At 50.2% G+C, this 57,671-nt stretch carries 51 protein-coding genes (2 of these 51 cut by a window edge); 20 read left to right on the top strand and 31 right to left on the bottom strand.

From position 1 onward, the window contains the following. Both ilvY and F5I99_RS02235 read left to right on the top strand, forming a co-directional pair. Positions 1-258: the 3' portion of an HTH-type transcriptional activator IlvY gene (gene ilvY, locus F5I99_RS02240; protein ID WP_151053452.1), read on the top strand. 642 nt of this gene lie to the left of the window's left edge; 258 of the gene's 900 nt are visible here — the last part of the coding sequence; its start codon lies beyond the left edge, outside the window; the stop codon is at positions 256-258. 62 nt (positions 259-320) lie between these two features. After that, positions 321-2,141, top strand: coding sequence for an SLC13 family permease (locus F5I99_RS02235; RefSeq protein ID WP_151053451.1), 1,821 nt, complete (start codon positions 321-323; stop codon positions 2,139-2,141). On the opposite strand, the gene F5I99_RS02230 is transcribed toward F5I99_RS02235, so the two are convergent. The 3 genes from F5I99_RS02230 to F5I99_RS02220 all read right to left on the bottom strand — a co-directional run bounded on the left by F5I99_RS02230 (position 2,121) and on the right by F5I99_RS02220 (position 5,365). After that, entirely contained in the window at positions 2,121-2,999 is an 879-nt protein-coding gene (locus tag F5I99_RS02230) for an ATP-binding protein (protein WP_151053450.1), read from the bottom strand. The genes F5I99_RS02235 and F5I99_RS02230 overlap by 21 nt on opposite strands. Before the next feature lie 150 nt (positions 3,000-3,149). Then, positions 3,150-3,641 carry an acetolactate synthase small subunit gene (gene ilvN / locus F5I99_RS02225; RefSeq protein WP_151053449.1) on the bottom strand — a complete coding sequence of 164 codons (492 nt, stop codon included), beginning with the start codon at positions 3,639-3,641 and terminating at the stop codon, positions 3,150-3,152. Between the two features lie 2 nt (positions 3,642-3,643). Further along, entirely contained in the window at positions 3,644-5,365 is a 1,722-nt protein-coding gene (locus tag F5I99_RS02220) for an acetolactate synthase 3 large subunit (protein ID WP_151053448.1), read from the bottom strand. Between the two features lie 397 nt (positions 5,366-5,762). On the opposite strand from F5I99_RS02220, the gene F5I99_RS02215 reads away from it, so the two are divergent. Further along, on the top strand, positions 5,763-6,035 hold the full coding sequence (locus F5I99_RS02215) for a hypothetical protein (protein WP_151053447.1): 273 nt from the start codon (positions 5,763-5,765) through the stop codon (positions 6,033-6,035). A gap of 46 nt (positions 6,036-6,081) precedes the next feature. On the opposite strand, the gene F5I99_RS02210 is transcribed toward F5I99_RS02215, so the two are convergent. Together F5I99_RS02210 and F5I99_RS02205 are read right to left on the bottom strand one after the other, a co-directional pair. Continuing rightward, entirely contained in the window at positions 6,082-6,921 is an 840-nt protein-coding gene (locus F5I99_RS02210) for a 23S rRNA (adenine(2030)-N(6))-methyltransferase RlmJ (protein WP_151053446.1), read from the bottom strand. Further along, positions 6,915-7,421 carry a GNAT family N-acetyltransferase gene (locus F5I99_RS02205; RefSeq protein ID WP_191905932.1) on the bottom strand — a complete coding sequence of 169 codons (507 nt, stop codon included), beginning with the start codon at positions 7,419-7,421 and terminating at the stop codon, positions 6,915-6,917. Before F5I99_RS02205 ends, F5I99_RS02210 begins: the two co-directional genes overlap by 7 nt. Before the next feature lie 125 nt (positions 7,422-7,546). Between F5I99_RS02205 and F5I99_RS02200 the strand changes: the two genes are divergently transcribed. Next, positions 7,547-8,329, top strand: a complete 783-nt coding sequence (locus F5I99_RS02200; protein WP_151053444.1) for a glycerophosphodiester phosphodiesterase — start codon at positions 7,547-7,549, stop codon at positions 8,327-8,329. A 12-nt stretch (positions 8,330-8,341) separates the two neighbouring features. Here the strand turns inward: F5I99_RS02200 and F5I99_RS02195 are convergent, their stop codons facing one another. Both F5I99_RS02195 and F5I99_RS02190 read right to left on the bottom strand, forming a co-directional pair. After that, complete coding sequence (locus tag F5I99_RS02195) at positions 8,342-9,694, bottom strand: MFS transporter (RefSeq protein WP_151053443.1); 1,353 nt, start codon at positions 9,692-9,694, stop codon at positions 8,342-8,344. Then, complete coding sequence (locus F5I99_RS02190) at positions 9,687-12,395, bottom strand: EAL domain-containing protein (RefSeq protein WP_191905931.1); 2,709 nt, start codon at positions 12,393-12,395, stop codon at positions 9,687-9,689. The genes F5I99_RS02195 and F5I99_RS02190 overlap by 8 nt, the downstream gene beginning before the upstream one ends. A 127-nt stretch (positions 12,396-12,522) precedes the next feature. On the opposite strand from F5I99_RS02190, the gene corA reads away from it, so the two are divergent. Further along, entirely contained in the window at positions 12,523-13,587 is a 1,065-nt protein-coding gene (corA, locus tag F5I99_RS02185) for a magnesium/cobalt transporter CorA (RefSeq protein WP_151053441.1), read from the top strand. On the opposite strand, the gene F5I99_RS02180 is transcribed toward corA, so the two are convergent. The 3 genes from F5I99_RS02180 to F5I99_RS02170 form a co-directional block, all read right to left on the bottom strand. Further along, entirely contained in the window at positions 13,552-14,658 is a 1,107-nt protein-coding gene (locus F5I99_RS02180) for a DUF3541 domain-containing protein (protein ID WP_151053440.1), read from the bottom strand. The two genes, corA and F5I99_RS02180, sit on opposite strands and share 36 nt — an antisense overlap. Before the next feature lie 100 nt (positions 14,659-14,758). Further along, positions 14,759-15,058 carry a N(2)-fixation sustaining protein CowN gene (gene cowN, locus F5I99_RS02175; RefSeq protein WP_151053439.1) on the bottom strand — a complete coding sequence of 100 codons (300 nt, stop codon included), beginning with the start codon at positions 15,056-15,058 and terminating at the stop codon, positions 14,759-14,761. Positions 15,059-15,259: 201 nt separating this feature from the next. Then, a complete protein-coding gene (locus tag F5I99_RS02170) occupies positions 15,260-16,843 on the bottom strand; it encodes a methyl-accepting chemotaxis protein (protein ID WP_151053438.1) in 1,584 nt (527 codons plus the stop codon). Between the two features lie 170 nt (positions 16,844-17,013). Here F5I99_RS02170 and F5I99_RS02165 point away from each other — a divergent pair, with 170 nt between their 5' ends. Continuing rightward, a complete protein-coding gene (locus tag F5I99_RS02165) occupies positions 17,014-18,381 on the top strand; it encodes a hypothetical protein (RefSeq protein WP_151053437.1) in 1,368 nt (455 codons plus the stop codon). 65 nt (positions 18,382-18,446) lie between these two features. On the opposite strand, the gene F5I99_RS02160 is transcribed toward F5I99_RS02165, so the two are convergent. After that, positions 18,447-18,848, bottom strand: a complete 402-nt coding sequence (locus F5I99_RS02160) for a winged helix-turn-helix transcriptional regulator (protein ID WP_151053436.1) — start codon at positions 18,846-18,848, stop codon at positions 18,447-18,449. A 90-nt stretch (positions 18,849-18,938) separates the two neighbouring features. On the opposite strand from F5I99_RS02160, the gene F5I99_RS02155 reads away from it, so the two are divergent. Beyond that, positions 18,939-19,799: an SDR family oxidoreductase gene (locus tag F5I99_RS02155; protein ID WP_151053435.1), complete on the top strand. Its 861-nt coding sequence runs from the start codon at positions 18,939-18,941 to the stop codon at positions 19,797-19,799. Here F5I99_RS02155 and F5I99_RS02150 read toward each other — a convergent pair whose 3' ends face one another. From F5I99_RS02150 to F5I99_RS02140, 3 genes are all read right to left on the bottom strand, one after another. Continuing rightward, the gene (locus F5I99_RS02150; protein ID WP_151053434.1) at positions 19,800-20,816 is read right to left on the bottom strand and encodes a DUF2235 domain-containing protein; all 1,017 of its coding nucleotides are present in this window, start codon (positions 20,814-20,816) and stop codon (positions 19,800-19,802) included. Between the two features lie 68 nt (positions 20,817-20,884). Beyond that, complete coding sequence (locus F5I99_RS02145) at positions 20,885-21,268, bottom strand: MAPEG family protein (RefSeq protein ID WP_151053433.1); 384 nt, start codon at positions 21,266-21,268, stop codon at positions 20,885-20,887. Between the two features lie 22 nt (positions 21,269-21,290). Then, entirely contained in the window at positions 21,291-22,187 is an 897-nt protein-coding gene (locus F5I99_RS02140) for an alpha/beta fold hydrolase (protein ID WP_151053432.1), read from the bottom strand. Positions 22,188-22,476: 289 nt separating this feature from the next. Between F5I99_RS02140 and F5I99_RS02135 the strand changes: the two genes are divergently transcribed. Then, positions 22,477-23,349, top strand: coding sequence for a DMT family transporter (locus F5I99_RS02135; protein WP_151053431.1), 873 nt, complete (start codon positions 22,477-22,479; stop codon positions 23,347-23,349). Between the two features lie 19 nt (positions 23,350-23,368). Here the strand turns inward: F5I99_RS02135 and F5I99_RS02130 are convergent, their stop codons facing one another. The 7 genes from F5I99_RS02130 to F5I99_RS02100 form a co-directional block, all read right to left on the bottom strand. Next, positions 23,369-24,169 (bottom strand): DODA-type extradiol aromatic ring-opening family dioxygenase, encoded by an 801-nt coding sequence (locus F5I99_RS02130; protein ID WP_151053430.1) that lies wholly within the window; start codon positions 24,167-24,169, stop codon positions 23,369-23,371. 6 nt (positions 24,170-24,175) lie between these two features. Continuing rightward, positions 24,176-26,086: a DUF2207 domain-containing protein gene (locus F5I99_RS02125; protein ID WP_191905930.1), complete on the bottom strand. Its 1,911-nt coding sequence runs from the start codon at positions 26,084-26,086 to the stop codon at positions 24,176-24,178. 1 nt (position 26,087) lies between these two features. Further along, positions 26,088-26,603 carry a LemA family protein gene (locus tag F5I99_RS02120; protein WP_151053428.1) on the bottom strand — a complete coding sequence of 172 codons (516 nt, stop codon included), beginning with the start codon at positions 26,601-26,603 and terminating at the stop codon, positions 26,088-26,090. Between the two features lie 109 nt (positions 26,604-26,712). Then, a complete protein-coding gene (locus F5I99_RS02115) occupies positions 26,713-27,066 on the bottom strand; it encodes a DUF1428 domain-containing protein (protein ID WP_151053427.1) in 354 nt (117 codons plus the stop codon). A 15-nt stretch (positions 27,067-27,081) separates the two neighbouring features. Beyond that, entirely contained in the window at positions 27,082-27,441 is a 360-nt protein-coding gene (locus tag F5I99_RS02110) for a YciI family protein (protein ID WP_151053426.1), read from the bottom strand. A gap of 187 nt (positions 27,442-27,628) precedes the next feature. Further along, entirely contained in the window at positions 27,629-28,861 is a 1,233-nt protein-coding gene (locus tag F5I99_RS02105) for an RNA polymerase sigma factor (RefSeq protein WP_151053425.1), read from the bottom strand. A gap of 14 nt (positions 28,862-28,875) precedes the next feature. After that, positions 28,876-29,352, bottom strand: coding sequence for an Lrp/AsnC family transcriptional regulator (locus F5I99_RS02100; protein ID WP_225307513.1), 477 nt, complete (start codon positions 29,350-29,352; stop codon positions 28,876-28,878). A 256-nt stretch (positions 29,353-29,608) separates the two neighbouring features. Here F5I99_RS02100 and nhaC point away from each other — a divergent pair, with 256 nt between their 5' ends. Beyond that, on the top strand, positions 29,609-31,108 hold the full coding sequence (gene nhaC, locus F5I99_RS02095; protein WP_151053424.1) for a Na+/H+ antiporter NhaC: 1,500 nt from the start codon (positions 29,609-29,611) through the stop codon (positions 31,106-31,108). A gap of 92 nt (positions 31,109-31,200) precedes the next feature. Here the strand turns inward: nhaC and F5I99_RS02090 are convergent, their stop codons facing one another. Next, entirely contained in the window at positions 31,201-31,833 is a 633-nt protein-coding gene (locus F5I99_RS02090; RefSeq protein ID WP_151053423.1) for a TetR family transcriptional regulator, read from the bottom strand. A gap of 165 nt (positions 31,834-31,998) precedes the next feature. On the opposite strand from F5I99_RS02090, the gene F5I99_RS02085 reads away from it, so the two are divergent. Further along, entirely contained in the window at positions 31,999-33,093 is a 1,095-nt protein-coding gene (locus tag F5I99_RS02085) for an efflux RND transporter periplasmic adaptor subunit (protein WP_151053422.1), read from the top strand. Between the two features lies 1 nt (position 33,094). Continuing rightward, the gene (locus F5I99_RS02080) at positions 33,095-36,142 is read left to right on the top strand and encodes an efflux RND transporter permease subunit (protein WP_151053421.1); all 3,048 of its coding nucleotides are present in this window, start codon (positions 33,095-33,097) and stop codon (positions 36,140-36,142) included. On the opposite strand, the gene F5I99_RS02075 is transcribed toward F5I99_RS02080, so the two are convergent. The 4 genes from F5I99_RS02075 to F5I99_RS02060 all read right to left on the bottom strand — a co-directional run bounded on the left by F5I99_RS02075 (position 36,120) and on the right by F5I99_RS02060 (position 41,547). Next, positions 36,120-37,478: an MATE family efflux transporter gene (locus tag F5I99_RS02075; protein ID WP_151053420.1), complete on the bottom strand. Its 1,359-nt coding sequence runs from the start codon at positions 37,476-37,478 to the stop codon at positions 36,120-36,122. The genes F5I99_RS02080 and F5I99_RS02075 overlap by 23 nt on opposite strands. Before the next feature lie 17 nt (positions 37,479-37,495). Beyond that, positions 37,496-37,969 (bottom strand): MarR family winged helix-turn-helix transcriptional regulator, encoded by a 474-nt coding sequence (locus F5I99_RS02070; protein ID WP_151053419.1) that lies wholly within the window; start codon positions 37,967-37,969, stop codon positions 37,496-37,498. A gap of 145 nt (positions 37,970-38,114) precedes the next feature. After that, positions 38,115-40,301: an autotransporter domain-containing protein gene (locus F5I99_RS19405; protein ID WP_191905929.1), complete on the bottom strand. Its 2,187-nt coding sequence runs from the start codon at positions 40,299-40,301 to the stop codon at positions 38,115-38,117. Between the two features lie 139 nt (positions 40,302-40,440). Then, positions 40,441-41,547, bottom strand: a complete 1,107-nt coding sequence (locus F5I99_RS02060; protein ID WP_191905928.1) for a LysR substrate-binding domain-containing protein — start codon at positions 41,545-41,547, stop codon at positions 40,441-40,443. 178 nt (positions 41,548-41,725) lie between these two features. On the opposite strand from F5I99_RS02060, the gene F5I99_RS02055 reads away from it, so the two are divergent. The 8 genes from F5I99_RS02055 (at position 41,726) to dmpG (ending at position 51,200) form a co-directional block, all read left to right on the top strand. Next, entirely contained in the window at positions 41,726-42,754 is a 1,029-nt protein-coding gene (locus F5I99_RS02055) for a TRAP transporter substrate-binding protein (protein WP_151053418.1), read from the top strand. 60 nt (positions 42,755-42,814) lie between these two features. Continuing rightward, positions 42,815-43,405: a TRAP transporter small permease subunit gene (locus F5I99_RS02050; protein WP_151053417.1), complete on the top strand. Its 591-nt coding sequence runs from the start codon at positions 42,815-42,817 to the stop codon at positions 43,403-43,405. Positions 43,406-43,429: 24 nt separating this feature from the next. Then, positions 43,430-44,731: a TRAP transporter large permease gene (locus tag F5I99_RS02045; protein WP_151053416.1), complete on the top strand. Its 1,302-nt coding sequence runs from the start codon at positions 43,430-43,432 to the stop codon at positions 44,729-44,731. 69 nt (positions 44,732-44,800) lie between these two features. Further along, entirely contained in the window at positions 44,801-46,543 is a 1,743-nt protein-coding gene (locus tag F5I99_RS02040) for an IlvD/Edd family dehydratase (protein WP_151053415.1), read from the top strand. Between the two features lie 27 nt (positions 46,544-46,570). Then, positions 46,571-47,581, top strand: coding sequence for an AraD1 family protein (gene araD1 / locus F5I99_RS02035; protein ID WP_225307512.1), 1,011 nt, complete (start codon positions 46,571-46,573; stop codon positions 47,579-47,581). A 26-nt stretch (positions 47,582-47,607) separates the two neighbouring features. After that, entirely contained in the window at positions 47,608-49,185 is a 1,578-nt protein-coding gene (locus F5I99_RS02030; RefSeq protein WP_151053414.1) for an aldehyde dehydrogenase (NADP(+)), read from the top strand. A 54-nt stretch (positions 49,186-49,239) separates the two neighbouring features. Then, the gene (locus F5I99_RS02025; protein WP_151053413.1) at positions 49,240-50,175 is read left to right on the top strand and encodes an acetaldehyde dehydrogenase (acetylating); all 936 of its coding nucleotides are present in this window, start codon (positions 49,240-49,242) and stop codon (positions 50,173-50,175) included. After that, entirely contained in the window at positions 50,172-51,200 is a 1,029-nt protein-coding gene (gene dmpG / locus F5I99_RS02020) for a 4-hydroxy-2-oxovalerate aldolase (RefSeq protein ID WP_151053412.1), read from the top strand. The genes F5I99_RS02025 and dmpG overlap by 4 nt, the downstream gene beginning before the upstream one ends. 295 nt (positions 51,201-51,495) lie before the next feature. On the opposite strand, the gene F5I99_RS02015 is transcribed toward dmpG, so the two are convergent. Further along, positions 51,496-52,260 carry a glutaredoxin family protein gene (locus F5I99_RS02015; RefSeq protein ID WP_151053411.1) on the bottom strand — a complete coding sequence of 255 codons (765 nt, stop codon included), beginning with the start codon at positions 52,258-52,260 and terminating at the stop codon, positions 51,496-51,498. Positions 52,261-52,443: 183 nt separating this feature from the next. On the opposite strand from F5I99_RS02015, the gene F5I99_RS02010 reads away from it, so the two are divergent. Next, positions 52,444-53,847 carry an HD domain-containing phosphohydrolase gene (locus tag F5I99_RS02010; protein WP_151053410.1) on the top strand — a complete coding sequence of 468 codons (1,404 nt, stop codon included), beginning with the start codon at positions 52,444-52,446 and terminating at the stop codon, positions 53,845-53,847. A 1-nt stretch (position 53,848) separates the two neighbouring features. Here the strand turns inward: F5I99_RS02010 and F5I99_RS02005 are convergent, their stop codons facing one another. The 4 genes from F5I99_RS02005 to F5I99_RS01990 form a co-directional block, all read right to left on the bottom strand. Beyond that, entirely contained in the window at positions 53,849-54,418 is a 570-nt protein-coding gene (locus tag F5I99_RS02005) for a GNAT family N-acetyltransferase (RefSeq protein WP_151053409.1), read from the bottom strand. A 20-nt stretch (positions 54,419-54,438) separates the two neighbouring features. After that, positions 54,439-55,560: a Fic family protein gene (locus F5I99_RS02000; RefSeq protein WP_151053408.1), complete on the bottom strand. Its 1,122-nt coding sequence runs from the start codon at positions 55,558-55,560 to the stop codon at positions 54,439-54,441. Positions 55,561-56,007: 447 nt separating this feature from the next. Next, a complete protein-coding gene (locus tag F5I99_RS01995; protein WP_191905927.1) occupies positions 56,008-56,622 on the bottom strand; it encodes an HAD family hydrolase in 615 nt (204 codons plus the stop codon). Between the two features lie 270 nt (positions 56,623-56,892). Next, positions 56,893-57,671: the 3' portion of an IS5 family transposase gene (locus tag F5I99_RS01990; RefSeq protein WP_151053406.1), read on the bottom strand. It continues 202 nt past the right edge of the window; only the last 779 of its 981 coding nucleotides appear in the window; its start codon lies beyond the right edge, outside the window — the gene reads right to left on this strand; the stop codon is at positions 56,893-56,895.

Below are 57,671 nucleotides of genomic sequence, written 5' to 3'. Positions count from 1 at the left end.
GGCATTAAACCGCTAATTTATGCGCAGGTTTCTGGAAACGAAGCTATCGTTAGCATGGTCAGCTTAGGATTCGGTGTAGGGTTAGTGCCGCAAATCGTATTGGATAACAGCCCTCTAGCATCTCGCGTCACCGCACTGAAGGTATCGCCTGAACTCACGCCGTTTGAGGTAGGTATCTTTGCATTGGAAAATAAATTACGCCATCCACTCATTCATGCTTTCTGGACACAACATGAAAAACGTCCTCAGAAAGATTGAGAAAGCCCGCGCTAACCGTCATCATTGCCCCTTTGTTGTTTAGGTAACGGGCCACGCGCTTTATGACTCATGAAATGCTGTTTGTGTTCGGCTTACTGGCCGCCACTGTTGTACTGTTCATTATTGATAAACTGCGCATGGATCTGGTCGCACTCCTGGTCGTAGTCGTATTAGCAGCCTCCGGGATTATCACTCCGACTGAAGCCGTTTCAGGCTTTGGCAACAGCGTTGTCATCATGATTGCCGGACTATTCGTGGTCGGGGAAGGCTTGTTCCGCACTGGCATTGCCGCCGCCGCAGGTAACTGGCTATTGCGGGTCGGCGGCCGCAGCGAAGTTCGGTTATTGCTGTTTTTGTTGCCGGTCGTTGCACTTCTCTCAGCCTTTATGAGTTCTACTGGCGCGGTAGCCCTGCTGATACCGGTGGTTTTGAGCATGGCCAGAAAATCTGGCATGCATCCCTCACGGCTACTCATGCCGCTGGCCTTTGCCGCGCTGATTGGCGGCATGCTCACCCTGATTGGTACTCCACCGAATATTATTGTTAGCGGTCAAATGCGTGTTGCGGGCGAACCCTTCAGTTTTTTTGACTTCACCCCTATCGGCCTGGTGATGCTGGTTGTAGGCTGCGTATATCTGGTTTTTGTTGGACGCTTTCTGTTACCCAAAAGCGAAGCGCGTGATCCGGAAGACAGTCACCCTACGCTCAGTGAATTTGCAGAGCGCTATGGCATTCGCGATCAGCTACACAAACTATTGATACAACCCGATAGCCCACTGGCCGGTAAAACCCTGGCTGAAATGGGACTACGAACCGAATATGAGACCACCGTGTTTGCCATTCAACGCCGGAGCAGCTCAGCTTCATCAATGATGCCGGTGCTCGCCAATACACGAATGCAACACCTGGATACCTTAATGGTGTATGGCTCGGAAAGCGCAGTTGAACACCTCTGCCAGACATTGCAACTAAGACGCCAAGGCTTTCCCGAGCGCGACATAATGAAAGTACAGCAGCAATTTGGCTTTGCTGAAGTACTCCTGCCACCCAATTCCAGCCTGGTTAATCAATCGCTTAAACAAGGCCGTTTTCGTGAGCGTTTTAACCTGAGTGTTATCGGTGTAAGGCGCAACCGCGAGCCGTTAACTACCGAGTTTGGCGTGACACGCATGGAAGCGGGTGACACCCTGCTGCTGACTGGCAGTTGGGAGTATATTCGTAAGCTGGAAAATCGTCGGGATCTAGTCGTTATAGAAACCCCTGCTGAAATGCATGAAATCGCCGCCAACGCCAACAAAGCACCAGTGGCTCTGGGGGTTATGCTAGCTATGCTGGTAAGTATGACTTTCGGGCTATTACCTAACCTCACAGCGGTACTGCTTGCCGCCCTGGCTATGGTTCTGACTGGCTGCATGAACATGAATGAAGCTTACCAGTCATTGAATGCTAAAAGCCTGGTTCTGATAGCGGGCATGCTCCCCCTGGCCTTGGCCATGGAAACCAGTGGTGCACTCAGCTATGTGGTCAGCAACCTGGTGGAGAACTTTGGTGACACCAGTCCACTAGTACTCTGTGCAGGCCTATTCATACTAACCTCATCACTCAGCCAGTTCATTTCCAACACCGCCACCACCGTTCTGGTAGCACCCATTGCACTGACGACCTCTCAATTACTGGGGCTCAATCCGGAACCCTTTATGATGACGGTAGCCATCGCCGCCTCCACGGCCTTTGCCACCCCCATAGCGTCTCCGGTCAACACACTGGTACTAGCACCGGGTAATTACCGCTTTGTTGATTTCGCCAAAGTCGGCATACCGCTGCAGCTACTGGCAATGATCGTTACACTGGTGATGACGCCTCTACTCTTTCCGTTTCAATAGTTGCCGGCCCACCCAGTGACTGGCAAACTGGTGGGCAACCCGGCCATTTCTAACCCCCCTGCCTTGCGCAAAACGCACAGCTTCCAGCTCCAGTTGCTCATCCCAACGAACGCTCAAGCCATAGCGTGTTGCCAAGACCTCTGTCCAATGCTGAGCCGCTCGCACATAGGTGGGTTGATCGAAGGCATAAAACCCAACCCACTCGCCAAAGCGATCCGAGAGTGAAATTTTCTCTTCTATCGCATCGCCCGGATGCAACTCACCCTCGACCCACTTTGCCTGCAGATTATCAGCCGCCGCTTCCGGCAGCAGGTGGCGACGATTGGAGGTTGCATAGAGCAACACATTGTCCGGCGTCAGGGACAAAGCGCCATCCAGTGCGCTTTTCAGTCGTTTGTAACTGACATCATCTTCCTCAAACGAAAGGTCATCACAATAGATAATAAAGCGCCAGGGCTGTCCGGCCAGCGAATCCAGAATTTGTGGCATCTGGATCAGATCTTCACGATCCACCTGTAACAGGCGTAATCCCTCAGACGCATAGGCCGTCAATAACGCCCGCACCAATGAAGATTTACCGGTTCCACGCGCACCCCACATCAGTACATTATTGGCAGGTAGCCCCTGTAAAAACTGCAGAGTATTGGTCACCACCCTATCCCGTTGAGACTCGATACCGACCAGATCATCGAGTACAACCGGGCTGCTCGAAGAGACCGGAGCCAAATACCCTCGCCCTTGCTCAACCCGCCAGACGGCCGCGGTGTGTTCTGACCAATTCAGAGGCTCGACACTAGGCGGGAGCCGCGCTTCCAGTGCCTGGGCAATGCGACCCAGAAGTTGCTGTAGTGTTTTCATTGAAGCTGCCTTTGCTAATGTGCACCTGCGGCATATAGCGCCAGGGACGGCGCCTATGTAGAAAATGCAGGAGCAGTTTTCTGCCCGTAAAAAACAAAGGCCATTCGCGAGGAATGGCCTTTTTGAGTATAACCGATAGGATTATCTTACTCAGATAGTCAGAACTTTTTCACCACGAGCGATACCCGACACACCGGAGCGGACCACTTCCATGATGCTGGTATTACCCAGTGAGGCAATGAATGCATCCAGCTTGTCACTCGAGCCGACCAGCTGCACGGTGTAAGTGTTCGGGGTGATGTCGATAATCTGACCGCGAAAGATATCCGCCGTACGCTTGATCTCGGCACGCATCTGTCCGTTAGCCTTGAACTTGATCATCATCAGTTCACGTTCAATATGCTCACCTTCAGACAGATCCACCACTTTGACTACATCAATCAACTTGTTCAGTTGTTTGGTGATCTGTTCGATGACACGATCATCACCGGTGGTCATTACCGTCATACGTGACAGGGTTTCATCATCTGTCGGCGCAACTGTCAGCGATTCGATGTTGAAGTTACGCTGCGAGAACAGACCCACCACGCGAGACAGGGCACCCGGTTCGTTTTCCATCAGAACTGAAATTATATGTCTCATGATCAGGTCCTCTCCGTCTTGCTCAACCACATATCCCGCATGGAACCACGCGGCACCTGCATCGGATAAACATGCTCAAAGGGATCTACCATAATGTCCATAAACACCAGACGATCCTTCATAGCAAAGGCTTCGCGCATTGCAGCTTCCAGTTCGGAGTATTTGGTCACTTTTATACCCACATGACCATAAGACTCAGCCAGCTTGACGAAATCCGGCAGGGAGTTCATATAAGACTGAGAGTGACGCGACTCATAGTTCATATCCTGCCACTGACGCACCATCCCCAATGACTGGTTATTCAGGCAAATGATCTTAACCGGAATATCGTACTGCTTGCAGGTCGACAACTCCTGAATATTCATCTGGATACTGCCTTCACCCGTTACACAGGCTACCTCAGCTTCCGGAAAATTCAGCTTAACACCCATAGCCGCTGGCAAACCAAACCCCATGGTGCCGAGACCACCGGAGTTGATCCAACGATTGGGCTTGTTGTACTGGTAGTACTGTGCCGCAAACATCTGATGCTGACCGACATCGGAACAGACATAAGCATCACCCTGGGTGACTTTGCACAGCATTTCAATAACCTGCTGAGGCTTCATCATTTCAGAGTCATCGGTACGATAGCGACCACCGTGACGACCACGCCATTCATCGATCTGCTTCCACCAGGCTTCAATGGCATCGGCATCCGGACGTTTTTTGCTGTCTTTGACCAACTGCACCATGTCTTCCAACACTACTTTAGCGGGGCCAACAATCGGCACGTCAGCCTGGATAGTCTTGGAAATAGACGCCGGATCGATATCAATATGCACGATGCGTGCGGTCGGGCAGAACTTGTCCACACCGTTGGTCACACGGTCGTCGAAGCGTGCGCCAACAGCCAGAATCAGATCACTGTGATGCATCGCCATGTTGGCTTCATAAGAACCATGCATGCCCAACATACCAACAAACTGACGATCCGTACCTGGAAAACCACCCAACCCCATCAGCGTATTGGTGACAGGAAAGTTCAACTGATGCGCCAACTCAATCAGCTCAGCACTGGCATCACCCATGATGACGCCACCACCGGTATAAATGACCGGACGTTTGGCTGCCAGTAGCATATCGACAGCCTTACGTATCTGGCCGGAATGCCCTTTGGTGACCGGGTTATACGAACGCAGCTTGACCGACTTGGGGTACTCATACGGGAAACGCTCTGTCGGTGTGGTCATATCCTTGGGAATATCGATCACCACCGGACCCGGACGGCCTGTCTGGGCAATATAAAACGCTTTTTTGATAATCGACGGAATATCCTCGGCCCGCGTCACACTGAAATTGTGCTTCACGATAGGGCGAGAGATACCCAGCATATCCGTTTCCTGGAACGCATCTTCACCTATCAGGAAACTCATGACCTGACCGGTGATCACCACCATTGGGATGGAGTCCATATAGGCGGTCGCAATACCCGTGACCGCATTGGTTGCGCCAGGGCCGGATGTCACCAATGCAACACCGGGCTTATTGGTGGCACGGGCATAGGCATCCGCCATATGGGTTGCAGCCTGCTCGTGGCGCACCAGGATATGTTCGACCTCATCCTGTTGGAACAATGCATCATACACATGCAACAATGCACCACCTGGATAGCCGTAGATGTACCGAACACCCTCGTCTCTGAGAGCGCGTACTACCATTTCTGCGCCTGAAAGTAATTCCACTCTATGTTCCTCTACTCAGCACCGATCTCATGTCGGCATTAAACAGCTAAAATTTCTGTATGCGGCGCTGACCAAAGTAAAGGATCTCTCACTCTGCCAGACCTGTCTGAGATATAAGCTGGGTATTGCTTAAAATTGCCGAAATAAGCGGGGATTTCCTCATGCAATCCGGCAACTATAGATTTTCGCGAATAAGCCGACTATTTTGGCACCGAGTCAAGTCCGGTTCAACCATAACAAGCGTATGTTTTACGCTATATTGCAATAGAATATGACTAAAGGGGGAGGGCTTCAGTAGCCAAGGGCTCACCTCTCTCGATAATCAGCTGTTTTTTCCTGTCGCAGAAACCGCTAAGCTGTATGCTATACAAGAGTATTTTCAGTTGAGGAAGCCAAGATGAGTAACAATATTGCTGAGATTAAAAATAAAGAACGCGTGATTAACGAACTGATGCGTTTTATTAAAAAAGTACTCGCCGATCCACAGATCTGCGACAAGGCGATCACCATCGCCCGCAAACACATGGACCAGAAAGATGCTGACCACCTGATAGCCGAAGAACTATCGTCCCTGACCAGCGTTAAAATTCCGATTGAATTCAGTGAAGCCGACAAGTTATTTCTACATGTGCTGAAAGAGGTTGTCAAAGACGAACAAGCGCTTTACTGATATACCCGGCACAAGTGAACAGGTGCCGGACTCTCAGCGACCGGCACTACTCCTCCACCAGCCAGCTTATCGATTGTCCTGCACCGGTATCCTGAGCCAGACATTCAGCTAACCAAGGCTCGGACTGTTGCAGGGTATCGGCCAACGGCCAGGGTGGATTGATAATCAGCATGCCACTGCCGTACATTCCCTGATCACTCGCGTTACGCACCCACAGCTCTGAGCGCAGAATATTGCGAATACCCGAACGCCGAATCGACTCTACCATCATTTTCCAGCGTCCCGCTGGCAAAAGTGGATACCAGACAGCATAACAACCGTTAGGCCAGCGCTTCAGAGCTTTGGGTAAAAAAGCCGCCACCTGGTCATATTCACTTTTCACTTCATAGGATGGATCAATCAGTACCAATCCACGGTTCGGCCTGGGCGGCAGTAACGCCAACACCCCTTCATAACCATCCCGATGATGTACCGCTACATCTGTTCGGCCATTGAAAGCCTGCTTCAATTGCTGCACTTCACCTGGGTGCAACTCCATCAGATGCAAGCGATCAGCTTCACGCGCCATCCCGGCTGCCAGTGCCGGTGATCCAGGATAAAAATCCAGCCTACCTTCCGGGTTAACCGCACGTATCTGTTCCAGATAGACAGCCACAGAATCTGGCAGCCCCTGCTGCGACCACAGCCGGGCTATCCCTTCACGGTATTCGGCGGTTTTTTCAGATTCTTCAGAACCAAGCGAGTAATGTGCCTTACCGGCATGGGTTTCCAGGTAATTCCAGGGCTTATCCTTGCGGTTTAGCGCAGTCAACAGACACACCAGCAGATGATGCTTGTGCAGGTCAGCAAAATTTCCGGCATGATAGCCGTGCAGGTAACTCAACATGAATGCATTTCTCTCGACATATAGGTGATATTGCCACCGTACTGCGCCACCTTTGCCGCGCTCAGGGGGAGCGCAACCGGCACAAAACCATGCCGCTGCCAGTAACCCTTAGCGCCCTCTATAGCCGTAAGGGCCAGCTTAGATAATTCCAGCTTGTAGCCTGCTTCAGTCACAGCCTCAAACAGGCGCTGCCCCACACCCTGACCAGCCGCTGCTGGAGCAATCGCCATATCATGCAGATACAAACAGTCAGCCTGGGCAGGCAGGTTACAGCTGGGATCATTCAACGCGGGTACCACCCCAAGTAGCCAAGGCATCGCAATGACATACCCCAGCAAAATATCCCCTTGCTCCGCGACAAAGCAGCTTTGTGGTGACGCCTCGCGCTTGGCCCCCAGGCTGGCCTGCGTTTCCGGCTCAAAATGACTATAACAAGCACACTGAACCTGCCAAACCGAGGGTAGATCAGTGGGTTGCATTAAACGAATTTGAATAGACATAAGCGTATTGTATGCAGATACAAACAAAAAGTAACGCTGGCCCGGCATTAACCAGCACTGAGTTCAGGTTCCATCAATACAAATATTGTACACTGTGAATCAAGGCATAAACGGAACGACACACCATGGCCAACACCTCCAGCTATCTGAACAGTCTGGCCAATTACCTTTGGGCACTGGCTCCCGGTAGTTGCACACCACCCAGCACCCAGCCAAAACTGATCGCCCATCGTGGTGCCCATGGTAGTGGTATAACGGAAAATACCCTGAAAGCCTTTGATCTTTGCCGGCAACAGGGCATCTGGGGTGTTGAGCTGGACATTCATTTGACTCGTGATGCAGAACCGGTCATTCACCACGACCCGGACTGTGGTCGCCTGTTTAACCGACCCGACCTGATCATTGCAGAGACTGATTTTAGCACCTTGCGTCAAGCTATACCCGACATACCCCATCTGGATGAGGTGGTGGCTCGCTATGGTGGGAAGTTACATCTAATGTTGGAGATAAAAAACTCCTGGCGTGACCGGGTTGAACTGCCGCATCGCATTACCGCATCACTCAGCTCGCTCTCACCGGTAAAAGATTACCATCTTCTGTCACTGGTTCCGGACTATCTTGAAGGCTTCTGTCAAATTCCACCGGCAGCGTTTGTCGATGTCGCCGAAACCAATACCGGTGAAATTATCAGGCAAAACCTTGCGCTGGGCCATGGGGCGGTAGCCGGCTCCTTCGCTCTGATCACTACAGCCAATCTGCGCCAGCTTCAGCAGGCAGGTAAGCAGGTAGGTAGCGGTATGGTGGAAAAACACGCCATTCTGAATCGGGAAGTCTATCGCGGTATCGACTGGATCTTTACTGACCACGTCCTGAGCCTGTTACCCGATACAGACAAAACGCGCAGATAAACTCAATCGGAGCTATTCAGATGCGTCTCTGTCCTGCCATGCATCAGCCGCCTGCTCACCACGTTGCTCATTCACCGGCAGCAGTGTAATTATTGCTATAACAAACAGTGCCAGACAAAAGAGTATCGCATCGGCCAGACCAAACACCCACTGGATCAGCCCCAGCCCTAAAATACCGAAAACAGCCGCCAGTTTTGCTGACATGCCCCAGAAGCCAAAGAACTCCGCCGACTTACCTTGTGGTGTTAAAATACCCACCAGTGCACGGCCTGCCGATTGCGAAGAACCCAGGCTCAAACCGGACAAGACACCGGCAAACAAAAACACATACTGTGCTTGCCATTCCACCCCTAACCATTGATGCATAACGGCTGTCAGGGAAGGGGTTTGCCATATGGCCAGTATTGCCACCAACCACAGCAGTAAAGTAATAATGTAGGTAGTACGTGCGCCTATGTGGCTCTGGATAAAGCCAAAACCAATGGCACCCACTGCTGCGGTAATTTGCACAATCACAAACATCAGCACCCTCACCTCTTCATCCCAACCGATCACTTGAGAACCGTAAATAAATGAGAAGGAGATAATGATGTAAATACCGGCCATAGCAAAAAAAATCGAAACCAGCAGACTACGTAAATCCCTGAAATAATGCATTTCACGCCAGGTTGCCTGGAGACGCTGCACACCGGCACTGAACAGGCTTTGTCCTTCAGGCAAGCCCTTCCTGCTACCCCGCTCACGCAACCAGATAAAGGTCGGTATCGCCGCTAGCAGGAAAAATATACCGGCAAAAGGCCCTACCCAGCGAATAGTTGCATAGTTTTCCGCCGTTACATCACCCAGAAAAAATAGTGTAAAGGCAGTCGCAATCAACCCGCCGATATAACCCAAGCCCCAGCCCAGACCAGATATCCATCCAAGGGCCTTTCGCGGTCCAAGATCAGGCAAAAAACTGGCAATAAACCCCTCACCCAAGGCATAGGCAAAATTAGATGCAATAATCAGCAGCATGGCCGGGATCAACCAGCCCGGCTCCACAAAGTAGAGCGATGCGGTGGTAACAACGGTCAGCAGATAGCTAATAAACAGATAGCGTTTACGCTGACAGGCATAATCCATCATCGCACCACACACCGGATTAGCGACCACTACCATCAGATAACTGACCGCCAGAGCTAAACTCCAGAGCAGATTACCCAGTCGATAGTCAGGTGCATCTGCGACGATGACTCGGGTAAATAAATCGCCATAAATCACGGTAATAATCAGCAGCGTGTAACCCTGATTGGCAAAATCAAACATCGCCCAACCAAAGATTTCACGTTTTGGTGCCAAAGGCGTGAGCGTCTTGGAACTAGACATGTTTACGCCAGGCCTCGGGCAAATGCCACTCAGCTATCCAGACCGGAATGGCGTCAGCAGGCATGGGACGTGCGATGAAGTACCCCTGCGCCAGCTCACACCCCAATGCCAACAAGCGCTCACCCTGAAGCAGAGTTTCCACGCCTTCAGCCACCGGTGTGCGTCGAAACGTAGTGGCCAGACCTAGAATACCTTCCAGCATGGCATTGTCATCCAGATCTTCCAGCATGTCGCGAACAAAGCTGCGATCAATTTTCAAGGTCTGCACTGGTAGACGCTTCAGGTAAGTCAAAGACGCATAACCGGTACCAAAGTCATCCAGGGCAAAGCTGACACCTAATGCTAGGCAATCTTCTATAATCGCAGTCACTCGCTCAAGATCGAACAACGCACTGCTTTCTAATATCTCGATTTCCAGACGGTGAGAGGGAACATCCGGGTAGCGTGACAGTGCTGATTGCAAACGCTCAACGAAGGCCGGGTGCTGCAACTGATGCGCACCCACGTTGACACTGACTGTCCAATCAACATCCAGCCACTTATTAAGCTGCGCCAACGCTGTTTCAATCACCCAGTTACCCAGTGCAATTTCCAGAGAATGGCCTTCGATCTGTGATAAAAACTCGACTGGAGGCAGTACACCGCGATCTGGGTGCTGCCAGCGCAATAACGCCTCCATCCCAACCACTGAGCCAGTACGCATGTTCACTTTGGGTTGATAAAACAGCACGAATTCTTCAGCCCGAAGCGCCGCAGTTAACCGCGCCATGTTCTCGTGATGTCCGCGCACGGCATTATCACGGACCAGATCAAAGTGATGAATACGATTTTTGCCCGACAATTTGGCCTGATACATGGCCTGATCCGCCTGACGTAGCAGTTGGTCTGCATCAATAGACGCACTCTGTGGATAAAAGGTCACACCCAGGCTGGCTGATACCTTCAGCACATAGCCCCGATCCAGCACCTCACGAGCCGCCGCTTCGAGCAAGCGTACCAATATTGGGGTACAGGTGTCAGCCTCCTGATTATCCACCAACACAGCGACAAACTCGTCCCCCCCCAAGCGGGCCAGCGTATCGCTTTCACGCAACACATGGCGCATCCGCTCAGCAACCAACACCAGTAAACGGTCGCCAGCATCATGTCCATAACGATCATTGACCGCCTTGAAGCCATCCAGGTCAAGATAGGCAATCACCAGTTTTGTTCCGCGACGCAGAGCCTGAGACATCGCCTGCTGCATTCTATCCGCCAGCAATACCCGGTTGGGCAACCCTGTCAAAGGATCATAATGAGCAATACGCTCCAGCGCTTGCTGTTGCCGCTTTTGCACACTGATATCACGCACTGTGCCCTGCACCATCACTTCGCCGGCAATTTCGATACGTGTAAGCAGTACTGTACAGGGAACATCGCGACCATCCAGTCGTCGATGTAACCACTCACCATAATAGGCGCCATCACGCATCGCGATCTGCAGCATGTCCTTTGCCATACTGGATGAATCGCGCCCACAGGGTTGTTGCTCTGGCGAAAGGTCTATGGGCGTCAACGCCTGAAGTTCAGCAAAATTACCGGCCCCAAAGAGTTCCACCATAGAAGGGTTACCCGCTCTGAAGCTCCAATCCGGTGGTGCTACAATCATCATGGCATCACGTGATTGTTCAAAGATCACTCGATAACGCTCTTCACTGTCACGTAGAGACTGTTCCAGATACTTCTGATCTGTTATATCCAGCGCGATCTCCAGACGCACGTAGCGCCCATCATCCCAGGGAATTGCTTGATCATGCAGTTGAAACCAACGCTGCACCTGTTCGTTGTAATGTTCCCAAATCACCGGATCGGCTGGTTTGCCATCAGTCTGAAGCAGACGGTCATTGGTGCAAAACTCACAGGGTGCAGATCGCCCTTGCAACGCTTGCCAACATATCTTACCTACCACATCCCCCATTAGTCGACGAGCATGTGCATTAACAAACAACACCTCGTAGCTGTGCATATCAGCAACGTACACGGCGGCATTGGTACCATCGAGAATATTCAACAAGCGTCGATGTGAAATGGACAGGGTTTCAGATTGAGCTTGCAAAGCATCAGCCGCGACTTGTCGCTGCTCCGAAACTTCGCGGGCTAAACGCAATGTATTCAACGAATGCGACACGTACATAGAGCGGATGATGCTCATCAGCACACCGGATGCATCCTGCATGGATGTCTGCGCGACTGACAGAGCCTCGTCGGTCGTTAAGCCTTGCTGTTTTGCTTTCACAACAGAGGCCAGAAAACGATCAGATTCCAGAATATGCGAAACTAACCAACGCACCAGGAAACTCAGGGTCTGTTCGGCAACATCATCCACAGGTTTCTCCTCCAAGGATGCCCGTAGCCGATCCAACTGTACGCTAAATGCCTGATGACCAGCCTGATGGTGTGTATATTCCGACGATTCATCAGCAAGATACTGCAGCCAAAGCGCCTCTTCAGTCTTAAAATGATAGGCGGCATAAGCAGACAACTCATCAAATTCAGCATCCAATGTCTCAACACAAACACTGGCCATAAACTTGGCTGCCAGGCGATTGAGAATAGCCACCAATTGCCGGTGCTGTATATCTAGCTCTGCAATTCCGACTTCAAAATCCCGCTCCCATGGAAATATTTCAATCTGCGTCAAGCGCTCACCCCCGCCAGCCATGCTGAATAACCAGTCAAACCCTACCTTGAGCATAATTCATAGAATGCAACCCTGCATGCTTTAATTGTACCCACCAAAACATCTCAGATATGCTATCAAGTGCAGTTACATATTCAGGAAGGTTCAGATGGCGCACAAGCTGGTAATAAAACGCGGGAAAAAAGCTGGAGCAGCCCCCGGCACTCTGGTGCATGTCGGTGAACATAATAACGCGGAGGTTACTCTGCAAGTAATCGATTATGATCAGCATCACCTCCGGGAATTTGAATTACATCACCCTGATGACTGCGCCGACCTATTAACCAGCGACAGCATTTCCTGGATCAACCTGAACGGGTCACACCAGGTGCCTATCATTGAATCGCTGGGCAAGCTACTACAACTGCATCCACTGGTCATGGAAGATCTTCTTAATACCGATCAGCGCCCCAAATTGGAGGCATACGATGGTTATCTCTACATCGTAGTCAAAATGCTGCAATTTTGTGACAAAACCCAGGAAATTCGTACCGAGCAGCTCAGCTTGATTCTGAGCGATCGCCTGTTGATCTCTGTACAGGAACACCCAGGTGATGTCTTTAACGGTGTGCGTGAAAGACTCCGTAATGGCCGTCGACAGCGTTTACTGCAAGCCGACTATCTCGCCTATACACTGATAGATGCCGTGGTAGATCATTATTTCCTGCTGCTGGAAAGCCTGAGCGATCAAATCGAAGCTTTGGAAGGTGAACTGGTCACACAACCGACTCCCAATACGCTTAGCAAAATTCATCACTTCAAAAGGGAAATGCTGCTACTACGCAAAGCTGTCTGGCCCTTGCGAGAACTATTAAGCCGTTTAATGCGAGATGAAAACCCCCTCATTGGCGATGAAACTCGGCTCTATCTACGAGATGTGTACGACCACACTATCCATATTCTGGATACCATCGAGACCTTGCGTGAGCTACTGGTCAGCATGCTAGATCTGTATCTTTCAAGTATTAATAATCGCATGAACGATGTGATGAAAACCCTGACTCTGATAGCCACCATCTTCATGCCATTAACCTTTATTGCCGGAGTCTACGGCATGAACTTCGAATTTATGCCGGAACTGGGCTATCCTTGGGCCTATCCTGCCGTGATAGGTTTTATGCTGATTGTCACCCTGGGCTTAGTACTCTACTTCCGGCGCCGACACTGGCTGTGAATATCTGAATTCTTCTAACATTTTCGGATCGATACGTGGCCCAGGGTAGAGTTCCTCCGGCCAGCTCAGCAGCATCACTGCCAGTACATTACGATGTTCTCCACGAGCAACATCCGTACTCCCCTGGGGTGATGGGATCATCCTAGCATCACTATCATAAGCTGCCGTCAACGCCTGTCGTAGTTGCCCTATCGCGGGGTGATCGATATGGTCAGTCAATGCCAGACTGATACCTACTTCCGCCAGAATATCCTCGGTCGCCGTCTCCAGCAGCCGAGGCAATTGATCAATAAAATAATCAGTAATCCACGGAAAGGTGTCAGATGGCAAGGTATCCTGGTAGTAGCGGCTAGCTGCAATCACAATATGCGTCATGCCATAAATTTTGTTGTGATACTCCTGAGGGCTGAGTAAATTATCCCGATCATGCGGATAAATCGACTGAAAACGTGCTAAAAAAGGCTCACGTAAATCCGTCACACCCAATTGCTGCAGAAACCAAACCAGATTGGCCGCCTGGGCAGCGTAATGACGCACAGCCTCCTCACTGAGAACAAACGCCTCGAATGGCAGAGGAGCCAGCAGTTCAAATCCCTGTTCTGAACGTTCACCCAGTGCGCTGTCCAATAGACCGTAGTAATCTAGCTGAATCATACGAAACACCAGATCCGTAGCAAAGGTCATCCCTGGATGAGCCTGTAAAAGTTCAACACGCTGGCGCTGACGAACTGTTCTAAGCGAACGAGACTGTAACAAAGCCAGATCGTGCTGCAGCAAATAATCCGGATCCTCCGCCAGATAATCCAGATCCCGGCGCAGAGTTGTGATCAATTGTTGTGCGTAATAGTGGTTATAGGGCAGGAACACCTCATCCCCAGTCATACGATAAAGGCGCTGGGCATAGTGCCGCTGAAGTGATAACGGCAACTCACTCAGCCGGTCTTCATAATGCTCACGGATAGACGAAACAACTTCGGCCTGCTGTGCCGACGATTGCAGAGGTTGACTGCATGCCGACACCAACCACAGTAGCAGAAACACCAAATAGACAGGACGAAAACAACGCAGCATTACCTAATACTCCGACAGGTTTATCCATTTAATAAGAACAGTGTACACCCCATTTCAAAAAGCTCACACTTTCCCTTGCAACAGCCGGTGACTCGCAACCTTAGCAACAATTGAACTCCACCCACTGCAACAGCGCCAGAGCGCTTTCATCTTCAGCACTCTGAAATAGCTCATAAATCTGATTAATGTTGGTGTGAATCAGAAATAGATCATCCGGTTCAGGCCCAGAGAATGGTTTACGTTTTTTTAAAAAATAGTCCCAGAAAGGTGAGGCATAACGCTCATCGGCAGCGTATTGCTCAATCAGTCCCATTACCCGGGCCGCATTGCCATCGCAATCAATTCCCCTGAAGGTTACATAGCGATCTATTTCATCCTCGCCCTTAAGCCTTCCATCCATACCAGTCTCCTTAATCATGTTAGAGTCTATTGCTCGGATGCAAAAGCAGCACCAGCCAGACCAAAGCTAAGCGTTAACTGGCACTAAATTGTCACAGATCAATAAAACCTAGCTAAAAGGGCCTTTTTAACTCACTGATAGTCAAGGAGAAGCGTCACAACACAGCCAACAAACCTGACAATTGTCAGGTTTGTTGCATAGTCAGCGCTGTAACTGTTCTGCAGTGATATTGATCGAATGGCTGAACGCGTGTAACTCATCACCCTGCTTGCGTAAATCCAAGGCAATGTCTGCGTTGCTTCGTCCCAGCTCAGCGAGATGTTGAATATGAGCATTCACATCTTCTGCCACGCTGAGTTGCTCATCAGCAGCGCCAGCAACCTGACGGTTCATAGTAGATATAATCTGCGAAGATTCAGCAATTTCATCCAGTGCTTTATCAGCCAGACTAACCTGATCAACACCTTCTCTGGCTTTCTGCTCAGATCGAGACATCACCTTAACGGCTTCTTTTGAACCCGTCTGCAATTGTTCAATCATTTGTTGAATTTCCTGGGTGGCTTGCTGTGTTCTTGAAGCCAGTGAACGCACCTCATCGGCAACAACGGCAAAGCCCCGTCCCTGATCTCCTGCCCGCGCAGCTTCAATAGACGCATTAAGTGCCAGCAGATTAGTTTGTTCTGCAATGCCTGAAATCACATCCAAAATATGATTAATACTAGTGACATCCCCTTCCAGCCGATGAATTACATCACTTGCTCGAGTAACTTCTGCAGCTAGAGACTCCATTGCCAATACTGAACCCTGTAGTACCTGCTTACCCTTTCGGGTCGATATTTCTGTCTGCTGCGCCGCAGCTGACGCATTACCAGTATTTCTAGCCACATCCCGAAGGGTAGCCGACAGAGACTGCATGGCATTAGCCACCACCTGGCTTTTATCCAACTGCTGATCAACACCTTTAAGCGTCTGATCTACGGCGCTATTCATTTGACTGAAAATCAGCTCTGAATCCCGGCTGATTTCATGTATGCGGCTAGCAACTGTCGATATTTTAGCTTTGTTAAACAAGGCCTCATGCGCCACCAGTGCACTTTCATCCAGCGATCCCATATAAGCCAGGGTCATTAAGGGCTTATCCACCACTTTTTTCGCTCTGGCAGCAATCAGACGGTTTTTACCCGAAAATAACCATGCCAACAAGGGTGTCAGGATAATCGCACCCATCGCACTGAGAAATGCCCCGGTTTTTGGCAGTTCAAAAACAAACCAGGCGTACAGCCACTGCAACGAGAAGGCAAAACTCAGCGCCACCATCAGGCGCACAGTCGTGCCAAGATTGCGGGGGTCCAAACGATGCATCAAACGTGGCTTACGCCCTAGACGTAACTGCCTGTACAGATGTTCCGCACGTTTAACTGCCGCCCGCGTGGGCCGAAAACGTACTGACTGATACCCCACCAGACGATTATTGTCGTGGCAAGGGGACACAAAGGCACTGACCCAATAAAAATCACCATTTTTGCAACGATTTTTTACCAGTCCCATCCATGACTGCCCTGATTTCAAGGTGTCCCACATATCCTTGAATGCAGCCTCAGGCATATCTGGATGACGAACCAGGTTATGTGATGTGCCGATTAATTCTTCTTTTGAGAACCCACTGATACGGATAAAGGCCTCATTAGCAAAGGTAATAATGCCTTTAGGATCAGTCAGAGTAACAATCATGTCTTCTTCATTGAGGAGGTGTTCTGTATCCGTGACGGGAAGATTTTTCTTCATCGACTGCTCACAGGTAATAGGTCTGATACCAGACGTTCAAGACCCTAATACTACCGTAGCAATCGATTGAAATAGTTGATAAATATCAATGAAGTGATCAGGCTCAATGACACACCTTTGTAGAGGGATATGATATTGGCTAACCGGGATAACCAAACAGGGAAGTCACTATGAGAAGTAAACAATCAATTGAGCAGTTTCAAGCGTTTGAGCAAGTCATCACTGCGTTCAGAAAAGCTCCGAAAGACTATAACAGGAAAATCAAAACCCGCCTGATTCGACAACTGCACAATGCCCTTCCTGCGTTTCTTTTTTGGTTGATGATAGCTATCTTTTTAAACCTGATTGCCTGGCAATTTGTACAGAAACACAACGAAGTGGCTGAGAAAGCGGCGCTAGTCACGCTGATCAGCCTGACACTAACCATTGTCTCTCGCAGTTATACGGTTAATTACCTGATGCATCACGTGATCGGCCGCTTAGGCAAACTCCATGCATGGCACACCCTCTCAGACAGGATTGGATTTTTCCACCGTTTTATGGCCGCTTCAACGCTAATGTGGCTGGGTATTCATGCAGGACACAAGCCTTTTACACCACCCTATATAGCTGAAGTACTACTGGTGACCCTACTAGGGCTGGTGTCGATCATTATTATAACTTCGCTTGCCGTATTCAGGCGCAAGTATCACAATCACTTCGAAAATATTCACCGTTATGGGGGCTACCTGGCCGTCATGCTGCTAATCGCCTATTTTCTGCTCACCGGGATTGAGTCCTCTTACTCACTGACCGACTTTCTAAGTCAACCCGAGTCCTATCTTATCCTTGCCATAGTCACCATGCTGGTTACACCCTGGATCGGTGTAAGCGAAGTCTATCCTGAGTTGGTCCATGTCGGTCCCAATGTGATCGGGATGCGCTTACCAGGCGAACCGAGCTTCGGCACCTATACACGAATTACGTTGAGCAACCGTTATTTCCATCCATTTGGCGACTCAATGTACGATTTTGATGACGAGAATAATCGTGTCATTTACATCACGCCAGCGGGTGACAGAACGACAGAAGTGGTCGAAGCGGCTAAAAAAGGCCGGTTTTTACTGACGGAATCAACTGTAAGGATGCGCCGTTTCAAGGGTTTTATGTACCACCATGCAAACTATGACAATATTTTAATTTTAGTGACTGGCGGTGGTATCGCCCCGGTGATTCCTTGCCTGGTACTTAATACCCGAACACGCATCAACGTCTTGTGGATTGGAAAGGATCAGCCCGAAGAGTTTACCCAGCCCTTACTCGAAAGCCTGATGAACAAAATTTCCGACCAGGAAATCAATGTGCACCTACTCAACACCAATGATCCGGACCTAAAAGCCTTCACAGACAAAACCTATATTGCACTGTTACTCAAAGCCTGTGACCACTACAACCCTGAAGCCGTTTTTGTCATGTCGAATCAGAAGCTCACTATTGATGCGATACATGCATTAAAAGAATGTGGATGGAAAGCCTATGGCGCCACCTTTGATTCCTGATTATGAAAGACACTTTTCTCAGCTGTTTTCACTGAAAGCAGCTCTGACTTAATTAAAAACTTAATTTAGGCGATTGAATCACCCTGCAACACCCGCTGTAGATTCTCTTCAACCCAATCCGCCAATGTTCGCACCCTGACCGCAACTTCCTCCCCCATAGAGGTCAGACTGTACTCTACATGAGGAGGCACCACAGGATAGGCCGTTCGCAACACAAAGCCATCAGATTCCAACGCCTGCAACGTCTGCGCCAGCATCCGCTCACTGACACCGTTTATTTTCCGCCGTAATTCACTAAAACGGTAGGTGTCTTCCAGTAACGCAATTAACACCAGTACCCCCCAGCGACTAGTCACATGATTTAACACTTGTCGCGAAGGGCAACGATCAGAAAACACCTGACCGCGTTGCATCTGCTCAGCCAGCGTATTACCCAGCAGTTTGGTTTTCGAATGCAGACTATTCATTTAACACTTACCTTTTTGTATGTACTTACTATAAGTTAGCATGAGTGCTAGTCTTGCATCCACCATTAAATACACCACTGAGGAAATAGCATGATATTAATTACTGGAGCATCTGGACAACTGGGCCGTCAGGTCATTGATCTGTTGTTACAAAGCCTGCCCGCTGAAAAAATTGTGGCTGGCGTGCGTACACCTGACAGCGTATCCGACCTTAAAGCACGTGGCGTGCAGGTACGTCAGATGGATTACACCCAGCCGGAAAGTCTGGATCGGGCGTTAACAGGTATTCAGCAACTGTTATTAATTTCTTCAAGCGAAGTTGGCCAACGCGCGACGCAGCATCATAATGTGATCGATGCAGCCCAAAAAGCAGGTGTTACTATGCTGGCATACACCAGCCTGTTACATGCCGATACATCACCCTTGGGTCTGGCAGATGAGCATCGGCAAACAGAAGCCGAGTTAAAAACATCCGGGCTTAACTGGGTACTACTGCGCAATGGATGGTATACAGAAAACTATCTTGCCGGCCTGCCAGCTGCACTTGAGCATGGTACTTTAATCGGCTGCGCAGGTGACGGGCGCATAGCCTCCGCAACACGTCATGATTACGCAGCAGCCGCCGTCACTGTATTGCTGGAAGGCGCTAAACACTATCATAAAACCTATGAACTGGCCGGAGATACCAGCTACTCACTTGCAGAGTATGCGGATATAATCCATCAACTGACCGGGAAAAATGTTGCCTATCAGAATCTCTCAGAAACAGACTATCGTAACACGCTGATCAGCATAGGCTTGCCTGAGCATCTGGCCGAGTTACTGGCCGATTCAGATACAGGAGCCAGCCAGGGCGCACTGTTTGACGGCAGTCAGCAACTCAGCCAATTAACCGGTCGACCGACCACATCGCTGGAAAGCGCCTTGCGAAGTGCGCTGGAAAAAATTTAATCAATTAACCAGCGTTATACGCTGCCAATCGCCGTCGACCTGCGCCAGCAACTGCTGTAGTGCCGAGCTGGTGTAGTCGACAGCCGAATCATCCCAGCGATCCTTAACACTTTGATGCAGTATTGGCTGTACTTCACGTACCCTGGCACGACGCAAGGCACGGTAAAATCCATGGTATTCATTATGCTGAAGACCAAGATGATCAGGGTGCATCTGCGCATCCAGGTGCGGCGCACAAGTCAAACCACACTGACAGGCTTCATCCAGCAACCACTTCCCGGCATGGTCTCCCAAACTGTGATCGGCATAACCGCCACCAATATCGGTATGCACCCCGGCAAACCAGACCTGCTTCAGATCCACACTTGGTTTTTGTGACCAAAGCGTTGGCTCGAAGTCTTCACGGTTCTCATCAATCGATACCGCATGACGGGCACAATCGATAATACTGCTGGGCTCGGTATCGTGAAACAGATAACGGGTAGTACCCAAAGTACCCAGAAAAGGGGCGGGAATCCCCAAGGCGCCTACGGTGTCCCAAACGCCAATAAAACGAATCCGAGTGATATCAGCCACCGCATACTGTTTCCGAAATCGCGTTGACTTCTGTTTAAAGGGTTTGGAATCGGCAGAACGCTGGCGGTAAAGTTCATAGGCTTGAGGAATCAGCTCGGCATGTTCACGTCGCAAAATACCGGCATTGCGGATCAAGCCAGCCAACGACCTGACAGTATAGGCGCCCCGGCTGAAACCAAACAAAAACAGGGCGTCACCTTTATCAAAGTTATGCACGATAAAGCGGTAAGTATCCATGATGTTCTTATCAAGCCCGGCACCGCTTGCCCCGCCAAGAATACGATCACCTTCTGTACCAACCCCCCAGTCGTAAAACACCACCTGTTTATTTCCCTGCAGGTCTTCTGGCGCAATCGCTCGCGCAACCCGCAGCACATGAGTGGGATGATCACTTTCTGGTGATTGCCAGGTACCGTCGGAACAGATAATGATACGTTTCATAAGAACCTCCAGGTTGTTCATTATTCATAGCAGCAATCCCGCCACTGTTCAAAAAATGATCAAAAAAATTAAACCAACACCGTCACCAGTAAATATACAGCCGCAAAAATCACGGATGAAAAGGTCATTATCATCCCGATCATACGAAATATCAGTGTTTCATTTACCTGACCCAGCCCGTAAGCATGCAAGAGACGCCCGACCAGCAAGAGCAAACCCAACAAATGCACCCACCAAAACGGAGCTGGCTGCGCTTCGACAAAGAACAGTAGCACCAGAGCCAGCGGTACATATTCTGCAAAATTGGCATGCACCCGGATAGCTCGTCCCAACTGTTTGTCGCCAGCATCCCCCAAACCGACCTGCAATGCCCGGCGCAGGCGAATGATACGAAAGCTCAGAAAGACAAACAGCAGTGCCAATAATGCAGCGTAGAGTGGCGTGATGGACATGATCTAATTCCTATCTAGTCTTTTAGTTTTGCAAATCATAGCATTGACCATCTAACAGCACATTAGCCAGACACTCATGAAAACCTTCCGGCTGATCCCACATGATAAAGTGGTAGGCATCATCAATTTGTATCAGCTCCACTGTCTCAGCGCGGGAATAGGCCGCTTGATAAAGGCTGGCCAGTTGTTCAGCCGTTATCGGCATGCTTTGATCATAGGCATAAATCACATGAATAGGCGCGGAAATCCGATCCAATAACGCCCGACCATCATAGGTCATTACCTCACGTACTAACTGCGCATTGACAGCACGGTCCGTGGTGTTGGCCCAATGGACGATGGTTTCAATCCACTCAGGGGATTTGACCATGATATTCGCAGCCTTGCGCGCATGTACCTCATACTGCACATCACTCATTGCCAACAGCTGTTTCTCCAAGCCCAAGGCAAACGGAGCCACTTGTGCCGAAGTCGCTTCAGTATTAAACAATAAGCTGTAGAAGGGCAGCACATCCACTACAATGATCTTACTGATCGTATCAGAACTGGCACTTGCCACCATTAAAGACACCAAGCCTCCCATTGAATGCCCGATTAAAACGGGGGAGTCCAACTCGGCATACTGAATATAATTCAGAATCTCATCACGCAAGGCTTCCAGATAAACCTCTGGCGTTGACGAAGCCGCTTGAGTGCCTGCAAACCCCTTGATACTAAAAAGATGTACTCTATAGCGGGACTGGAGTTGATCAACTGTTTCAGACCATACCTCTGGTGAAGACGCTAGCCCATTGACTAAAATGACGTCGTCTCCGGAACCCACTACTGTTACTGACACATAGGTAGAATCAAAATCTGACGCAGCAGATCCACTACTGAATAGCAGCAAAATCCATAAACACACTACTCTTTTAATCATGCATGTGACCTGCTAAGCTTTAATTTAAATCAAGACTACCGGTTAGAATCAGATGGCTAAATTTGCGTCCGCAATTGCTGCTTCCACTACACCCATGCTGCTGGGTAGTCTTTCGTTCGCGCTAAATAAGCCACTCTCATGTTATCCTCCCAATCCTCCTGTGGCGCATCAGCCGCCACCGGTATTCTGTTGAATACACTTATAACACTCTGAGTCTGATCTATCACTGAGCCACCTGCTCACCACAGACCCAGTTAGTCATAGGCTTCTCAACAACGGGAAACAGAACATGTGCATTAATCGTACAGTGTTACTCTCTTATAGTGCCACGTCACTATTTGTACTGCTATGGAGTAGTGGTGCTATATTCTCCAAAATAGGCTTAGAGTCGGCATCGCCCTTCGCCTTCCTACTCCTGCGCTTCAGTATTGCGCTCACAATACTACTGATCATCAGTGTGTATCGACGACAAGTGCTACCCAAACGGGGTACACGTCTACGCGTTGCTAAGACAGGGTTGCTGCTGATCGGCAGCTATTCAATTTTTTACATCCTGGCTTTAGAGCATGAGGTTACACCCGGCACACTGGCGACCCTTCTGGGGACACAACCCATACTAACGCTGTTTATTACTGAGCGTCAGTATTCAATGAAACGTCTGGCCGGATTGGGACTGGCACTGACTGGGCTAACGCTTATAGTCTACCAAAATCTTGGCTTAAGCCAGTTACCGGTTTCTGGGGTACTTTTTGCACTGGCTGCGCTGACCGCCATTACCACCGGCTCTCTGCTGCAAAAGGGCGAAAAACAATCCCCCTTAGCCGTGCTGCCTTTGCAATACGCTATGACCTTGCTACTCTGCCTGCTGTTCGTTCCCTATCAACCGATAGAAATCACGCCAAGCAAGCAATTATTTATCGCGTTATTCTGGCTTGCCATCGTAATTTCCATCGTGGCTACACTACTGATGTACAAGTTGATTCAAGCTGGCAACCTCGTCAATGTGACCAGTCTGTTCTATCTTGTTCCTGGAATAACCGCCATCTTGGACTACCTATCTTTAGGGAATGCCCTGCCGCCGCTGAGCCTCGTAGGGATGCTGGTCATTCTGGGTGGATTAACGCTGGTATTCAAAACAAGGCCCTTGCAGCCTACTGAATAGCCTGGTGATGACAGGGACGTCATCGCCACAGATACATACTCGATTTTTTATTCATAATGGTGACTTCGTACAGCTCAGTACAAGGTGCTTGAGCCACGCCGTAACACACATGCAGTGGTAGAAGATGCTCTTCCCTGGGATGGCAGAAACGTGCACCGGGTGCGTCGATCCAGTTAATCAACAACTCTCGTCTCTCCTGCTCTGAGATCGCCGTATCTGTAGTGATCGCTTGCAACCACTGCTCAAACGACTCATTCAATTGCCGGGATTCCGCGTTAGCTGGTGAGAAGAAGGCTTTCAGATTATGGAAGGAAAACCCTGAGCCGATTACCAACACCTTCTGGCTGGCGAGGTTTTGCAGTGCATTACCCATCTTGATATGGAAAGCAGGATCAAGGCTGTTCGCCAGAGACAACTGAACACAGGGAATATCAGCGTCCGGATACATAATCTTTAACGGTACGAACACACCGTGATCAAACCCTCGAGTTTCATCCAGCCTGGCATCAATATCCGCCTTGCCGAGCTTATGATATACCTCTTGAGCCAAAGATGGTTCACCCGCACAGGGATATTGAATCTCATAAGACTCTGGCGGGAAGCCATAATAGTCATAAATCAAAGCAGGCTTACTCAGCGCTGTCAGCGTCGGCAGCCGCTCTTCCCAGTGAGCACTGACTACGAGTACGGCATCCGGTCGAGGCATACTCGCCGCAATGCCTTGCAGACAAGACACCATATCACGGTGCCCCGGATCGCCCAGCAAGGGTAAAGGACCGCCGCCGTGTGAAATAAATAACGCTTTAGGTAATGATTTCATAAGCACCTACCAGCCTCCGCCACCTCCGCCACCGCCGCCTCCACCAGAGGAGCCACTACTACGTCCACTAGAACGGCTACTACCCGAACGCGAACCTGGCGCCGAAGATGATGAGGGTGAAGAAGCGGCACGATTAATTGAATTGGACAATGCTGTGGAAAAATCAGCATTTTGATCATAAAAGGTTTTAATCATTATCCCACGAAGTTGAGATGGCTGAGCGCACCTTTCCAGATCAGTAAACACCGCACTGAAACGATCAGCCCATCGTTGTTCAACATCCAACGCCATCGCATAGGGAAACAGGCGTTCGAACAGTTCCGGTGTCTTTTCAGGAGAATACTTGAACTGCAGCTCATCTTTTTCGGCGACTTCCAGATAGAGCTTTAACCCTTCCAGCTTATCAAACAACCTACGACCAGCGAGCGTTGGCCTCTTAAGCAATTGATAAAATATAGGGTTAATTATCAGAAGCAGTAAAAAAGCGACTATTTGTATCACTGTCGATAACTCTAGCATAATAAAAATAACGCCCAGTTCAAAGAACAGAAACACTATGAAAAACAAACCAGCATGTAGCACAGAAGATAGATCTTTTGTGCTTTTAAAGCGGCGTATAGCATTCAACACTCTGATAAAAATAAACACTAGCCCCAGCGTCCACACAGTCAACCACAGCATCAGAATCCCTGTACCCAATGAACTGAATATCAGACTGTACCCCAGAACAAACAAGGTTATTAAAATCCCTGGTATCAACCAATGGCGATTATTGAGAAAGTAGATCTTGTCATAATGTTTTTGTAGTTCAATGCGGTTGGCTTGCATAGCTGCTTGAATTCGCACTTGGTTTTTCTGATTGAACTCTACAGTTTTTGATGGCAGGTTTTTGTATAGCTGTTCCAGCAGCGCCTTCTCGCCCGGACCAATATCCTCACCGATGGCTTTGTCAGTCCGTATGGCGCTGTATTCCTGCTCTTTCTGGACCAGCAAGAGATACCCCTTGGTAACCAAACTGACCAGTGCGGTACTAAAGGTTTTGTTATCCGCACCCTGGCGGATAATGTAACGCACGGCACCGGGTGAGTAACCAGCCGGTGGATCATATAGCGGGATTACGACACCTGGTTTTGGATCCCGTCCATAAGCGACCCACACCACCAGATAATAAACACTTAACACCAGCAACCCCACCAAGGCAGCGACAGTATCGTGGTTATCCTTTACATACCAGTTGAGCCTCTGCAGCGAGGTAGGCGCCTGAATCACCCCTTTCGGCCAGGTCACAACAATACTCAGCCCCTCACCTTTCGCCAGTGGCCGAGTGGTTTCAAAAGACACGGCACGACTGTCAATATTGCTTTGAAAGTTTTGTTCTGTAGCCCCCAAAGGACCGGTGTACGCTTCAGCCGTAACAACATCCGCGCTAATACCCTCAGGCAAACGGACAGTCGCGCTAGCACTATCTATCGGAAATACCCATTTGTTACCGGTGACATTCCAATAGAGCTCATCATAATCACTGAAGAAACCGAGTTGCCGATCGATCCTATAGGTGATGGCGTAAGTATACTCACCGGGTACCAGCAGATGTGCCTTGCTGCCCACGTAGATATGAAGACTCTCATCTTTTGACTCAAGATGAAAAGGCTCAGACTCCCCATCACGAGTGACCGTTAAAACATCCAGGGGAATCTTAATGAAGTTTCCGTAAGCATCCCGGTAAAGGACCGGAATTGCGCGATAAAGACCTTGCTTGATCAACGTGCCATCAGAACGGAGTTTGATCGTTTCCGTGACCTCCATACGGCCATCCATTCGCACAGTAATATCACTGTTAAAATCGAGAATACGTTCGTCTGCCCAGACAGAAGCCGCAAGGAGGGACAGCAATACGATTAACCATGAACGCTTCATATCACCGTTCATAGGCAAAAAATTCCGCATGGTGGTACCCGAATGCCTTAGCCACCAACAGATCAGGAAACGAGTCGATACGTGAATTAAGATTACGCACGCTACCATTGTAGTAACGCCGCGCATATTGAATGTAGTTCTCTACTTCACTGATATTGCGTTGTAAATCAAGAAAATTCTGATTAGCCTTGAGGTCAGGGTAAGCCTCGGCAAGCACCAGCAAACGCTGGATTCCAGCCGCCAACGCCAGTTCTCTTTCGCCGCACTCACTCACCTGCCGGGCAGACATGGCCTGAACACGCAGCTCCAGCGTTGAAAGCAGCGTAGCTTGTTCGTAGGAAGCATACTGTTTGACCGCCTCAACCAATTTAGGGAGCAGGTCATGACGGCGCTTCAACTGTACGTCGATGTCACTCCAAGCCGCCAGCACCCGCTTATGATCGCGAACAAGTCGATTGTAGCTGAAGATGCCCCACAGCAGGGCAAGCGCAGTAATCAGTGCAAAAATCGTATCCATACGGCTCTATAGTCCAGTTCATTGAATCTGCAGCAATTATTATGTTTCCACTGCTTGAGGTCAATGTTATACCCTTACCCTGACACTCCACTGCACGCCCACTAGGTGGTTACTCCTCTAATACCACCTCAAATCCACCATAAATCAGCCGTTTTCCATCAAACGGCATGGGATTAACATCCGGTTGTAAACGTGGGTCCTCCATAATTTTTGGCATAGCTTGATCGCGTACCTCACGGGATGGCCACATCAGCCAGGAGAAGATCACTGTTTCATCTGGCTGGCACTTTACGGCCATGGGGAAGGATGTCACTTTGCCTTCAGGGACATCATCGCCCCAACACTCCACCATTTTCAGCACGCCGTACTCCTTGAAGACCTCCGCGGCATCTCTGGCGTGTTGGATGTATTTCGCCTTGTTAGCAGTCGGTACTGCGGCAACAAATCCATCGACATAACTCATAATTTTTCTCCTCGATTAATCTTTTGCTGGCAGCTCCCGCACTGGGCGGACTTCAATACTGCCAAAGCGTGCGGGTGGAATCCGGCTGGCCAGTTGCAGAGCCTCATTCAGGTCTCTGGCCTCCAACAGATAAAACCCGGCCAACTGTTCTTTGGTTTCCGTGAAAGGACCATCTGTAATCAGCACCTCTCCCTCACGCACGCGTACGCAAGTCGCGGTATCCACGGGTTGCAACGCCTGTCCTGCCACATAATGTCCTTGACCGGCCAGACGCTCGACGCCTGCCACACATTCCTGATTCAGATCATGCCATTCCTGCTCGGTCATGGCATTGATGATACTTTCCTGGTAATAGACCAAAGCGGCATATTTCATAGGCTTTCCTCCTCTTGTGTTACAGACATAGTTTTGTTGATTTCGTCGATAGGTAACACTGCCTTCTCAGTGTCGGTATCGACCTGACGCATCAGCATGTATTTCATGCTGAACTTCTCCCGGTTAGTTGCTTTTATCAATGAGTCGTTTGACTCGAACGGGAATCGACACAGGGAAGAAAAAATTTTTAGCGAGTGGACGCCAACGCCTTCAGCCGACGTTCCAAAAAACGCCGTTCTGGACCTTGTGTAGCGAGTTCCAGTGCCCGCTGATACGCGGTTCTAGCATCCTGGATATTGCCTGCTCGGCGATAAAGATCGGCTCGGGCGGCATGGAAAAGATGGTAGTTACGGATTTCGCGGATGTTGGCAAGCTCGTCCAGTAGCCGTAACCCTGCATCCGGAGAGTCTCGCAGGGCAACAGCGACTGCGCGGTTAAGCGCGATTATCGGAGAAGGCTGCTGCTGATATAATACTTCGTATAGACGGACGATACGCGCCCAGTCGGTCTTGTCTGCATGCGCAGCCTGTGCATGTACAGCCGCAATCGATGCCTGCAAGGTATAAGGGTCAGCCGGCGTGCTGGCAAGTGCCAACTCCAGCCACTGCAAACCTTGCCGGATACTGTCCTGATCCCAGAGTGATCGATCCTGATCTTCCAGTGTTATTAACTCGCCATAGCGATCCTGACGCGCATAACGCCGTGAGTCCTGAAGCCGCATCAGCGCCAAAAGCCCAAACACCTCACCTTCTGGCAGCAATCTGGCCAGCACCTCGGCCAGGCGAATCGCTTCGGTGGACAGGCTAATATCCACCACCGAATCACCCTCGCTGCAGGAATAACCTTCATTGAACACCAGGTAAATTACTCGCAGCACACCAGGTAACCGCGCCAATCGCTCTCGCGCTTCGGGCACTTCATAGGGAATACCCGCCTCACGGATTTTTTTCTTGGCCCGAACAATGCGCTGCGCCAGTGTCACCGGCTTCTGCAGCAAGGCGCTGGCCACTTGCTCTGTCGTCAATCCACACATTTCCCGCAACGTTAGGGCAACTCGGGCATCCAAAGACAACTCGGGATGACAGCAGGTGAACAACAACCGCAGTTGATCATCCTGAATATCCTGCTCAACTGTCGCCCAGGAGGCTTCCTCATCCTCAGTGACCAGATGGGCGTAGTGCTGTACCGTCTGTCTGCGCCTAATTTGGTCTATCCCCTTGCGCTGACCCGCACGAATCAACCAGGCAACGGGATAGTCTGGGATGCCGTCTTCAGGCCACTGTCTGACAGCTGCTGCAAAGGCCTCCTGCAGCGCTTCCTCCGCCAACTCAAAATCACCCAGCAAGCGAATCAACGTAGCCAGTACCTGACGGGAATGTTGCTGATAAATTTGGCCGATTGGGGACGTATCGTTTGTCATGAGAAGGGCCTACTTCACCTGAGTCCTTCATTCGGCACCGGCACAGTGATTTCGTCTTTTACGATTTCCATCGCGACGAAGGAGTGAGTTTGGTGCACATGTGGCAGTTGCCCAATCTTTGCGGCAAGCACTGCGCGATAATGGTTAATATCGTGCGTTCTGACCTTAAGCAGGTAATCAAAATTTCCAGCCACCATATAACAGCTCTGTACTTCCGGAATTTTTCGTACCGCCTCGTTAAAACGCTCAAGCGCATCTTCGCTGGTTTTATCCATAGTGACCTGAACAACCAGGACATGACCAGCATTCATTTGCTCCGGATCCAGATCAGCACGATACCCACGAATAACACCGGCCTCTTCCAGCCGACGGACTCGTTGAGCACAAGGTGTTTTTGTCAGATTGATGCGACTGGCCAGTTCGACAATAGGCAAACGGCCATATTCCTGAAGTTGACGCAGGATTTCACGATCTATACGGTCAATTTTCAAAAGTCTTTTTTCCTATTTAATACTCATATATAGGCCTATTGGTAAGCAATTTAGCATTATTTAGAGCCACTTCCTAGGCATAAAGGCTGATACTGTAGTTATGAGAGCTAACAATAATAATCCCCGGATCCGTGCCAGCATCGCTCTCGTGTACACCGCGGTATCCGGTCAAAGATGAGAAAACCCAGAATTGGGCTACTTTAAAAGTAGCGTTGGATTTCTCGCTTTATTAATGCGCACAAAAAAGGATATAGCTATGACTGATTCATCAGAATTGCAGGACATCCAAAAGCCGGGGCTCGGCCTGGCGCTCACACCGGTCGTACTGACCTTGGTTGTACTGGGTATACAACTGTTCTATTTCGGTGACTTTACGCCACATATTCCACTAGCCATCGGCTTGGCGATAACTGGCCTGGTGGGAATCAAGCTGGGTTACAAATGGAAAAACATCGAGGAAGGCGTGTTTCACGTTATTCACGTTTCTCTGCCATCCGTATCGGTATTGATCTGTGTCGGGATGATCATCGGGGTATGGATTGCCAGTGGTACGGTGCCGACCCTGATTTATTATGGTCTGACCATTCTGTCGCCAACAATATTCCTGGCCGCTGCCATGATACTCTGTTCCGTGGTATCTGTGTCATTAGGGACATCCTGGGGTACTGTCGGCACCGTGGGTCTGGCGTTAATGGGGATAGGTGCAGGTTTTGATATTCCCATGTACTGGACAGCCGGGGCCGTAGTATCCGGCGCATTCTTTGGCGATAAAATCTCTCCCCTGTCCGATACCACCAACCTGGCACCCGCTGTGACCGGCACCGATGTGTTTTCACATATCAAAAACATGATGCCAACAACGATTCCGGCCATGCTGATTGCACTGGCGATCTATTTTGTGGCTGGCTTTACCCTGATCGAAGACGGTGATTCATCCTTCGAAAGAATCAACACCATCACCACCACACTGAATGAGAACTTCGCGATTTCAGCCTGGCTACTCTTGCCGGCGGTGCTGGTTATCGCTTTGGCTGTCAAGCGCATGCCGCCGATTCCATCACTCTTTGCCGGCGTTCTGGCTGGCGCAGTGGCGGCTATGATCGCTCAGGGAGTTGGCGTACATGACCTGCTGACCTATGCTAATTCCGGTTACTCGATTGAAACGGGTGTTGCTGCAATCGACAGTCTCCTGAATCGTGGTGGTGTTCAATCAATGATGTGGACCATCTCACTGGTACTGATCGCACTGGGGTTTGGTGGCGCCCTGGAAAAAACCGGCTGCCTGGAATCCATCATTAAGTCGATTATGACCAAAGTGCATAGCTTCCGTAGCCTACAGACTGTAGCCGTCTGTACCTCCATGTCCACTAACCTGGTTGCGGGCGATCCCTACCTGTCCATTGCATTGCCTGGCCGTATGTATGCACCGATCTATCGTGGCATGGGCTATTCAACACTGAACCTGTCCCGCGCAATTGAAGAAGGGGGTACCCTGCTGTCACCACTCATTCCCTGGAATGCTGGTGGTGCTTTTGTTATCAGCGCACTGGGCCTGGGTATCGCCAGCGGTCAAGTTGAGAACCTGCTGTACATTCCGCTCTCGTTCGCCTGTTGGTTATCCCCTCTGATCGGGATTATCTACGCCCAACTTGGACTGTTTTCTCCACGGGCAACCGATGAGGAACGTCAATTATGGAAAGATCAGGGTGAAGCAGTCGCTGACAACAGCATGATTGCATCTACCGCTACAAGCTGAGTGTTGTTGCCGGATAATCGCTGGTATCGTTTTTTTGTTGCAGTTAAACAAAGGCGATCCAGCGTCCGGCAAACATTACCGACACCCAGTTATCATTTAGCAGCTAAGGCACCCTCTACAAACAACCCGCACATTAGTGTCTCTACGAAGCTGTCGCACTCATCAGCTAAAGAGTATTTCCGGGTATCCTGCAACCAGTCAAAACAAGTTCCAATCAAAAAGGCATGAAACTGGCGGCGGGCACTGACGGGAGAGAGATTGGCTCGCAAGTTACCCGCTAACTTTATCTGCTCAAACAACCTTTCCACCTGCGCTTCAGCATACTCAGAGAGCCGCGTGATCATACTGATTCGCGGATGATCATCTTCAAGCTTTTCGCATCGGTGTAGCACAATGGTAGCGGCACGCTGCAACGGCAGGTCGTAACAAATGGCTGCCAGCAAGCGGCTTGCTATATCGCGCAGACAGATGACCGGATTTGCGCCATTTTGTGCTATCGCAGCATCAACAATTTCATCTAATGGGACACGCACCCGCTCAAGCAGCGCATCGAACAAGGCGGATTTATCTTCAAAGTGCCAATAGATCGCTCCCCGGGTGACGCCAGCCGCCTCGGCAATATGCGCCAAAGTGGTCCGGGACACGCCCTGGGCTAAAAAAGTATTTTCTGCAGCATCGAGAATAATCTCTCGGGTACGTTCGGCGTCAGCCTTACGACGGGACATAGCAACTCCAGTTCATAGAATTATTGATATTTTGACATTTATAGATAGCAAAGTCTTCGCATGGATATTACTATACACTTAACTGACATTCATGAATGTCAGTTAAGTGTATAGTCTATCTTATTTGCGTGAAAAACAGCATTAACCTTAGCCAAGGAGTCTATCGTGGCCGTTACTCATCTCCGATTAATGCCAGTCATTATGGCCCTGCTTGTGCTAATGGGCTGCGAGAAACCCCAGGCACAATCTGAAATACCGGCACGACCAGTTAAATTAATGACGCTTGAGACTGAAAATGCCACGGCTCTGCGGCAATTTCCGGCGCGGGTGGAGGCCTCTACTCGAAGCAATCTGTCGTTCCGCATGGCCGGTGAATTACTCGAAATCAATGTCAGTCCCGGCCAGCAAGTAAACAAGGGCGATGTAATTGCGCGCATTGATGATCACAATGCGCAAAGTGCATTGGATAGTGCTCGCTCGCGCTTAGAGTTAGCCAAGGCGATGCTGGAACGCATGCGCTACACCCTGGAACGTGGTGCCGTGAGCCAAACCCAGTTTGATGAAGCCGAAAGTGAGTGGCGAGCAGCCCGTGCCACTTTCGAGCAGGCCGAAGAACAGGTCACCCATACCTTGTTGCGAGCCCCTTACGATGGCGTGATTGCCCAGGTACCAGTGGATAATCGCCAGTTTGTTCAGGTGCAGGAAACTGTCGCCGTAATTCAGCAGCCTGGTCAGTTAGATGTGGTGTTTCATTTGCCTGAACAGATAGTACAGCGCATGCCGCGAAACAACGGGCGGCCTTTCAGTGATGCGTTGGAGTATGAGGTACGCTTTAGCAACAGTGACAAGCCCTACCCTGCCCAGTTGGCCTCTTATACCACTCAAGCCAGCGCGCAGAGCTTGGCCTATGAAATTAAACTGACACTCCCTCAGCCTGACGATATCACTCTGCTAGATGGCATGAGTGCTAATGTCCGGCTGGATTTGAGCGGGTTGAACTCAGAACACGTTAAGCCACTTTGGGACCTGCCCGCTGATGCGGTCAGTTATTCAGGTGATGATCCCAACCAGGCTCAGGTATGGCGCTATGTGAGCCCGGAGCGGGTTGAAGCCGTGCCGGTTGAGGTCGGTCGGTTAACCTCCAGAGGACTGGAAGTCAGTGGCGAATTAAAGGCGGGTGACCGTATTGTCGCCGTCGGTGCTCACCGTTTAACGGCAGACCTAAAAGTAACCCCGTGGGAAAAAGAGCAGGGGCTTTAATATGGTTGACTATTTCTTACGCCACCGGGCAGCCAGTTATTTGATGACAGTAGTACTACTGGCAGGTGGCGCCCTGTCGTTTTTTAGCATGGGACAACTGGAATTCCCTGAATTCACCATTCGCAACGCTCTGATCACAACACAATACCCTGGAGCAACACCCGAAGAGGTTGAGCAGGAAGTCACCTCCACCCTGGAAGAATCAATTCAGGAGATGCCATCGATCAAGCGAATCAGTTCGGTCAGTTCCGATGGTCTATCGCAAATCACCATCGAACTTGAAAGCACGGTTCAAAACGATCAACTGCAACAACTATGGGACTCACTGCGCCGAAAAGTTCAGGATGCCCAGGTAGCCCTGCCACCGGGTGCCAGCCAATCGCGTGTTAATGATGATTTTGGCGATGTCTTCGGACTGATGTTAAATCTGACTGGCGATGGTTACAGCATGACCGATCTTGCCGACCATGCTGATTTTCTCAAACGCGAACTTGCCCTGGTGGATGGCGTCGAGAAGGTATCAGTAAGCGGCGAGCACCAAGAGCGCATCTATATTGAAGTGGATCGCGAACGAGTACGCGCCTTGAATATCCCCTTAACCCGTCTTCAACAATTGCTAGCCACTCAAAATGCAGTTGCGGACTCCGGGCATCTCAAGCAGGAGGGCCGCCGATTTCGCATCACACCGACAGGTAGCGCGGCGAATATGGATGACCTGCGTGCGATAATTGTCAGCGAGGGGGAGGGTGAATTAGTACGATTAAGCGATATTGCCAAAGTCAGCCGTGAACTGGCAGAACAACCCCAGCAGCTTTACCGCGACATGGGCCGGCCAGCCATCTCGCTGGGTATCTCGTTTAAAAGTGGCGTAAACGTGGTCGAGGTCGGAGAGCGCCTGCAGCAACGCCTGACTGAACTGGTATCACGCACACCGTTGGGGATGGAACTGAATATCGTCTATAACCAGCCTCAGGTGGTCGATGATGCTGTATCAGGCTTTCTGATGAGTCTGTTACAGGCAGTAGCCATAGTGATCGCGGTATTAATGCTGTTCATGGGTTGGCGCAGCGGCCTGTTAATGGGCTTTATTTTGTTGATCACCATCATCGGCACCTTTATGCTCATGCGCATTCATGGCCTCCAGCTGGAAAAAATATCACTAGGCGCACTGATTATCGCGCTCGGTATGCTGGTGGATAATGCCATCGTAGTGACTGAAGGCATGTTAATGGGCTTAAAGCGCGGCAGTACGATTCGCGATTCAGCGCATCAGGTAATCCGCCAAAATGCCTGGCCCTTACTGGCAGCCACGCTGATTGCGATTGCGGCCTTTGCTCCCATCGGCTTGTCACCGGATACCACCGGGGAGTTTGTTGGCTCGCTATTTTATGTATTGCTCTACTCACTGCTGCTCAGTTGGATTACCGCACTGACACTCACACCCTTCTATTTCAAACTGTTTTTTCACAAGGTCGCCCCCGGTGATGGTCAAGAGGATCCCTATAAAGGCGTGGTTTATCGTTTTGTCGGTCATGTGATCATTGCTGGTATTCGATGGCATTGGCTAACGTTAGCGTTGATGTTAGCCATACTCGCTGGCGCGATAGTTGGTTTTGGCTCGGTCAAAAATGCGTTTTTTCCGGCATCAAACACACCGATCTTTTTTGTTGATTACCGCACACCAGAAGGCACGGATATTCTGGAAACCCAGCGTCGCATCAGCGAACTGGAAAACAGCGTGATGGAGATGGAAGGCATTCGTCATCTGACCACCACAGTGGGCGGCGGCGCACAGCGCTTTACCCTGACTTATTCGCCGGAAAATCGCTATGCCAGTTATGCTCAACTGATCGTAGAAACAGATAACAAATCCACTCAGCGCGAACGTATTGCTGAGGTTGAAAAAGTGCTGAAGCGTGACCACAGCGATATCGACTATAAAATCGCTCCACTGGAAGTCGGTCCTTCACCAAAAGCCAAATTGGAAGCGCGGCTTTACGGCAGTGATCCAGAGGTATTGCGCCAGTTGGGAGATCAGGTTGAGGCGCTGTTCCGTGATACCCCACACATGACCAGCGTGCGCGCCAGTTGGCGCAATCGCGTACAAACCCTGAAGCCGGTTTTTCTGGAAGATACCGCACGACGGCTGGGCGTCACTCGCGAAGATTTAGCCAGCACGCTGGCGGTTAGCACCAGCGGTAGCCAAGTGGGTGTTTATCGCGATGGCAGCGACTTGATTCCCATTGTAGCCCGAGCAACCCAAGAACAACGTTACGATGTGGATAACATTGGCTCACTGAACGTCTGGAGCAATGAACAAGGGCGCTATATCACAGCTGATCAGGTCATGAGTGACGTCACAACTCAGGTAGCCGATCCACTGATTATGCGCCGCAACCGCGAACGCATGCTCGCCATATACGGTGAACCACACCCCCTGAGCGGCGTAACCGCCGCCAGTGTGCTGGCTGAAATTCGTCCTCAGGTGGATGCGCTGGCACTACCGGCAGGCTACCGACTGGAATGGGGCGGAGAATATGAAACCTCCGGCGATGCACAGAGCGGCCTGTTTGCTTCGTTACCGCTGGGACTGGTGGTAATGTTCATTCTCACTGTGGTGCTGTTCAACAATTTCCGCCAGCCACTGGCTATTTGGTCGCTGGTACCGTTGACGATTATCGGAGTGGTGGCCGCACTGCTACTTAGCGGTTTACCCTTCTCGTTTATGGCGCTGCTCGGCACACTGAGTTTAATCGGCATGGTGATCAAAAATGCTATCGTACTGGTAGAAGAGATCAACGTGCAGCTGCCGCTGCATCAGGACCGCTATCACGCGGTGGTACGCGCAGCGGTCAGCCGGGTGCGGCCAGTAGCAATGGCGGCACTAACCACCATGCTGGGAATGATTCCGCTGATCAGTGATGCGTTCTTTGCCAGCATGGCGGTCGCGCTGATTGGCGGTCTCGGTGTCGCCACAGTATTAACTCTGATAGTGCTGCCAGTAATGTACTGCGTACTCTACCGGATTAAGATTCATGCAGATGAGTAAACTTCTTATTGACTCTTAAAACCAAGAGGCACGCAACACCTAGCGCCATAAGTTCCGCCAGTGGAATGGTGATCCAGACACCGTTAATACCCAAAAATTTTGGTAATAACGCCACGCCAATCACCACGAATACAACACCACGCAATGCCGCAACGATGATGGAGCTCAGTGCCTGCCCAAGCGCGGTAAAATAAGCTGTAATCAGTATGTTGATACCATTCATCAAAAACACGAACGCGGAGATATGCAAACCAGCCAAGGCTAGCTCGAACACCCGCGCATTGCTCTGATCGAAAAACAACCCTATAGCATATTCACCAAATCCTTGCAGTGCGATGAACACCACAAGACCTATTCCCATACTCACCATCGCGGCAAAACGAAAAATGTGCTTTACCCGCTCATAGTTCTTTGCACCATAGTTATAGCTCAGCACCGGGATTAATCCATCAGAAATACCCAGGAACAACAGTATCCCTACAAAGTTGATATAGTTGATAGCCGTGAATGCAGCAACGCCATCGGCTCCCAGCATTTTTACAACGGTTAGATTGATGATCAGTATGCTTATTGCAGCCGCAAGTTCCGAGACACCTTCGGAGGAGCCGTTATACACGGCATTGATCAGCAAAGGCATGCGCAGGCGCCCTTTGAGCATCGACAATCGCTGCTTCAGATTGAAAGTCAAACTCGCTGACATCGCCAGGCCGATGGTAAAGGCAATGCCGGTCGCCAGGCTCGCCCCCATCGTTCCCATACCGATACCCAGAACAAAATACAGACTGAGGACAAGGTTAATGATCACCACCAACGACATAATGATCATCGAAAATTTAGGGTGCCCCAGCGCTTTCAACATAACATCCGAATAAAAACAAAGGGTTATCGGCAGAATAAAGGGCACTAGCCCTTTGAAGTACGCCAGTGCATGCGGTAACAAACGTTCATCAGCACCCATAAGTTGAGTCAGCGGCTCTGCAAAGAGTAGTAAGCTCACCATCGCCACCAGACTAACCAAAACCAGAGACCAGAAACCCGTGGTCATGGCATCCTGGGCTTTGGTAAGGTTGTTTTCACCTAACCCCATACTGACCAGTGTCTGGCTACCTATGCCGACAACCAGCGCTATCACCATAATGGCGCTAAACAGCGGCAGAATGATATTGACCCCACCCAGGGCATCTGGCCCAAGATGGTTACCCACCACAACGCCATCTATCAGATTTTGAATACCAAAGAATAGCATGGTGACTACGCTGGGCAGCGCATACTTGAGAAAGAGTTGGCTTACAGGGCTGCGTTCTAACAAATCCCTGTCATCTAAATGACTTTTCATCAGTGATTCCACGTCCTTCAATTGTGCTTGTACGGAGGTTGTGATAGCTGAGGTGGATAAAATTCACCCAGATCCAGATCCCGACAAGCCTTATCAAGCAAGCAAGCCAATTGCTGCAACTCCTCAGCAGAAAGCGCCTGCTCAAAATGTTGCAGCGCCGCTTGATAAATCATCGGTTCTTTTTGTTTCAGGCTTAGCGCTTTGGCACTTGGAATAAGCAACTGTGCCCGTGCATCTTCAACACAGGGCTGCCGCGAAAGGTAGCCACGTTGCTCCAGCTTACGGGTCATGGTACTAGCTGACGCTTTGCTGACCTGCATGCACTCAGCCAGCTCCGTCAAACGTATCCCTTTATCATCCCAAGCCAATAGTGTGTAGAGGTATTGTAATTCGCTGCTGGTCAGATCGAGATGACCACTGTGCCTGGCTTGCTCACGCCACTGGTTCCATAGATGCCACTCCAACCGTTGCAGGCTTTGTCGTAAATCCATTGAGGCCTCTAAAATACCGCTCACATAATTTAGTTAGTCACCCTAACTAACCTTACTGAATAGATAAAGTGAAGCCGCAAATAACATCGCACCCCTTCCCTGCCTATGGCGGCGAGGGGGGGGGGGTGCTCGCTTGATACGGCGATCAGAAGGCGATAAAAGCGCCCAGTGCAAGAGCTTTAGTACCGTCGTCTTCGAGCTGCGCCTCTAGCCTTAGGCGCCAGGGCGCGACATTGCGGGACAGGTGCAACTCAGTACCAAAATTTAGGCCAGACACAGATTCATCACCATCGGTGGCGAAGGTGGTACTCCCCCCGGGAAGGCTCATAGTCACTTGGTCGGCATCAGTGAACAGTGTGTGAGCACCAATGAAAGGACGTAACTCCATGCCATTGTTTAGTTTCACTGGCAGAGCAGCTTCTGCCGACAGGAAGGCGGTGGTCACATCGCGGGAAGCGAACTTAGCCCCACCCAGACCACTGACGGTAAAGGCATCATGACTGTACCGGGTCACGCCCAGTTGCGCCGACAATAAACTGCCCATAGCATCAGCAGAGGCAGGACGTGCATGATCGATACGTGCGCTCAGACCCACGAAATGACCATCAGCTTCACCAGAACCTGTAGCCCAGGTTGGGCTATCGATGCTAGCTTCACCTATACCGGCAAACAGGGTACCACTAATCCGCATATTGTCCGACGCAATCCATCCGCTACGCAGGCCGATCGCAGTGCCTTGCTGGTCCACCTTATGCAACGCATCGTCCTGGCCGCGGCTGTGTACTACATATAAGCCGATATTGCCGAAATCACGTCCTCCAGCCAGAATCCCGTTGCTGCGATCATCTTCGGCTACACGACCATTACCGCTGACCCACCAGCCAGAGCCTAATGCTGGGCGTAATACCGCGCCAGCAAGCCCGTAATTCAACCGTGCCGCCACCTCATCCATGGCGGCAAAAGCACGCGGCTCGGCCACAGCCAGGGTCAATCCAGCAAAAAGCGCGTAGTCCGGGGCGGAGGACATATCCACGACTTCAGGCGCGGCAGCAAAAGTCAGTGTGCCGACTTGAGTGGCGAACACCCGTAGCGTGTTGGTGCCCGTACCCATATCAACTGTGCCGCTGATCCGTCCAGCATAATATTCCATCACGTCATCACCGGCCCCCATACTGATATCGCCATTAATCTGCCCCCCGCGCATTTCCAGAACGTCATTACCTGAGCCGAATAACACATTACCCAGAATCACGCCCCCAATCCTCTGAGTCAACCTGCTATTGCCCTGTCCAGGCGCCAGGCCAATGGCCGTACCCGAACGGCCCAGCAGGGTCCCGCTGTTTTCGATAGTGATCTGTGCCGTACTGGCATCATCAGTAGCGATGGCACGTCCACCTTCAATATAACCTTCGTTAATAATGGTCAACGGCCCGGCGACACGAGCAGCGCCAACAGTCGGCTCGAACAAGGGGTCTACATCGATGCCACCTTTACTTGGATCATTATTCGGCCCAGCAGAAATAATGGCGCCCGTGGCGTAGTTATGCACCAGTCCCTCGTCGAAGTCGATCCCATCATCAGTGGACATAATCAGACCATAGTTATGCACTTCCCCGCTGGCGAATTGCACACCATCCTGATCAGCCGTCGCAATCGCATCATCCTTAGTCCAAGTTCGTGTCACCGCATCCCACTCAAGCCCATGGATGGCGATAGTGCCATGGTTTTCTAGGTAAAAATCCTCACGCGCTTCAATAACTTCTTCACCACCTCGCAGGGTACCGTAATTGAAAACTTTACTGCCGGGGCCACGACTCTGGATGGCTCGACCATCTAAACTTTCGATCAAACCGTAATTGGTGATAGTTGCATTCACAAGCTCATCACCATTGTCCAGACGCACGGCCTGATTAACCGCGAATATCCGGCCACTTTCCCGGTTAATCAACGTAAAACCATCAGCGTCATCCTGCAGACGAATACCGCGATCACCACCACGTATGGTGCCGTAATTGTCCACCGTCAGGTTCACGCCCTTGCCCCGGATCGCATCATCATCACCGCTTTCGATTAAGCCTTGATTGGTGATCGATTGGTCTGAACCCTCCAATTGCACCGGGCGGCCACTCGCGCGAACAATCTGGGCATCACTGTCGACATTAACGGAAAGGTTGTCACGGTTGTCATCAATGTTGCCACTGTCAGTTGCCGTGCAGGTCAAGGTAGGATTAGTTGCATCGCCGCCCTCAATGCAGGCTGCACTGGCCGTTGAGGCGAAAGCATGCAGCGCGAAAAAAGCGACCGTCATCGCTGAGGTGGTGAGTTTCGACATGGTTCACAGTCCCCTTGTGAAATAAAGCAAATAAATTCAGGGGGACAAGGGTAAGCCTTGTTCGTGAACAAACAGTGACACTTACATTAAGCCTGCATACTCATGTGAGCCGTATTAAACCCACCTGAGCGGGCTATAACTAAACGGGTTGTATTAAGGGTTGGTGATTATAATTCTTCGCTTTTCTTAATAATTCAAGAACCGCACGTGAAGCTGGTGATAATATGTTTTCACCTTTATGAATTAACCCATAGGGTTCCAGACTATGGCCAAGCTCTCGCTGCAGACGCGCTTCTACCGGCACCTGACCCATCATGCCGTATTTGTTGTAATGACCCATGACTGCTTCCGGCAGCAGCGTGAGCATGCTGTTTTTTTCCAGTAGATTGGTGACTATCAGCAGATTTTCGGCGGTGATTATATGATTGGGCAGGCACATGCCGTTACGTCGGAACATCCCCTCGAACTCTGCTCGCATCACGCTGCCACTGGGCGGTAAAACCCATTCTTTGGTGAGCAGATCAGCCAGCGTCAGACGTTTTCCCGCTGTAATCAGCGGATGAGCATGCCGCGCGCATACTAGTACAGGCTCAGGGAACATCGGCTCTGGATAGACAGGGTCTGGATAAACGGCATCGGCAAAGAAGAGTGAATCTGACGCAGGCCTCTCCGGATAGACGGGTTTCGGATATTGAGGCTGATGGAATAACGGCTTGCGGTACATGGGTTCGTAGTGAAAGTTAAGATGGGTGTATGCCTGCTGCTGACGGGCAATAACGATGTCCAATGCCCCGTCTCTCAGAGCACTTAGCAAGTCTTCGCTAGAGTCGGTGCGGATTGTGACTTCAAGGTCTGGATGAGAAGCTCGAATTCGATCAATAGTTTCCGGAATAAGATCGGCGCAGGGAGTCAACACAGTCCCTATCCGGACATGGCCGCTAAGACCCTGGCGGATTGCATTCACTTCGTCGAAAGCATTATCCATGGTAATCAGCAAATCGACCGAATAGCGAATTAAGGTTTCACCATAAACCGTGGGCGTAACACCGCGTGCATGGCGTTCAAACAGAGAGACTCCCACGCCTTCCTCCAGCTCCTTCAGCAGTTTGGATACAGCGGGCTGAGATATTCCAAGACCTTCTGCCGCATGATTAAGATTACAGGTTTCTCCCAAGGCCGCCAAAACCAGTAAGTGGCGATGTTTGAGCCGGGCTCGAATAAACCAGTTGGCATTAATAGGACGCACAAGACTCTCCAGGTATATCTATTTATATATACTAAATAACAAAATTCATATTTGTTCAATGGTTTCGGGTCTATTAGGCTTTGGGTTCTCGCTGCCAAAAACACAGCCTGTTGCTTAGCAACTGGCTTTGAATAACCCATTTTCTGGCACGATATAACAATAATATTCGGAGAACAGGATGAATAACACTCGCTTTTGTCTGAAATCAGGCGTTGTTGCTATGGCTATTGCAATGACAACCATCGGTGCTGTATCGGCGCATGCCACAGAAACCTGGAAGTTCCAGATTAATGTTAACTCCGGAGACGAGCAGTACCGCATTGCTCAGGAGTGGGCCGACGATGTTGCCGCCAAAACTAACGGCGAAATTAATATTGAATTGCTGCCCAGCTCTTCAATTGTCAATAACAATGAAACCCTGGATGCAGTCGGCGCCGGTATCTTACAGGGCCAAATCACTGACCCTAGCTACTTTGCCGGTAAAAACCCAGCCTTTGCTGTCTTTGGCAATATGGTGGGCGCCTGGTCCGACCCTTACCAGTTCCTCGGCTATATGCGTGATGCCGGAGGTGAAGATCGCTACAACCGCTTAATCGAACCCTATAACGTGCACCTGATCCGCGCCGGAGCAATGATTCCTGAAGCGTTGGTCAGCAAGCGAAAAATTGAAACGCTTGAAGACTTTGAAGGTTTGAAAATTCGGGCTCCTGAAGGCATGGTTTCCAACGTTTTCCAACTGGTTGGTGCTGCGCCGGTGAATCTGCCTACGTCAGAGGTATATACCGCCTTGGAGAAAGGTGTTATCGATGCGGCTGATTACACTGTTTTTGCTACTAACTACTCTCAGGGCTACTACAAATACGCTCCCTTTGCTGCCTACCCAGGCTTTCACTCTATGCCGATGATTGACATCTCATTGAATAAAAGTATTTGGGATGGTTTATCTGAAGACACACAACAACTGCTTGAAGACAGTGTTGATGAATTTGTAGATAACCTCTACACACAGCTGACCACAGCAGATCAGGAACAGGTCACGCTGGCCGAAGCCGATGGCATTACGATTTCTACGCTACCGCCTGAGGAACTGAAAAAATTCCGTGCAGCGGCTCAGGGCGAATGGAATAACTGGCGTGAAAAGTCGCCGGAAGCCAGAGAAGCGGTAGACACTATCTCCGCCTATCTAGAGCAGCACGATCTCCTCTGATACCTAGCTGAATAGATCTGCCGCTTGTTTAGCGGCAGATCTCAGACCGGACGCGTCCTTATGAGTATAAATCATCCAACTGAAGAAGAGCTGGAACTAACCGGCCTGCACGGTAGTAGCGAGCTTGATGCTTCGTTACCTGATGCTGACAAGGAAATCACTGCATTTGATCGCTTAGTCGAAAAAGCCGGACAGCTATGCGCCTGGCTGGTACTGGTGGCCATGCTGATCAGCGTCTATGAAGTGATTGCTCGCTACCTATTTAATTCGCCAACCATCTGGGCCCATGAAACCACTATATTTCTGGTGGCAGCAATTTTTGCGCTGGGTGGTCCTTATGCACTGGCTCGAAACCGACACATCCAAATCAATATTCTGCATGACATGCTACCGCGCAATATGCAGAAGTGGCTAAGACTTCTTAATTTATTGATTGGTATAGGTTTCTGTATCGCCATCGGCTATGCCGCATGGGTATTGTCCTACAACGCTACCCATACACCAACAGGGGATTGGCGTCTGCAAACCTCTGGCTCATCGTGGGACTCCCCGCTTCCGGCATACACCAAAATAATCATCCTGCTATCCATTGTACTGATGGCTATGCAGCTATTGGTCCGGCTAGGCGCTTTTTTCCGCCGTAAACCCTGAACTTGTCGCTGCAGGAATATTTTCATGACTATTGAAGTTGCAACATATCTAATTGTGTCATCTATTTTCGGGCTACTCCTCCTGGGTCTGCCTTTGGCATTTGTCACCGGGTTGGTTGCCGTAATATTTACACTGGGCTGGTTTGGACCGGATGCGATCCCGCTAGTCGGCACCCGTATTTACGGTTTTATCACCGAATACTCGCTTGTCGCGGTACCCATGTTCGTATTTATGGCCGGTTTACTTGACCGATCAGGGATGGCGCGTGACTTGTTTAATTCGATGCGCGTGTTCTCGGGACGGCTTCCCGGTGGTGTCGCCGTGCAAACACTGGTGGTTGCGTTTTTCCTGGCTGCCATCTCCGGCATTATCGGTGGCGAAATCGTCTTACTCGGCGTATTGGCTCTGCCACAGATGCTCCGCCTTGGTTACGATAAGCGCATAGCTATTGGTGTTGTCTGCGCGGGTGGATCGCTTGGCACCATGGTACCGCCGTCAATTGTATTGATTATCTACGGTCTGATTGGCGGAGTCTCTATCTCCGACCTGTTCAAAGCAGCGTTCGTGCCTGCATTTCTTTTGATGGCAGCCTATATGGCCTATGTCGTCTTTATCTGCTGGCGGACGCCATCCAAGGGCGGCGTAGGCGTCTTATCTGATATTGACGAACCAAAACTAACTTTCTTTTCAGCAGCAAAAGGAATCGCCGCACCACTGGCTATTGCGGGGCTGGTACTTGGCAGTATCTATGGCGGTATCGCCTCCGTCACGGAAGCGGCAGCCATGGGCGCTGCGGCCGTACTGTTAGCCGTTAAGCTGCGCGGCGAATTCAGTTTCAAAGTGTTACGCCAAAGCCTGACTCAAACGCTGGAAACCTGCGGCATGATCGTCTGGATCGGTATCGGTGCAGCTTGTCTGGTTGGCGTCTACAACCTGATGGGTGGTAACCGTTTCGTTTCGAACGCCATTATGGGGCTGGATGTCGCACCGATCGTTATTATCCTGGTGATGATGCTGATCTTCCTGCTGCTGGGAATGTTTCTTGATTGGATCGGTATCGCCATGCTCTGTTTACCGATCTTCATCCCAATTGTTGTACAACTGGGCTTTGACCCTGTGTGGTTTGGCATCCTGTTCGCCATCAATATGCAGGTGTCTTACATCAGCCCCCCCTTTGGTCCCGCTGCCTTCTACCTGAAGAGCGTGGCACCACCTGACATCAGCCTTAAAGATATCTTCAGCTCCATGCTGCCGTTCATAGTCATTCAATTGCTGGTATTGGGCCTGATGCTGAAATATCCGCAGATATCAACCTGGGCTCTCTGAGCCATCACAACTCATTATTTACCCCGGTCGACTGCTGTACCGGGAGCACCAGACAAAAAGGAAAACCAGATGAACAAGAATGTAAAACTACGCTCAGCACAATGGTTTGGCAGCATTGACAAGAATGGATTTATGTACCGCTCATGGATGAAAAATACCGGCATTCCTGACCATGAATTTCAAGGTAAACCTATTATTGGTATCTGTAACACCTGGTCAGATCTGACACCCTGCAATGCGCATTTTCGTCGTATTGCAGAACGGGTGAAACAAGGCATACTCGAAGCCGGTGGTTACCCGGTTGAATTTCCGGTGTTTTCCAACAGCGAGTCGAACCTTCGCCCCACGGCCATGTTTACCCGTAACTTAGCCAGTATGGATGTCGAAGAAGCCATACGGGGCAATCCTATGGATGCGGTGGTGCTGCTGGCGGGTTGTGATAAAACCACTCCGGCACTACTCATGGGTGCTGCCAGCTGTGACATTCCAGCGATTATGGTGTCCGGCGGTCCAATGCTGAACGGTAAGCACAAGGGTAAAACCATCGGCTCCGGCACCGCCGTATGGCAGATGCACGAGGATGTCAAAGCAGGCAACATCTCAATTGAAGAGTTTCTCAGTGCAGAGCGTAGCATGTCGCGCTCTGAAGGCACCTGCAACACCATGGGAACGGCGTCTACTATGGCCTGCATGGCCGAAGCACTGGGTGTGACACTGCCTTACAATGCGGCTATTCCTGCGGTTGATGCATCCCGCTACCTGCTGGCCCACTTATCCGGCATGCGCATCGTCGATATGGTGTGGGAAGAACTCAAACTCTCCAAGATTCTGACTCGTGAAGCCTTCGAGAACGCTATTCGCACTAATGCCGCCATCGGCGGTTCAACCAACGCCGTAATCCATCTCAAGGCGATTGCCGGTCGTATTGGCGTTGACCTTGAGCTGGATGACTGGACACGCATCGGCCGTGGAACACCAACACTGGTGGATCTGATGCCATCGGGTCGTTTCCTGATGGAGGATTTCTCTTATGCCGGCGGCCTACCCGCTGTATTGCGTACTCTGGGTGATGCTGACCTGTTACCGCATAAAGATGCGCTTACCGCTAATGGCAAGACGCTGTGGGAAAACGTTTCTGATGCGCCTAACTACAACGAAGAGGTGGTCCGTGCACTCGACAATCCGTTAGTCAGTGATGGCGGCATGTGTGTGTTGCGCGGAAACCTTGCACCTCGTGGAGCCGTCCTCAAACCCTCGGCGGCCAGCCCTCATCTGATGCAACATCGTGGACAGGCCGTGGTGTTTGAAGACTACGATGACTACAAAGCCCGTATTGCTGACCCTGATCTTGACGTCGATGAAAACTCAATTCTGGTGTTAAAGAATTGTGGTCCCCGGGGTTATCCGGGTATGGCAGAAGTCGGCAACATGGGTCTGCCGCCCAAGCTACTTGAGCAGGGTATAACCGATATGGTGCGTATTTCCGATGCACGCATGAGCGGCACGGCGTATGGAACAGTGGTGTTGCACACGGCACCGGAAACCGCGGCGAATGGCCCAATTGCCGTTGTGCAGAATGGCGACTGGATCGAGCTGGATTGTAGCCAGGGCCGACTCCATCTGGATATTTCTGAAGATGAGCTTAATGCACGACTCTCTGCACGTGCGGAAAACCTGCCAGTCAATCCTCTTATTGCCGGAGGCGGATATCGCAGCCTTTATATTGATCATGTTCTTCAAGCCGATGAAGGGTGTGATTTTGATTTTCTTGTAGGTTGCCGTGGCGCTGATGTTCCCCGCCACTCCCATTAAGTTGTTACTTTAAGGAGGTTAGCTTCAATGACTCAATTAATACGGTTGATTCAATATATTGATAACGGCGGGCAGCGTCAGGTAGGTCTGGTTAACGTTCAAAATGGCGAACAGATTGAGCGTCTGGAGGGAGCTGGAACGACTTATACACTGGCTCAGAAGGCGATTGCCGCAGGCAGCCCCCTGAAAACACACATTGACAGTTACACCCGCGTTACAGAGCCGGATAGTTTGAGCGACTTGCTGGCACAGCGGCGCGTATTAGTACCGCTGGATCATCCCGATCCAGCGCACTGTTACATCACCGGAACCGGTCTGACTCATACTGGCAGTGCCAGTACCCGGGACAAAATGCACAGCGCTGATCATGATACTGAGCAGCTGACTGACTCAATGAAAATGTTTCGTATGGGTCTGGAAGGGGGTAAGCCCACACCCGGAACGGCCGGTGTGCAACCGGAATGGTTCTATAAAGGTGATGGCAGCATCCTGGTTGCACCAGAACACACCTTCCCTATCCCCTCTTTTAGCCTGGACGCCAGCGAAGAGCCGGAACTGGTTGGCTGTTATCTGAATGCTGCTGATGGCACACCGTTTCGGGTTGGCTTTGCCTTAGGCAATGAGCTGTCTGATCACATCACCGAACGACAGAATTACCTGTTCCTGGCACATTCCAAACTGCGAGTCTGCAGCTTTGGCCCCGAACTTCTGGTTGGCGAGCTGCCAAATGATATCCGAGGCACCAGCCGAATCATCCGAAACGGCGAAACGGTCTGGGAGAAACCGTTTCTCAGCGGCGAAGCCAACATGTCACACACGATAGCCAACCTCGAACATCACCACTTTAAATATAAATTATTCCGTCGTGGCGGCGATGTGAACCTGCACTATTTTGGCACAGCGACGTTGAGTTTTGCCGATATGCGTACCGCCGAAGGCGATACCTTCGAAATCCAGGCTGATGCCTTCGGAAAGCCCCTGAGCAACAGTTGGCAGGTAGTGGCAGAACCGGATTATTTTGGCGTTGAGCAACTTTAACTACTCAGTATATGAGGAGAAATCACATGAATTTTAACGGCAAACATCTGATCAACGGCGAATTCCAGGCTGATAGTGATAAGAGTTTTCAAGCGGTCGATGCCGCAAGCACAGCGCTGCTAGATGGGCAGTTCAGACATGCGACCCTTACCGACATAGACCGTGCCTGCCAATTGGCTGGCGACACATTTCCGGCTTTCTCGTCGGTCGCGATTGAAACCCGGGCGCTGCTGTTGGAGCGCATCGCATTTGAACTGGAAGCGATTGTCGATGAGCTGGTGGTCCGTATTGGCCAGGAAGCCGGTTTACCAGAGGCAAGAGTTCGTGGAGAAACGGCTCGTACAACCGGCCAGTTGCGTTTATTCGCAACAGTGGTACGCCGCGGTGATTTCCTCCAGGCGCGCATTGATACAGCACTGCCAGAACGCCAACCACTCCCACGCGAAGATATCCGTCAGTGTAATAGCCCCCTGGGTCCGGTTGTGGTGTTTGGCGCCAGCAACTTCCCGATGGCCTTTTCGGTAGCCGGAGGCGATACAGCCTCTGCCCTGGCGGCTGGCTGCCCGGTCGTCGTGCGCGCACACGCGGCTCACCCCGGAACGTCAGAATGGGTAGCGAAGGCGATAGCCCGTGCCGTGGATTACTGCAAACTGCCCGCCGGTATATTTTCTTTAATACAGGGTAAAGGGCACGATATCGGTAAAGCGCTGGTGCAGCATCCAGCTATTAAAGCGGTGGGGTTCACCGGCTCGCTTGGTGGTGGTCGAGCGCTCTGTGATCTGGCGGCTGCACGACCAGACCCAATCCCGGTGTATGCCGAGATGGGAAGCATAAACCCGGTCTTTTTGCTGCCGCGTGCATTGGATGAACGTGCAGAAGCTCTGGCAGAAGCATTTGTCGCCTCGCTGACTCTGGGAACCGGTCAGTTTTGTACCAACCCAGGACTGATAATCGCCGCGGCAGGAGACGGGCTTAACCGCTTCCGCAAACGCGTAGCGGACATTATTACCGCAGCACAACCTGGTGTGATGTTGAATCCAGGTATTCTTAACGGCTATTGCCAGCAGCAAGACAAATACCGTACCGAAGCCGAGTTGATCAGTGAAGGTGAACAAGCCACCAACCGTGCCAGCGTTACCCTGTTTGGAACCTCGTTTGCTAAATGGCAAGACTGTGCTGTGCTGCATGAAGAGGTGTTCGGCCCCTGCTCGTTACTGGTTGAAACCGTCAGCTCCGAACAACTGTTAAACGCGGCAGAGCAACTTGAAGGACAGCTAACCGCCACGCTTTGGGCACAAGAAAATGAGTTGCAGGATTATCCGGCACTGATCAGTGAGTTGACCCGTAAAGTGGGCCGGGTTTTGGTGAACGGCTTCCCAACTGGTGTTGAGGTGTGCGATGCCATGACACATGGCGGTCCTTATCCCGCATGCTCTATCACCAACTCCACCTCCGTCGGCAGTCGCGCCATTGAACGTTTTTTACGTCCCGTCAGCTTCCAGAACTTCCCGAACGACTGCTTACCTGCGGCCCTGCAAAATAACAATCCGCTCAGGATTAATCGTTTGGTGAACGGGCAGCAAGATATAGAGCCCATAGGCTGAGTTCATTTGCAGTGGCCTGACTCTATAAACAACGACTCTTTAGAGGAAAAGCGCATGTCGCACAAGCTCAAAGCTATGATTATTGGTCCCGGAAATATAGGAACCGACCTGCTGATGAAGATGCAACGCTCTGAATGGATTGAACCTGTCTGGATGATAGGTATCGATCCGGAATCTGAAGGCCTGAAGCGTGCCCGTGAGATGGGGATCAAGACCTGTGCTGACGGCGTCGATGGAGTTCTCCAGCAGGTAGTGGAAGATGATATCCGTATCGCTTTTGATGCCACATCGGCCTATGTTCATGCTGAAAACAGCCGCAAACTGAATGCACTGGGAGTCATTATGATCGATCTGACCCCCGCTGCCATCGGTCCTTTTTGCGTACCACCTGTGAATCTGATTGATCATGCGCGCAATCTGGAAATGAATGTCAACATGGTGACTTGCGGAGGCCAGGCAACCATCCCGATGGTCGCCGCCGTCTCTCAGGTACAAGCGGTCAGTTATGCTGAAATTGTCGCTACCGTTTCCTCCCGCTCAGTAGGGCCTGGAACTCGTATCAACATTGATGAATTCACCCGCACAACGGCAGGGGCTGTAGAGAAGGTCGGTGGTGCCAAAAAAGGTAAAGCGATCATTATTATCAACCCGGCAGAACCACCGCTGATGATGCGGGATACCGTCCACTGTCTGACCGAGGGTGATCCTGATCAGCAAGCTATCAGCGCATCAGTTGCTGCAATGGTCAAAGAAGTTCAGAAATATGTGCCCGGCTACCGCCTGGTTAATGGACCGGTCTTCGACGGCAATCGTGTGTCCTTGTTCATAGAGGTCGAAGGCTTAGGTGATTTCCTGCCAAAGTATGCAGGCAATCTCGACATTATGACGGCGGCCAGTTTGCATACGGCTGAGATGTTCGCTGAAGAAATCGCGAATGGCATGATTTCATTACCACCCAGGGCTGAATTGACTGAGGAGAATAGATTATGAATCTGAAGGGTAGATCAGTTCGCCTGCACGATATGAGCTTGCGTGATGGCATGCATGCCAAACGTCACCAGATTTCACTGGAGCAGATGGTCAGTATCGCGAGTGCGATGGATGAGGCCGGAATGCCTTTGATTGAAGTCACACACGGCGACGGCCTTGGCGGCGCATCCGTTAACTACGGTTTCCCGGCACACAGCGATGAAGCCTACCTGAACGCCGTTATTCCGCAGATGAAACAAGCCAAAATATCGGCCCTGTTGCTACCCGGTATAGGCACAGTCGATCATCTGAAGATGGCCAGAGACTGCGGTGTGCATACCATCCGAGTTGCCACCCACTGCACTGAGGCGGATGTTTCGCAACAGCATATTGGCATGGCAGCCAAGATGGCAATGGATACTGTCGGTTTCCTGATGATGGCCCACATGGCGAGTGCTGAAAAAATACTCGAACAGGCTCAGCTTATGGTGAGCTACGGCGCTAATTGTATCTATTGCACCGATTCAGCCGGTTATATGCTGCCGGATGAAGTGACACAGAAGATAGGCCTGCTGCGTGCTGAGTTACCGAGCCAGATCGAGATAGGTTTTCACGGTCATCACAATATGGCAATGGGTGTGGCTAACTCATTGGCGGCAATTGAAGCTGGGGCAGCGCGTATCGACGGATCGGTCGCGGGTCTAGGTGCTGGAGCAGGCAATACCCCGTTAGAAGTGCTGGTGGCAGTGTTGGAACGTATGGGCTGCAGCAGTGGTGTTGACCTGTACAAAATCATGGATGTAGCCGAGGACCTGATTACGCCGATGATGGATCAGCCAATCCGGGTTGATCGCGATGCACTGACGTTAGGCTATGCCGGGGTATACAGCTCGTTCTTGCTGTTTGCCAAGCGGGCTGAGAAGAAATACGGCATACAGGCACGTGATCTTCTGGTAGAACTGGGACGTCGCGGTACTGTTGGAGGACAGGAGGATATGATTGAAGATTTGGCAATGACGATGGCAAAACAGCAAGGCCTCCTCTGAAGGTCAGCACATTCCTATGCTGTTAGTTTAGGCAAGCACTCCGGGGATTTATCAGATTGTGGCGTAAAGACACATCCGATTTGAACCGGAGTCTTTGGCGGCATACATGACCTTATCCACCACTTCCAGCAGAACGCCCAGCGGTGACCGCATCTGAGCATATAAGGAGATGCCAACAACACAGTGCCGAATAACCGAGCGTCCATCTCTTTTGCGCTGGCATAGTGCTCCAGCAATTCGGCGATGGTCTGATCTATTTTTTTTAGCTCAAAATAGCAACAGCAGAGCCCCCGCCTTAAAGTATAGACATGCGCAATATCATCCAAATCCCCATGCAAACCATAATCAGGTTCTCAGTCAGCGACACAAACCCTAAGGGCACGTTGCTATCCCCGCCGACACAGGCACACTTGAGTTCACGTTTATCAATATAAACAGCCTTAAACACCGAGACAGCGCCCACCGTACCTATGAACAGCGCCAGCGGTGCTGCCAGCCAGATGAACACACCAGCCAGCATCAAAACCCCCGCGATTGTCTCAGCGTAAGGATACACATAGCCATAACGCACATGCCGCTGCGCCAGCAGATCGTAGTTGAGAAACATGGTACTGAAGCTCTCTACATCCTTAAGCTTCTGCAGCCCAAGCAGACACATTGCGATCGCCACAAAATATTCCGGCATCCTGGCACTCAGCAAGCTGCCCGTTGCGGTCCAGCTAACTGCCAATCCCATAAAAAGTGCTGTTGCGAAAAGGGCTATAACAGGTTCGTAGGTAACAGCATCCTCATCCGCCACATCCAGTCCTAAATGCTCTCGCAATTCCTCATAGCCGCCAATGCGTGTCCCGTCGATAAACACCTGGGGTGTCGTCGAGACCTCGTGCTTCTGTTTAAAAGCCTCCGTCTCCTCACTAGAGGTTAAGGGATGATCTTCAACCTTGAAGCCCTGACGCTCTAACAGATCCTTGCTTTTCAGGCCAAATGGACAGGTATGTTCATCCATCACCATCCGGTACAACTCGACTCTGCTGTCCTTTGTAACTGCAGTTTGATTCATATTGATCCTCCGCAACAACTTGTCAATCCAGACACTATGCTTTACCCCCCACTATAGCAGACCACAAGTCTGCTATAGTGGGGTATCAAACATAGTAGAGACGGCATAAATTAAGCTTAATTTAATCTAGTGGCTCTATAATTGAAGCTTGACGCCCCTACGCCCGGATTAAAAGGAACTATTGTGCCGCAGCCACCACAAAGCCTTCACCCGCACAGCGGGCTGCGCCTGCCGCTATCAATAAAGTTTCTGTTGTTTGCAATTGCCATACTGATTCTGAACGGATTTTTACTGTCACAGCAAACAGATCAGGTTATTGAAAAAGCCTTTCTTGACCAAGCGGATCAGAAAATTCAACTGCTGCTCGATCAGATACGTCGCAATATTGAGCACGAGCATATTGAGCTGAGTGATGACTCCCTTGCTGAAGAAGTAGACTATCTTAACCAGCATCCTGACTTTGGCTGGCAATTACATGTAACCGCTCTGTATGTTTTCGATGCCGAGGGCATAATTCTCGCCCACAGCCAATACAAGGATGGTGCAAAAACCCTTGAACCGGGTTCTGCCTACCATCAGGTTATCCACCTACGGGAAGCTTCTCTGGGTGAGACCCATGAGCGCAAACCTGCTACGAATACGGTTAAAGGCGATTATTTACTCCCCATGACGATCCATGATGGCAGGATTGCCGGCATAGAAGCGGAGGTGGACATAACGGGCTTGCAGGAAGCCATCAGCAGCTTTGATGGCCCCTTTGAACAATCGATGTGGAACACCATTCTACTCAGCAGCGCTGTCATGTTGATACTACTGGGTGGACTGACTCACTTTTGGCTTACCGGTCCCGTACAGCGAATGCATCGTGCCATTCTGGATTTATCAGACGGAAAGCTTGATACACGCATCGATACCCACTCAAAAGATGAACTGGGGCAACTGGCAAACGGTATCAACCAACTTGCGCAAAACGTTCAGGACCTGCTTCGTGAACAGGAACGCACCTACATGGCAGCCCTGACCTCTCTGGCTCAAGCCCTGCAAGCCAAAGACCCTTACACAGCGGCCCACTCCGGAAGGGTTTCACACTATGCCGTCAAACTGGGAAAAGTACTGGGGTTAAACAAAGAGGAACTAGCGCTTCTGAAAAAGGGGGCATTAATGCACGATCTCGGCAAGATCGGCATTCACGATACGATCCTGAACAAACCCTCAGCACTGACCGATGCCGAATACGAAGACATGAAAAAGCATCCCACAATAACGGCCACCATAATGAAACCCCTCAAGCGATTTAGAGCCTTCGCCGAAATCGCAGCATGGCACCACGAACGTTGGGATGGGACTGGCTACCCGGATGGTCTGAAAGGTGATGAAACTCCACTACTGGCCCGCATTGTTGCTATCGCCGACACCTGGGACGCCATGACAGGTGACCGTGTCTACCGCCCGGGGATGCCCAAAGAAAAAGCACTGAATATTCTTGAAGCTGAACAGGATCAAGGACAGTTTGATCCAGAGCTAATCCGGATTTTCATTCAGATGATGAAACAGGACGATCAAGGGGTCAGCCAGCTTGATCTATGATCTATCGCTTGGAGGCTGAACCTTTGATCCACTCCGATCTGGTTATCTTATACAGCACATGCTCAGAAAGCGGATGGTCTGATTCGATATCCGGGTGCTTAAAGTCATTGTGAGTGTTGTACATACCAAGGCGCTCCATCACTGCGCGGGAAGGTTGATTGGATCTAGCCGTGAATGACACCACCTCATCCAATGACAACACTTCAAAGGCAAACCTTAAAGCCTCAGTGGCCGCCTCGGTAGCAAACCCTCGACGCCAATAGTGTTTATGGAGCCGCCAGCCAATTTCTACACAGGGTGAAAAGGGTAAATTAGCCTTAGGCTGATGCAAACCGACAAACCCGATGAAGCAACCCGTATCCTTCAAACTCACCGCCCAAAAACCCCAACCTCGTTCAGCAATCAGTTGCCTGCATTTTTCTGCTATCGCATCACTGTCAACTGGTTCAAGTAACTTAGGAAAATACTGCATAACAGCTGGATCTGAATTCAGTTCGGCAAACACGGGGAAATCGGCATCTATCCACTGCCGCAACTGTAAACGATCTGTCTCTAATTCCCACACTTTCATTAGGCTAGGTTCTCACTGCGTCATACTCGAACAAGCTCCATTAATGGCTCAAATGAATAAAGAGCAGGCCTTCTTCCTGAAGCTTCTTCGACAGTTTGTATTATCCCTTCATCCAGCAGTATCCTTGTAAATCGTGCTGCACTAGCTGAGGGTATGCCACTGTTTGATGTAAATTTGTTGTTTCGAAAAACCGGATTTGTAAACACAAAATCAAGCGCTGTCATACTCCATTTCGACGCTAGAACATCAGCAAATGTTTGCTTCATTTTTTCATATAAAGATCTTATGTTTTCAGCAATCACTAAGTTGCTTATTGCTTGTTGCTCGACTGCCTCCAGAAAAAATGCGCACCACTCATTCCAATCCCCAGATTCTGATACACGCCTCATCATGTCAATGTACTCATCTTTATTTTCTTCAAAATAACCACTCACATAAAAATGAGGTGCCGCTATCGTGCCTGATTGCCATAACATAAGCGTTATTAACATGCGGCCAATTCTGCCATTACCATCTTTAAACGGGTGCAATGCCTCAAACTCAACATGAGTCATTGCAGCCTTAATGAGCGCAGGATCAGAGCTGTTATTGATATATTCAAACAGTGTATCTAAGCCATCCTGCAGTTTCTCGGGACGAACAGGAATAAACAGTATTTTTCGCTTATTCCTGTCGGCGAGGTAGTTTTGTTCTGTTTTGAATTCTCCCGGAGATTTTGAAGCTCCTCGGCCAAAAGATAGCAGCCGTTGATGAATCGCTTTAACAAAGGACTGAGATATAGGATGTCCATCGCTCATTGCTCCCTGTGCTGCTTTTAATGCTCGTTGGTAAAGAATGGTTTCTATTACCTCTGATCGAGCCGTAGACGTACCTGTCGCATCATTCTCATGGTCCGCCTCATACTTAAGGATTTCATCCATCGTACTCACAGTGCCCTCCATCCTTGAGGAAATAACGGCCTCTTGATTCCTTAATGGGGCCAGTAATATCTCACTGTTGTGCATATTTTTGAGCATCTGATCATAGCGGGCAATCGCGTCGGTTGCTTTAAGTAAGGCATTAACAAAACTGCCATAATCCAGTTGATTAGGCGGAAATTGATCGTAGTGGTAATGCACCGCGTTCTCTAGATCTAGATCCATACGCCCAACTAGCCTCTCAAATAATATCAATTATTAATGACAAATGATTTTGTCCAGTATATCTACGTCTTTTTGCATGTCAAATATTGATACATAGGATGCTTAAGGCACGTTATCGTCACTATAAAAGAACGATGTCCCCCTAGACTCTCACTTTTCGTAGAGTTTGAGAGACTAGTGGTTTTGTCGTCAATCTATGAAGGTCTAACGATCTAGACTCTCATTTTTAGTAATATCTGAGAGACTAGTGGTTTTGTCGTGAACCTATGATAGCCTAGATGGTTAGACTCTCATATTTTGCAGTATCTGATAGGCTAGTAGTTTTGTCGTTAGCCTTATCTGTCAACGGAAGCGCTGCTCCCCCTTAACATAGCTCCATGGCATCTAATGCCTGCGACAAGCGTTCTAGACTGTGTGTGGACTCTGCCATCCAGGACGCAGTCTTTACTAAACTGCCGTAGAAGTGAAACGCTTGCGGATAAACTCAAGTGTATCCACGACACTTTGATGATGAAAGCTCTCAATACCCAACGAACTAGCGGCATGTACATTGCTGAGTTTGTCATCTACAAATACTGTGTGAGCTGCCTGGCTCTCAGATAAAGCCAAGGCTTTTTCAAAGAACTTAGGATCTGGCTTCGCGACACCTATTGTCGAAGAGTTCACCACAACATCAAACCTTGAGAGTAAATTTACTTTATCCAGATCAGCTGTAAGACGCGATGTCGCATTGGTCACTAAGACCAGCTTGCTCATAGGAGCTAAACGCTTGATTTTATCAAGAAGGGTAAAATCGATTTCACAGCTTGCTGTATACCAAGCCGACACCAGCTGTTCAGCGATATTTTCATCATACTCAGAAGACAGCGCTGTTCTGATTCGGCCACACCATTCATCATGAGAAATCGCTCCTATCGTAGCTAGTGATGATAACTCTTGAGACGATGCAAAAGAATACAAAGTGCCCACCGCAATTCCGAGTTCCCTTTCTGCGTTATTAACCTCAACATCGGACCAATGTCGAATGACGCCATCAAGGTCTAGCATAATAGTGTCTTTCAAACATGCCTCCATTATATCAAGGTATCAAGTATCAAGGGGTCAGCCAACTTGATCAGGTGGCTGATCCCTTGTGATCGCCTTGATTGTTGATCTTCAGTATGTGAGGGGGACTGGGCATTCTTTAGGGAACCAGCGATTAAGCCGGAGCTTTTACTCTGCTGACGGCACTCATTCTCAATCGAGTGCTTTTTAAGCAGATTTTTGCCGTTATTGGCCGATATAAAGCCATTGATGGCTAAACTTTATCGTTTTCCCGTGCCAATCCTGAATTTAGGCGGATTTAGGCTGCCAGCGCAACATTTGGTCTACTCGAACGATGTTAGCCAATGCAAATAGCATCGCCAGTTGATTGTCATTTTTCTGTAATCCTTTGTACTTGGCTTTCACAAATCCAAACTGACATTTGATGATGCGGAACGGATGCTCCACTTTGGCACGGATACTGGCTTTTAGGTATTCAATTTTGATGGCGACTTTGTTTTTACGCGGATGTTTTTTCAATGCTCTGACTTTGCCAGGACGTTGAGCTATCAGCCACTCCACGCCTGTCTCTTTAAGCTCTTCCCGTTTCTCAGCACCTTGATAACCTGCATCACCCGACACAAATTCCTCTTCACCATGCAGCAGGTTATTGAGTTGATTCAGGTCGTGTTCGTTCGCAGGGGTTGTTACCAACGAGTGGGTTAAACCACTCTTGGCGTCTACGCCTATATGAGCCTTCATGCCGAAGTGCCAGTCGTTGCCCTTCTTTGTCTGGTGCATATCCGGGTCGCGCTGATTGCTTTTATTCTTGGTGGAGCTCGGCGCTTCGATGATCGTGGCATCAACCAGTGTGCCTTGCCGCATCATGACACCGCAGTCAGATAACCAGCGATTCACGGCTTTGAGTATCTTGCGGGCCAGTTTGTGTTTTTCCAGTAAATGCCGAAAGTTCATGATGGTGGTCCGATCAGGAATAGCCCCATCCAGTGATAAATGAGCAAACAACCGCATGGACGCAATCTCATAGAGTGCATCTTCCATGGCCTCATCACTGAGACTGTACCACT

Source organism: Nitrincola iocasae, assembly GCF_008727795.1.
Taxonomy (GTDB): domain Bacteria; phylum Pseudomonadota; class Gammaproteobacteria; order Pseudomonadales; family Balneatricaceae; genus Nitrincola; species Nitrincola iocasae.
The sequence above is the reverse complement of the archived record's forward strand: the minus strand, read 5'-3'. Positions and strand labels throughout refer to the sequence as shown.

What these genes read in the sequence shown, in the direction of transcription:
- F5I99_RS02195 (WP_151053443.1), bottom strand. Translation starts at nt 9,694, where the DNA reads ATGTCTAGTTCCAAGACGCTCACGCCTTTGGCACCAAAACGTGAAATC.
- F5I99_RS02005 (WP_151053409.1), bottom strand. Translation starts at nt 54,418, where the DNA reads ATGAAAGTGTGGGAATTAGAGACAGATCGTTTACAGTTGCGGCAGTGG.
- F5I99_RS02030 (WP_151053414.1), top strand. Translation starts at nt 47,608, where the DNA reads ATGAATTTTAACGGCAAACATCTGATCAACGGCGAATTCCAGGCTGAT.
- cowN (WP_151053439.1), bottom strand. Translation starts at nt 15,058, where the DNA reads ATGGATGGAAGGCTTAAGGGCGAGGATGAAATAGATCGCTATGTAACC.
- F5I99_RS02135 (WP_151053431.1), top strand. Translation starts at nt 22,477, where the DNA reads ATGTGCATTAATCGTACAGTGTTACTCTCTTATAGTGCCACGTCACTA.
- F5I99_RS02105 (WP_151053425.1), bottom strand. Translation starts at nt 28,861, where the DNA reads ATGACAAACGATACGTCCCCAATCGGCCAAATTTATCAGCAACATTCC.
- F5I99_RS02205 (WP_191905932.1), bottom strand. Translation starts at nt 7,421, where the DNA reads ATGTCTATTCAAATTCGTTTAATGCAACCCACTGATCTACCCTCGGTT.
- F5I99_RS02070 (WP_151053419.1), bottom strand. Translation starts at nt 37,969, where the DNA reads ATGGATTTACGACAAAGCCTGCAACGGTTGGAGTGGCATCTATGGAAC.
- F5I99_RS02075 (WP_151053420.1), bottom strand. Translation starts at nt 37,478, where the DNA reads ATGAAAAGTCATTTAGATGACAGGGATTTGTTAGAACGCAGCCCTGTA.
- F5I99_RS02215 (WP_151053447.1), top strand. Translation starts at nt 5,763, where the DNA reads ATGAGTAACAATATTGCTGAGATTAAAAATAAAGAACGCGTGATTAAC.
- F5I99_RS02210 (WP_151053446.1), bottom strand. Translation starts at nt 6,921, where the DNA reads ATGTTGAGTTACCTGCACGGCTATCATGCCGGAAATTTTGCTGACCTG.
- F5I99_RS02230 (WP_151053450.1), bottom strand. Translation starts at nt 2,999, where the DNA reads ATGAAAACACTACAGCAACTTCTGGGTCGCATTGCCCAGGCACTGGAA.
- F5I99_RS02120 (WP_151053428.1), bottom strand. Translation starts at nt 26,603, where the DNA reads ATGGATACGATTTTTGCACTGATTACTGCGCTTGCCCTGCTGTGGGGC.
- F5I99_RS02045 (WP_151053416.1), top strand. Translation starts at nt 43,430, where the DNA reads ATGACTATTGAAGTTGCAACATATCTAATTGTGTCATCTATTTTCGGG.
- F5I99_RS02025 (WP_151053413.1), top strand. Translation starts at nt 49,240, where the DNA reads ATGTCGCACAAGCTCAAAGCTATGATTATTGGTCCCGGAAATATAGGA.
- F5I99_RS02110 (WP_151053426.1), bottom strand. Translation starts at nt 27,441, where the DNA reads ATGAAATATGCCGCTTTGGTCTATTACCAGGAAAGTATCATCAATGCC.
- nhaC (WP_151053424.1), top strand. Translation starts at nt 29,609, where the DNA reads ATGACTGATTCATCAGAATTGCAGGACATCCAAAAGCCGGGGCTCGGC.
- dmpG (WP_151053412.1), top strand. Translation starts at nt 50,172, where the DNA reads ATGAATCTGAAGGGTAGATCAGTTCGCCTGCACGATATGAGCTTGCGT.
- F5I99_RS02190 (WP_191905931.1), bottom strand. Translation starts at nt 12,395, where the DNA reads ATGGCTGGCGGGGGTGAGCGCTTGACGCAGATTGAAATATTTCCATGG.
- F5I99_RS02150 (WP_151053434.1), bottom strand. Translation starts at nt 20,816, where the DNA reads ATGAAACGTATCATTATCTGTTCCGACGGTACCTGGCAATCACCAGAA.
- F5I99_RS02055 (WP_151053418.1), top strand. Translation starts at nt 41,726, where the DNA reads ATGAATAACACTCGCTTTTGTCTGAAATCAGGCGTTGTTGCTATGGCT.
- F5I99_RS02165 (WP_151053437.1), top strand. Translation starts at nt 17,014, where the DNA reads ATGAGAAGTAAACAATCAATTGAGCAGTTTCAAGCGTTTGAGCAAGTC.
- F5I99_RS02160 (WP_151053436.1), bottom strand. Translation starts at nt 18,848, where the DNA reads ATGAATAGTCTGCATTCGAAAACCAAACTGCTGGGTAATACGCTGGCT.
- araD1 (WP_225307512.1), top strand. Translation starts at nt 46,571, where the DNA reads ATGACTCAATTAATACGGTTGATTCAATATATTGATAACGGCGGGCAG.
- ilvN (WP_151053449.1), bottom strand. Translation starts at nt 3,641, where the DNA reads ATGAGACATATAATTTCAGTTCTGATGGAAAACGAACCGGGTGCCCTG.
- F5I99_RS02080 (WP_151053421.1), top strand. Translation starts at nt 33,095, where the DNA reads ATGGTTGACTATTTCTTACGCCACCGGGCAGCCAGTTATTTGATGACA.
- F5I99_RS02115 (WP_151053427.1), bottom strand. Translation starts at nt 27,066, where the DNA reads ATGAGTTATGTCGATGGATTTGTTGCCGCAGTACCGACTGCTAACAAG.
- F5I99_RS02130 (WP_151053430.1), bottom strand. Translation starts at nt 24,169, where the DNA reads ATGAAATCATTACCTAAAGCGTTATTTATTTCACACGGCGGCGGTCCT.
- F5I99_RS02015 (WP_151053411.1), bottom strand. Translation starts at nt 52,260, where the DNA reads ATGAATCAAACTGCAGTTACAAAGGACAGCAGAGTCGAGTTGTACCGG.
- F5I99_RS02050 (WP_151053417.1), top strand. Translation starts at nt 42,815, where the DNA reads ATGAGTATAAATCATCCAACTGAAGAAGAGCTGGAACTAACCGGCCTG.
- F5I99_RS19405 (WP_191905929.1), bottom strand. Translation starts at nt 40,301, where the DNA reads ATGTCGAAACTCACCACCTCAGCGATGACGGTCGCTTTTTTCGCGCTG.
- F5I99_RS02235 (WP_151053451.1), top strand. Translation starts at nt 321, where the DNA reads ATGACTCATGAAATGCTGTTTGTGTTCGGCTTACTGGCCGCCACTGTT.
- F5I99_RS02125 (WP_191905930.1), bottom strand. Translation starts at nt 26,086, where the DNA reads ATGAAGCGTTCATGGTTAATCGTATTGCTGTCCCTCCTTGCGGCTTCT.
- F5I99_RS02170 (WP_151053438.1), bottom strand. Translation starts at nt 16,843, where the DNA reads ATGAAGAAAAATCTTCCCGTCACGGATACAGAACACCTCCTCAATGAA.
- F5I99_RS02200 (WP_151053444.1), top strand. Translation starts at nt 7,547, where the DNA reads ATGGCCAACACCTCCAGCTATCTGAACAGTCTGGCCAATTACCTTTGG.
- F5I99_RS02140 (WP_151053432.1), bottom strand. Translation starts at nt 22,187, where the DNA reads ATGATTAAAAGAGTAGTGTGTTTATGGATTTTGCTGCTATTCAGTAGT.
- F5I99_RS02040 (WP_151053415.1), top strand. Translation starts at nt 44,801, where the DNA reads ATGAACAAGAATGTAAAACTACGCTCAGCACAATGGTTTGGCAGCATT.
- F5I99_RS02090 (WP_151053423.1), bottom strand. Translation starts at nt 31,833, where the DNA reads ATGTCCCGTCGTAAGGCTGACGCCGAACGTACCCGAGAGATTATTCTC.
- F5I99_RS02145 (WP_151053433.1), bottom strand. Translation starts at nt 21,268, where the DNA reads ATGTCCATCACGCCACTCTACGCTGCATTATTGGCACTGCTGTTTGTC.
- F5I99_RS02000 (WP_151053408.1), bottom strand. Translation starts at nt 55,560, where the DNA reads ATGGATCTAGATCTAGAGAACGCGGTGCATTACCACTACGATCAATTT.
- F5I99_RS02155 (WP_151053435.1), top strand. Translation starts at nt 18,939, where the DNA reads ATGATATTAATTACTGGAGCATCTGGACAACTGGGCCGTCAGGTCATT.
- F5I99_RS02180 (WP_151053440.1), bottom strand. Translation starts at nt 14,658, where the DNA reads ATGCTGCGTTGTTTTCGTCCTGTCTATTTGGTGTTTCTGCTACTGTGG.
- corA (WP_151053441.1), top strand. Translation starts at nt 12,523, where the DNA reads ATGGCGCACAAGCTGGTAATAAAACGCGGGAAAAAAGCTGGAGCAGCC.